Origin of the sequence: Roseovarius arcticus, assembly GCF_006125015.1 — a bacterium.
Lineage (GTDB): Bacteria > Pseudomonadota > Alphaproteobacteria > Rhodobacterales > Rhodobacteraceae > Roseovarius > Roseovarius arcticus.
Genome location: NZ_SZZN01000001.1, coordinates 2,168,147 through 2,225,817 on the forward strand (window position 1 = coordinate 2,168,147; position 57,671 = coordinate 2,225,817).

The following is a 57,671-nucleotide window of genomic DNA, read 5'->3' on the forward strand; positions in this document are numbered from 1 at the left end:
CCGTTCAAGCTAACGGGGCGCGGATCAACGAAGATTGCGCAAACGCAAAGTTCAGCCCGATTTGACGATCAGGTTATGGGTGATTTTTTAGAAAGACCGACTGCTGAGGCGGCATCACAAACGCGCGGCAAAGCTATCGCTGCGCAGTGGTCTCTGCCATGACGATCAGTTGGTCAGGCTGGCTAACAACAATCCGCTTGCGGCGGCTTTCGACAATACCGCGCTTTTCCCAAGCGCTCAGCAACCGGCTGACAGTATGCAGTGTCGTGCCGGTAATTTCCGACAGGTCCTGCCGCGTGATCGGGAAATCAACCTCGATCCCACTGTCAGTCTTGCGACCTGTCTGTTTGATCAGGCGCACCAAAGCATTCGCGATGCGCTGCTCGACCTGCTGGGTCGCCATTTCCACGACACGGTCATGCAGCTCGTTCAGCCGTCTGCCGACCATTTGCTGGTTTGCGGTGGAAAATCCGGTATAGCGCTGCTCGAACTCGGACCACAGACGCATGGGCCACGCCAGCGCAATAGTCTCGGACGCGCAGACTGCGCTGGCGGGATAGTGTGTGTGCCCCAATGCCTTGGCGATGCCAAACAACTGGCCGGCAGGAATGTGCATCATTGTCACATGATCGCCGTCAGGCGTCATGCGCACGACGCGAATATAGCCATCAAGCAGCAGAAAAAACCGGTCTGCGGGCGCGCTTTGCTCAAATACTGCTTCGCCCGCAACGTAGCGGTGCGAAGTGGCCTGATCCAGAATCTCGCGGATCTCCCCTTTCGTCAGCGCCGAAAAGGGCGCGAGGTGGGTCAACAGGCTCTCGTCAAGTTTGCGCAATTTGTGTTCGCTCCGGCCGGTGTCGCCCGTTTTTGTCGTAACGCGCTGAAATACTGCTCTGTTCCATAACACCCCTTCTACTGATGCGCACCCTCGCTCGTTGAAAGCTTGCGATGGCGCAACGTAGCGCGGCCACTTGGGCGATTAGATGCGCACAAGACAAATTGAAATCGAAAGGAAACGCAATGTTTTTCAAAGTAAGTTCAGCCGTAGCCGTAGCTCTTTTGACGTCAGGTGCGGCATATGCCGAAACCGTCGAAGTTCACATGCTGAACAAGGGCGAGGCTGGCATGATGGTTTTCGAGCCAGGCTTTATCCAGATCGCGCCCGGCGACACCGTCAAATTCATCGCCGAGGACAAGGGGCATAACGCCGAAAGCATTGACGGAATGATGCCCGAAGGCGCCGAGGCGTTCAAAGGCAAGATTAATGAAGAGATCGAAGTGACGCTGGACGCACCGGGATACTACGGCGTCAAATGCGCTCCGCACTTTGCCATGGGCATGGTTATGACCATCGCGGTCGGCGATCAGGACGTGCCTGCCGAATTTCTGGAAGGACGCCTGCCCAAAAACGCCAAGAAGCGTTTTGAAGAAGAGCTTGCCAGCAAATAGAGCGCAGCACCTTTTGACTTGATTGGTGCAGGCGGCCAACGGCCGCCGCACCGCACACCTGAGGAGTTCGACATGACACATTCGGCCGACGACAAACTGCAATCACCGGGGCGCCGCAATATGCTTCGCGGCACTGCCCTTGCGGGCGCCGCCGCCCTGACGGGCACCATGGCGACTGCTGGCATGGTTGCCCGTGCTGCCACGCCCCCGCCGCGGATGACCATACCAGACCCCAAAGTCATCCGCGTGCAGCAACAGCAGATAGACCGTGCGGAGCCTGCAGATCTGTCGGGCGTAGAGCGCGTCCAGCAAAAGATGGTTCGCCCACCTTTCGCGCCTCAGCATGAACAGGTGGCCACAGGCGCGCCCAAGATCGTCGAGGTCGAACTCGTCGTAGACGAGCGCCTGATGGTGGTCGACGAGGATACAGGCGCATCGATCTGGGCGATGACCTATAACGGCTCGGTTCCCGGACCGCTGATCATCGTGCATCAGAACGACTATATCGAATTGACCCTCAAAAGCCGTGGCCGCAATACCTTGGAGCATAACATCGACTTTCACGCCTCCACTGGCGCGCTGGGTGGCGGTGCGCTGACCCATATCTATCCGGGCGAGGAAACCGTGCTGCGCTTCAAGGCGACCAAGCCGGGATGCTTTACCTATCACTGCGCCCCCGGCGGTGCGATGATCCCATATCACGTCTGCCACGGCATGAACGGCGCCGTCATGGTGCTGCCCCGCGACGGGCTAAAGGACAAGGACGGCAACGCCCTGCCCTATGACGATATCGCCTATATCGGCGAGCAGGACTACTACCTGCCCAAGAATGCCGACGGTACGTTCAAGACTTACGCCAACGCCGGCGACGACTATGCAGAATCGCTTGAGGCGATGCGCACGCTGATCCCGACGCATTCGGTGTTCAACGGCGCCGTTGGTGCGCTGACCGGAACCAGAGCGTTGCGCTCAGCCGTGGGTAAAACGGTCCTGATGATCCACAATCAGTCAAATCGCGACAGCCGCCCACACCTGATCGGCGGTCACGGTGATTACGTCTGGGAGACAGGCTTTGCCGAGCCGCCGCTGACTGGCGTCGAGACATGGTTTGTGCGCGGCGGTACCGCGATGGCGGCGATGTACAAGTTCGAGCAGCCCGGCGTTTATGCCTACGTCAACCACAACCTGATCGAAGCATCGATCCTGGGCGCGACCGCGCATTTTGTGGTGGATGGCGAATGGAACAATGACCTGATGGAACAGGTCGTCGCGCCGCGCACGTTTGAGGTTTGACGCCATAGGACCGGAGAACCTGCCATGAAACGTCAATTCAAGTTCGCTATCGGGGCAATAGGATTGGCAGCCATGACAGGCATCGCAATAACAGGGGCCGCGTGGATAACACGCGGCCCCGGTGCGTCCCTTTTGCCGGACATGGCGGGGCCGATCGCCTTGGCGGACGGGCGCAGCGTCTGGGTGCAACACTTTGAGGTCACGGTGGCCGATTGGAACGTTTGCTATGATGCGGGCGGTTGCGCGCTGTGGATGGTGGTGCGCCCCGATCAGCAAGTAGCGACCACGCCGGCCACCGGGATCAGCTATCCTGATGCGCGCCAGTATGTCGATTGGATCAACGACGCGACTGGTGGCGCGTTCCGCCTGCCCACCGTCGCAGAATGGGTGCAAATCGCGGCAAGCGTCATGCCGGAGGAGCCTGAGCCGCTCTTTACTGATCCATCGCTCAGCTGGGCATCGGCCTATCTGATCGAGGCAGATATCCCCCGCGCGCTAAAGCCATCAGGCAGCTTTTCGACGACCGCCGCAGGCGTCGCAGATCTGGACGGATCGGTCTGGGAATGGACGCAGGACTGTTACTCAGGTACCGAGGATTCCGCGCCCGGCGACCGCTGTCCGGCGTTCTATGTCGCCGGTTTGCATATTGCAGCCATGTCATTTCTTGAGCGTGATCCAGCGCGCGGCGGTTGCGCCGTCGGTGTGCCGCCCGCGCATCTGGGCCTCAGGCTGTTTTCCGACAATCCAAACTAAGCGGGCGGCGAGACAACGAGTACATCGTCACCCCTTCGCCGGTTTCGTCTGCGAAAGGAGGGGTCCATAGAGCACGGCAAACCCGCCGAACGCTGCGATCCAGCAGATTGCTGCCAGTTCTAGAAATGGCAGATCCGGCCATAGCCCGCCCGCCAGCCGCGCTGCAACTGACGCAATGACCAAGACATAGAGCGCCACCGTCCCTGGCCCCGCATGCAATTTCTGCCCCGAATGCCCCAGTGTCGCCCGCGTCGCCACCGCCAGTGTCATCAGCCCGATCGCCCCAGCCATCCATAGATGTTGCGCTGCTGCGGGCGCGAGGGCGTCCGGCCAAAGTTCCGCCGCTCCTATCGCCAGCGCGCCCAGCGGTAAAAACGCATACCCCACATGCAGCACCCAAACCAGCGGCTCTGCGCCCGTCCGCCAGCCCAGCCAGCGCGCAAGGCGCCCCAGATGAGCCAGGCCCATTGCCAGCAGCAATAACCCGGTTGCGGCGCCAAATGGCCGCACCGCCCAAAGCGCCAGAACCAATACCGTAAACAGCAAGACACCCTTGTCAAACCGCTGCATTGGCGGTGCAGGCCGCGCCGCGTCACCGTTGCTGGCCAGCCAGTTGCGGGTAAAGCTGGGCACGACGCGCCCGCCTATCACCGCGATCATCATCATTGCAGTGGCCAGCCCCAGCCGCAGACCAATCCCCTGTGCGGGATTGCGCCCTAGCGCCGCGTCCAGATGAAACAACGCGTTCGCCAGCGCAAAAACCGCAAGCAAGATCAGCACCACGAGGTTACGCCAGTTTCGGCCCGCGACAATTTCGCGCAAGATAACGATGCCCAGAAGGATAGGAAACGCCAGATCAATACCCGCGGTGACGCCCCATGGCAGGCCGGAGGAAACCATTATCACTGCGCGGCCGGCCAACCAAACCGAGGCGAGCGCGCCAAGCCGCCAGCCAATAACAGGCAGACGCCCGGTCCAGTTCGGCACCGCCGTTAAAAGGAAACCAGCAAGGATCGCGCCGAGGTAGCCGAACAAAAATTCATGTGCGTGCCAAGACACCGGATCAAACCGTGTCGGCAATACCAATTGCCCGGACAGCATCAAAACCCACAGGATCATCGCAACGACTGCCCAGATTGCGCCGCCCAAAAAGAAGGGGCGAAAACCAAACGACAATATCGCCGGACCAGTCCAAGCCCGCATCCGCGCGGCTGTTCCCGTTGCCATTACCTGCCCCTTCCCTCCTTTAAGCGCAGCAGCATTGCCGCGCCCCCGTCACACCACAAAGATCCAAACAACGAGCAGGGCCACCACGAGGTAGACAAGCGTGTTGACCATCCAGCGGATCAGCGCGGCCTCCCCCTCGGGGTCGACCCCGAAATGTTCGCAGACTTTGGTCCCCGGCCATAGAATTGCATCGGATATCGTCATCGCTTCACTCCATAATGAGCATTTGTAATGCGTATTATTCTGCACTTCTAATTGCGCATTGTAAATGCTAATTATAGGTGCATGAAGATAGACAAATTCACAGACTATGCCCTTCGTGTGCTGATGACGCTGGCGGTGCGCGCACCCGCACGTGTGGCAACATCCGAGATCGCGGCAACATTTGGGCTATCGGACAATCACCTGTCCAAGGTCGCCACTCGATTAGCGCGCGAGGGCTTTATCGCATCTGAACGGGGCCGCAACGGTGGTCTGACGCTGGCCTGCGCTGCCACTGAAATCAATGTCGGCAACGTGGTGCGCGCGATGAAACGCGGTGATCCAGTGGTCGAGTGCTTTGGCGCGGATCAGTCCTGCGTAATCCTACCGGCGTGCGGACTGCGCGAACCATTGGCAGAGGCCCAAGAGGCGTTTTTTGCCGCGCTCGACCGCTACACGCTCGCCGATGTAACGCATCCCCGTCGCGCGCTTGGCTCCTTGATGGATGGGGCGCCAACAAAGAGCGGAAGTTCTCGCAAGCTGTAGCCACATCGGGTACGCCGCCGAGCGCGCAATTTTCCAGCCATCTATCCGAGGTCGCTGAAACACCCAGACGCGAGGATCAGCGCGCGTAGCGGGCGGCGGTCAGCCCATCGAACGAGATCTCTGGCGTTTTGCCCATAACCACGTCGGCCACAGCGCGGCCCGATCCGCAAGCCATCGTCCAACCAAGCGTCCCGTGCCCGGTGTTCAGGAACAAGTTGCCAAATTGCGTCGGCCCCAAAACCGGGGTGCCATCGGGCGTCATGGGGCGCAGGCCTGTCCATCCTTCTGCGCGCGAGATGTCTCCGCCCTTGGGAAACAGATCACCGATGACATGCTTCACCGTGTCGGTGGCATGTGGACCAAGGCGGTTAGAGTAGCCGGCAATTTCCGCCTGCCCCGCGACCCTGATGCGGTCGCCTAGCCGGGTGATCGCGACTTTGTGCGTCTCGTCCATGATCGTGGATTGCGGGGCAAACGCATCGTCGGTGACCGGCAGCGTGACGGAGTAACCTTTCACCGGATATACGGGCAGTTTGACCCCAATGGGATTCAGCACGTTTACCGCATAACTCCCCATCGCGCAGACATAGGCGTCGCCCGTGATGCGCCCGGCGATTTCTGTGTCCACGCCTGCAACTTGGTCGTTCTCGATTGCGATGGACTTGATCGACTGACCATAGTGAAACTCCACGCCCATCTGAGTGCATTTTTCGGTTAGCGCGATGGTAAAGAGGCGGCAATCTCCGGTGCGATCAGCCGTCATGCGCAGCCCGCCAACGAACTTATTCCGCACTTCAGCCAGTGCCGGTTCGACCTCGATACAGGCGTCACGGCCAAGGACTTCGTACGGTGATCCGTATTCGGCCAAGATGTCCTGATCTACCTTCGATCCCTTCATTTGTTTGGCTGTGCGAAAAAGCTGCAATGTACCTTTCTCGCGTCCGTCGTATTCGATCCCTGTCTCGGCGATCAGTTCCGGCATGACATCGCGCGAATAGCTAGAGATGCGCACCATACGCCCCTTGTTCGTGCGGTAGCTGTCCTCATTACAGTTCCGAACCATTGAGGCGCACCACTTCCACATCGTTGGGCTCATCAGAGGCCAGATGAACAACGGGCGGCGCTTCATGAACATCCACTTAAAGGCTTTCATCGGGATACCCGGCGCGGCCCATGGCGACGTCATTCCATAGCTAAGCTGGCCAGCGTTGGCATAGCTGGTCTCAAGCCCCGGCCCGGTCTGACGGTCAATCACCACGACCTCGGCACCTTGTTTGGCAAGATAATAGGCGGTGGTGACGCCGATGACGCCCGCACCCATAATGACGACTTTCATGAAAAATGCCTTTCGATCTTGGTTAAGGTAACGTGCGACAGCCAACGATAGGGTGCAAGGGCTATGGTGGGGCTGCTCGGGGTTTCGCAAATGGCCGTGCTGCCTCGCTCAAATATCGTCGCAGCGTCTCGCATCATGGACCGCCGCCCTACCCTTTTATGGCCGATCTTGATGGGCTTGCCGGGCCGCCAAACGGCGGCGCTCTTTGTAACAGCGGCAAATCCGTCGAAGTTGTTGCAATACTCAGATATTGATGGTCGTATCATCCCCAAGATCTCCGCAATTAAGTAGCGGGAAACACCAGGGAGGAAGAACATGCTCAAGTATAACGTTTTCGGCGCCGGCCTTCTGACGGCCTTTGCGCTCACCGCCACCAGCGCACTCGCGCAAGATGACTGCCCGAACCGCGGCACGTTGGACGCGATGTTTTGCGACGCGGACGGCGACCTTGTGGCCGATGCGCCCACAGATGCCAGCAAATTGCAGGACCCATCCACGCTTGTCTTTGCGTACACTCCTGTCGAGGATCCGGCGATTTATGAGGATATCTGGACCCCGTTCATCGAACACCTCAAGGAAGTGACCGGCAAGGACGTGCAGTTCTTTGCCGTCCAGTCCAACTCGGCCGAGGTCGAGGCCATGCGTTCGGGCCGACTGCATATCGCGGGCTTCTCTACAGGGCCGACGCCTTTTGCAGTGAACCTGGCCGGGGTGGAGCCGTTTGCCATCATGGGCGGCGACGACGGACAGTTCGGCTACAAGCTGCAGGTTTATACGCAGGCCGATAGCGACATCAAAGAGATGTCGGATCTGGCAGGCAAGCGCGTTGCGCACACATCGCCGACCTCCAATTCGGGCAACCAAGCGCCTCGCGCGCTGTTCCCCGATCTGGGCGTTGTGCCGGACGAGGACTATGAGGTCAGCTATTCGGGCAGCCACGACCAGTCCATGCTGGGCGTGGTCGCAGGCGACTATGACGCCGCCCCCGTTGCATCCGAAGTGGTGGACCGCATGGCCGAGCGCGGGCTCTACGACCCTGCAGACGTGCGCATCGTCTGGGAAAGCGATCCTTTTCCGACCACATCCTACGGCGTCGCGCATGACCTGACGCCCGAGTTGAAGGACAAAATCAAGGAAGCCTTCTTTAGCTTTGATTTCGCGGGCACGGCATTGGGCGAGGAGTTTGCTGGCGTCAGCAAGTTCATTCCGATCACCTACAAGGATCAGTGGGCAGTAATCCGCCAAATCCAGAAAGCCAACGGCGTTGAGTACACGCCGCAGGGCCTTGCTGCGGAATAATGTAGCTGTGTCGGGGCCGGTCTTTCCGGCCCCGCAAGGAAGGCGTTTTCATGCTAAAGATCACTGACCTCGTCAAGCGCTACGGCACTGGCGATCCGGTCCTTAAGAACCTCGACTTGACCATCGAAGGCGAAAGCGTCGTATCTATTATCGGCTCGTCCGGAGCTGGTAAAAGCACGCTTCTGCGCTGCATCAACCGTCTGGTCGAGCCGACGTCAGGCTCAATTGTCCTGAACGGAACCGAGTTGACGACACTGCGTGGCAAGAATTTGCGCGCGGCGCGGCGCAAGATCGGTATGGTGTTTCAGGGCTTTAACCTCGTTGATCGCCTGACAGTGATGGAGAATGTCCAGTCCGGGCGGCTGGGCTACATTTCGACTTGGGCCGCAATCTCCCGGCGCTACCCCAAAGAGGATATTCGCCGCGCGTTCGAGCTTATGGAACGGGTCGGCATCGCCCAATATGCCAACACCCGCGCCGACCAGCTATCTGGCGGTGAACGTCAGCGGGTCGGCGTCGTGCGCGCCTTGATGCAACAGCCGGAAATCCTGCTGGCGGACGAGCCAACGGCATCGCTTGACCCAAAGACGTCCGAGCAGATCATGGGCCTTCTGCGCGACCTCGCCGGAGAGCTGAAGCTGCCGGTGCTGATCAACATCCATAACGTGACCGAGGCCAAGGAATATACCGACCGGATCGTCGGCATGCGCTATGGCCGCATCATCTTTGACGACAAGCCCGAGAAACTGGACGAGGCCGAGATGGACAAGATCTATGCCGGCAGCCCGCATGCGGACCGCGCGGGCAGCGCGGCGGCTGCCTCATGAGCGTTCAGCGCGATACTTGGGTCAAACCGCCCTTCATCGCCAATCCCGTGCTACGCTGGGCCGTCTACCTTGGCGTGATCGGCTATTTCGGATGGGTCAGCCTGACCATGCCGATTGACTGGGCCCGCGTGGCCGCGGGGATTGAGCGCGCGGGGCGGATATTTAGCGGGGCGTTCCCCCCCAGTTTTGAGCGCAGCAGCCTGCTGATTGACGGCTTTGTCGAAAGCCTCAAGATAGCGATTCTGGCGACGGCAGGCGGTGTGCTTCTGTCGATCCCCATCGCGTTTATGGCCGCACGCAATGTTGTCCCCCTGCCCGTCTTTTACATCGGGCGCGCAATCATAATCATCGCGCGCAGCTTTCATCCGGTGATCGTCGCGATCTTGTTCGTCAAGGCGGTCGGCTTTGGCCCTTTTGCCGGTGTCCTGACGCTCATCGTCTACTCGGTCGGCTTTGTCGCCAAAATGCTGGCCGAGCGTATTGAAGAGATCGATTTCGGCCAGGTCGAGGCGTTGCGCGCAGCGGGTGCGCCCTATCTTTCGACGCTGTTTTACGCGATTTTTCCCCAGATCATGCCACGCCAGATCGGGCTGACCATCTACCAGCTGGATTCGAACCTGCGCGCCTCTGCCGTGATCGGGATCGTCGGTGCAGGCGGCATTGGCTCCACGCTTGCCAACGCATTTGGACGCTATGACTATGACTTCGCCCTTGCCATCACCATCGTCATCGTGGCCGTGATCCTGATTTCTGAGGCGGTGAGCGGCGTCATACGAAAGCGTATCCAATGACATCTATCCGCGAGCAGTTTGGCCGTGACGAGTGGACCCGGCACACCCCAAAACAAAAGCTGATGCGCTACGCCATTCTTTTCGGTTGCGCGCTGGCCATTGTCTGGGCGCTCGGCTCGATCGAGGTGGTCTGGGCATGGGTCTGGGGCGCGCCTGAACAGATCGGTGATCTGTTCGGACGGATGTATCCACCGGACCCGACAAATCTGGGCACCATCCTCAAGGTCCTGTGGGACACGGTGAACATCGCGACCTTCGCCACCGCGCTCGCCGTGCTATTGTCCCTGCCGGTTGCGTATATCTCGGCGCAAAATACCACGCCGAACCGCGCGACCCTCTGGCTGGGACGGCTGATCCTCGTGACCTCGCGTTCGGTAAACACGATCATCTGGGCGCTCCTTTTTGTTGCCATCTTCGGGCCTGGCATCGTTGCTGGTATCGTCGCCATCATGTTCCGCTCAATCGGCTTTATCGGCAAGCTGCTGGGCGAGGCAATTGAGGAGATCGACACGCGCCCTGTCGAGGCACTGGAGGCCACAGGCGCGTCGCGGTTCAAGGTGATCGTCTACGCCATCATCCCCCAAGTCATGCCTACATTTTGGGCGATTACGATCCTGCGTTGGGACATCAACCTGCGCGAATCCACGGTACTTGGCCTTGTCGGGGCGGGCGGCATCGGCATCATCCTGCAAGGCGCCATCGACACCTTCAATTGGCCCGAGGTCGCGACCATCCTGCTGGCCATCATCGCGTTGGTTATCCTGGGTGAAGTAATTTCGGCGTTCTTGAGGCGCCGGATCTTGTAAAAAACGACCAGCGAAGTGCACCTTGCTGCGTGTGCCTTTGAGAGGCAGCACTAGGACCCTTACGCCCCTGTCACGGACGGATCAAAGCAACGTCTCATTAAGCATTGACCAAAGGCCCCAGTTTGGCTGACGCTACGGCGTTTTTAGCGTGGTATGTTCATTGCGCGATGACCATAGTACTCCATCGCGAGGGCAGTAGATTTTGCAATTTTATATTATAGCCAAAGGATATTAGAGGTAATATGTGCCCCACATCGACGGAAGACGAAGTTAAACGAGGGTTTATCATACCGATTGGCGGCGGCGAAGACCGCATCAAGGAAATGCAGATCCATCGCAGGTTTGTCGAGTTGTCCGGTGGTCCAAATGCAGATATTGTAGTGATCCCGACGGCGTCGATGCTCAATACCACTGGCCCTGATTACAATCGCATCTTTTCTGGTCTGGGCGCTGGCAAGGTTGAATTCATGCCGATTGCCAGCCGTGCAGATTGCGACAACCCCGAATTCGCCCGGATGCTGGACAATGCCACGGGCATTTTCATCACGGGCGGCAATCAGCTTCGGCTTTCGGCCATTCTGGGCGGCACGCCTCTGGTGACCCAGATCCGGCGCCGCAACGCCGAGGGTATCCCGGTAGCTGGAACGTCTGCGGGCGCGTCGATCATGTCGCAGCACATGGTTGCGGGCGGTCAGGGAAATGAATCGCCGGCCGAGGGGACTGTCATACTGTCCCCCGGGATCGGACTGACGAATGCTGTCATCATCGACCAGCACTTTACCCAGCGCAACCGGCTGGGGCGTCTGCTTACCGCGTCGTCGTTCAATCCCTTCCTGATCGGCCTTGGCATTGACGAGGATACGGCAGCATTTATCGGCCCGGACGACTTGCTGGAAGTCATCGGCAGCGGCACGGTCACGGTGGTCGATGCCAGCGAAATGACCCATTCCTCAATGTGGGACGCCAAACCCGGCGAAGCGCTCAGCTTGCTGGGTCTTCGCCTTGACGTCTTGGGCGAAGGGTGTCGTTATGATCTAAAGGCACGTATTGGGTACCCCCCGCAAGATCACCCTGCGATTTGCATTCTGCCCGTCGCAGACGCCTGACGATCCGCCCAAGCGCAGGGCCAAATCAATCAATGAGGTGGTTAGTTGAAGATAGTCTCAACCAATGTGTTCGTCGGTCCTAACGTCTGGGCCACATTCCCGGTGATACGCCACATCGTCGATTTGGGCGTGCTCGAGGAATGGCCATCTGCCAAAATTGGACCGGATTTTGTCGAAGGGCTTATCTCTGCGCTGCCGGGACTGTCTGACCACGGCTGTTCTTACGGCGAGGCGGGCGGTTTCCTGCGCAGGCTGCGCGAAGATGACGGCACTTGGATGGGCCATGTGCTGGAGCATTGCGCCATTGAGGTGCAGAATGTCGCGGGGACGCATGTGACGTTTGGCCGAACGCGCGGCACCGGTCTACCCGGCCAATACAACATGGTTTATGCATACCGCCAGCGCGACGTCGGCTTAGCTGCCGGTGATCTGGCCCTGCGGCTGTTAATGCATCTTTTACCGCAAAGCTTGCAGGAACAGATCGATTATCCGCTCGATCCTGCCTTTGATTGGGAGGATGAGTTGCGCAGCTTTGTGCTGCATGCCCAGCGCAAGGAATTCGGTCCCTCAACTGGGTCACTCGTCGACGCCGCCCGCGAGCGTGACATCCCTTGGATCCGGCTGAATGAAGGATCGCTGGTGCAGTTTGGGCATGGCAAATATCAGCGACGCATTCAGGCGACAGTCACGTCCGAGACCAAACATATTGCTGTCGAAATCTCCTGCGACAAGGAGGACACGCATAATCTGCTGAATGATCTGGGCCTGCCCGTGCCACAGCAGCGCATCATCTACAGCGCGGACGAGGCCGTGCGGGCCGCCCATGTGATCGGCGTTCCGGTTGTGGTCAAGCCACTGGATGCCAACCACGGACGGGGCGTGTCAATCAACCTCACTACAGACGAAGAGATCAGGACAGCCTTCACCGAGGCCGAGGAGCATTCAAAAAGCGCCTCCATTCTGGTGGAGAGTTTCGTCAGTGGCTTTGACCACCGGATGCTGGTCGTCAATGACAAGCTGGTCGCAGTGGCTAAGCGCGTGCCCGGCCATGTCATCGGCGATGGCAAGCACACCATTGCAGAGCTGGTGGATATCGTAAACCTCGACCCGCGCCGCGGTATCGGGCACCAAAAGGTGCTGACGATGCTAGAGATCGACAATCAGGCCAAGAGGCTAATCGCGGCTGCGGGGCACAGCGTCGACACTGTGCTGCCGGATGGCGAGGCGTTCTACCTCCGCTCGACCGCGAACCTGTCTACAGGCGGCACTGCCATCGATCTGACCGATGTCGTTCACCCCGACAACCGCGACATGGCCGAGCGGGCGATCATGGCGGTAGGGCTGGATGTCGGCGGCGTCGACTTTCTGATCGACGACATCACCAAATCCTACAAGGATATCGGCGGCGCGATTGTCGAAGTGAACGCAGCCCCCGGATTTCGCATGCATGTCTCCCCCTCAGAGGGCCTGCCGCGCGATGTCGCGGGCACGGTGATCGACATGCTGTTTCCGCTTGGCAAGCAGAGCCGCATCCCTATCGCTGCGATCACCGGAACAAATGGCAAGACGACGACGTCGCGCATGCTGGGCCACATCATGAAGGCCAGCGGCAAGATCGTCGGCATGACATCGACCGACGGCGTCTATGTGGATGGCAAACTTAGCGTTAAGGGCGACATGACCGGGCCAAAATCTGCGCAAATGGTGCTGCGGGATCCCACGGTGGATTTCGCCGTCATGGAAACCGCGCGTGGCGGTCTGGTGCGCAGCGGCCTTGGCTATCAACATTCAAACGTCGCGGCCTGCCTGAACGTATCAGCTGATCACCTAGGTCTGGGCGGTGTCGACACGGTCGAACAACTGGCCGTCGTCAAGCGCGTGGTCATCGAGAGTGCGACAGACGTCGCCGTGCTGAATGCTGACGATATCAACTGCCTCAAGATGGCCGATTACGCAGATGTCGGAGCGATCTTTTATGTCACCGTCAATCCCGGTCATTCACTGGTAAAGGAACATATCAAGGCAGGAGGCAAAGCAATCGTGCTGGAGCCGGGCATGAGCGGCGACATGCTGACGATATACGACAACGGGCTACACATGCCTGTTCTGTGGTCGCACGTGATCCCCGCGACGCTAGAGGGCAAGGCCATGCACAACGTGCAGAATGCTATGTTCGCGGCAGCGATGGCGTATAGCTTTGGCGTCGATCTGGACAATATTCGGCATGGGCTACGCACGTTCGACACCAGCTACTTTCAGGCGCCGGGCCGCATGAACGTGTTCGACGAGCATCCCTTCAAGGTGATCCTCGACTATGGCCACAATCCGGCCGCCATGCACGCGATGGCCGACCTTGCTGACCGGCTGGACGTCAAGGGCCGCCGTATCGTCGTGCTGTCGATACCCGGCGATCGCCGCGACCAGGACGTTGCGGATGCCGCGCGCACTCTGGCGGGGCATTTTGACCACTACATCTGCAAGGCAGACGACAACCGTCGCAAGCGCGGCCACGACGAGATCCCTGAAATGTTCAAGGCCGAGTTTCTAGCGAACGGGATAGCCGACGAACAGATATCTGTAATACCAAACGAAGAAGACGCCGTCGCCGCAAGTCTGGAAATGGCGCAACCCGGCGATCTGGTCATTATCTTTGGCGACGACAGTCCGCGCTGCTGGAAACAGATCATCTACTTCAACGCCCCTGACGCGGACGCACAATCAGCCGCACCGGCGGCCAGCGGCCAAACGCCAGCCCCCTTTGAGGATATGATCGACAGTGACATGAACGTGGTGCGCGACGCGCGCGGCGTCCGGCTGGCGCGGGGCAATACCGAAGACAGTGACTGATCGGGACGACTTGATGAACGCGATAGACCGGCTAGAGGCCACCCTTGAGCAAAGGACTGCGCGGCCCGCTGGACTGCGCATTGATCCTGCGCGCCGCCTGACGGGGCCCGGCCTTCTTTGGGACAGACCCGGCGCGGTTCTGGATGTATATCTAGTGGGGCCTGATGGCCAAATGGTGGCTACCCTCTGGCAAAGGCACGCGCGCCGCGTGCTTGATGCGCTTGGCTGGCAGAGTGAGCATTTGATCTGCCGCCCGTTCAGTGGGGGCGTCAATTTGGCGATCTCCGCGCCGCCGGATCAGCTTCATTCCGCTGTGCTCGCAGTTCAAACCGCATGGCATTATTGCGCCGCTGAGCTTCAGGATGAGGCACCCCTTCCGTTCGATGAATTAATCGACGATCTCAGGTCAATCATAGCCGACGAGTCCAACCCGCCGTTGATCGCTTTGTTAGCCGCCGCAGCGTCGCATGACGTCGATATCCTGTGGGACGATGACGAGGTTTCGCTGGGCCACGGCGCCACCTCTCAAACTTGGCGCGCGGGCGATCTGCCTTCGCCGCAAGACGTCGACTGGGCGGCCCTGCGCGATGTGCCCGTCGCGCTGATCACCGGCACGAACGGCAAGACGACGACGACCCGCCTATGTGCTGCGATCATACGTGCGGCAGGCAAGGTTGCCGGCCTATCTTCAACCGATACGGTACAGGTCGGAAGTGACGTGCTGGACCGGGGCGACTTTTCCGGACCGGGAGGCGCGCGGATGGTCCTGCGCGATCCCAGGGTCGAAATCGCCGTTCTCGAAGTGGCGCGCGGCGGTATCCTGCGCCGGGGTCTGGCAACACGCCGTGCCAGGGTCGCGGTTGTAACGAATGTCGCCAAGGATCACTTGGGCGAGTTTGGGGTGATGACGCTAGCTGAATTGGTAGAGGTTAAGTTTACGGTCGCACGAGGCCTCGCGGCGGACGGCGTTCTGGTATTGAACGCCGATGATCCAAATGTGGTGGCTGGATCATCGGACGCGCCGCGCCCTATTTGGTGGTTCTCACTCGATGACAACTCAGAGCATATCATTCAGGCCCGCACCCAAGGCCAGCCTTGCGCCTACCTTAGGGACGGTGCGCTGAGCTTTTTCGACGGCAATACGGAAATGTGGTCTATCGCGGTTGAAGATGTGCCCATCCTTCTGGGCGGCGCGGCGACACACAATATCCAGAATACGCTTGCTGCTATCTGTGCTTGTGCGGCGCTCAATGTTCCATTTGAGGCGATCACCGCCGGGCTCGCAGCCTTCGGCACTGGCCCCGGTGACAATCCGGGCCGTTTGAATGAATTTGAGGTGAACGGCGCCCGAATTTTTGTCGATTATGCCCACAATCCCCATTCGATTGCGGCGATGTGCAGTGCGCTATCCCAGATCCCGGCAAAGCGACGTTTCATGATGCTGAGTCAGCCCGGTGACCGCTCTGACAAAGATATTGACGAGGCGACCATGACTGCGTTGCAGTTTAAGCCCAACGTGATCGTCGTTGCGGAAATCGTAGATTACCTGCGCGGCCGCGAACTGAATGAAACGCTGAATCTTATCGAGACGTCAGCAATCGCCGGAGGGGTGAAGGCGGCGCAGGTTCTAAGAGCCAACTCGCCATCAAATGGGACAGAACTGATCCTTGAGCAGGTGCAAAAGGGCGATCTGGTTCTTTTGCTCGTGCTATCTGATCGTGAGCGCGTGTTCGAAATGTTGGCTTCCTAAGCGGGGGCCAACAGCTCGCGGGTCCGCCTCTTGTTAAGCAATTTAATTTTTGGGTTAACGTGTGCGCTGCGCATTCGTCGAGGGTCGCGGCAGCCTGCGGATCAGACGCCGACACCCAGATATCTATCGCGGATCTCAACATCGCGCACAAAGTCGGCGGCGCTGGATTCGTGAACTATCTTGCCCAGCTCGACGATATAATGACGGTCGGCCAGTTCTGCACAAACGGCTAAGTTCTGCTCGACCAGCAGGATCGGCACACCAGCATCGCGCACCTTTTTAACCTGCGTTACGATCTCGTCCACAATTACAGGTGCCAGCCCCTCGACCGGCTCGTCCAGCATCAGAAGTTTTGGGCCACACAATAGCGCGCGGGCGATGGCAAGCATCTGCTGCTCGCCGCCCGATAGCTGGCCACCGCCGTTTTTGCGGCGCTCTTCCAGACGGGGAAAAATGCCATAGATGTCGCTCAGCGACCATTGCGCGCCTTTGCGCTGCGATATTTTCAGATTTTCCTCGACAGTCAGAAGGTGAAAGATACCCCTGCTTTCGGGAACGAGCGTCAGTCCCGCTTGCGCTGACTTGTGCGCGGCAAGTCCCGTCATATCCGTCCCGTAAAGCGTGATCTTGCCGCGGCGCGGCGTCACCAGTCCGGCGATGGATTTCAGCGTCGTCGACTTGCCCGCGCCATTGCGACCCAGAAGGGTCACGATCTCGCCCTCGCCTACGCGAAGGGACAGGCCCTGTATGATGTGGCTCTTGCCATAATAGCTGTGGATATCCTCTACGATCAGCGCATCGCTCATGCCATATCCCCCGTCAGCATGTTGCCCAGATAGGCGGCCTTCACCTCGGGATCATCGCGCACAACCGAGGGCGGCCCCTCGACCAGCGTACGGCCCAGCTTCATCACCGTTACGGTGTCGCTGATGTTCATCACGATGCCCATGTTATGCTCAATGAAAAGGACGGTATGATCGCGTCCCAGACTGCGGATCAGCGCCTTCATCTCTTCGATGTCGTCGATGCCCATGCCTGATGTCGGCTCATCCATCAGGATGACGCTTGGCTTGGCTGCCATGGCCATGCCGACCTCTAGTCGGCGCTGCTGCCCGTGCGACAGCTCGCCCGCCGCGCGGTGCGCTACGTCGTTCAAGGAAAGGCGTTCGATCATCTCATCGGCGATTGCCATGACGCGCTTGTTGCTCTCGGGCCAACGCCAAAGGGCCAGGGCCTGCCACGGGGTGCGCCCTTGGGCGGCCAGCCGCAGGTTTTCGCGGACGTCCAGATCGGGAAAGAGGCTTGTCACCTGAAACGAGCGCGCCAGACCGCGCTGCACCCTCTCGGTGTCCGACGCGCGCGTAATGTCGCGGCCGTTCAGCGTGACCGTGCCTGACGATGGCTTTAGCGTGCCCGTCAGAGCGTGGAACATAGTTGTTTTGCCCGCGCCGTTAGGGCCGATGATTGAGTGAACACTGTTTTCGCGCACGTTCAGATCGACCTCGGCCAGTGCCACGAACTTGCCGTAAGTGACGCCCAGATTGCGCGTTTCCAGCGCGTTGACCGTGGGAGCATCGGTGCCAGAGGCGGTACTGCGTGTCATGCGCCTATTCCTTTCCCGAAGCCGTATCGTCGGGCAGCGTATTGTCCGCGCCCGGTACGCGTTGGTGCGTTATCATCCCCCAAAGGCGCTCAACCAGACCCCAGAGACCGCGCTGAAGAAAGAGGGCGACCGTTATCAGAACAAGGCCAAGGATGAGGAGCCAGCGTGGCATAATCGTTGAGAGCGTATCAGCCAGCAGCATGTAGAACCCAGCCCCAAGAACCGATGCGAACAGCGACGAGCTGCCACCGATGATGGTCATGATCAGGATCATTTCGCTGGTGTGGTATTCGATGTTTGACAGCGGCGCGACGCCGATCAGCATAGCATGCAGGCCCCCGGCAAAAGCGGTGACAGCGCCGGAAATGGCGAAGGCGACGATCTTGAAAACCCTGACCGGAAATCCGATCGCGGCCGCGCGCTCCGCATTCTCGCGCACAGCGATCAGGGTGCGCCCGAAGGTCGAGCGTGTAACCATGAGCAGCGCAGCAAACAGCACCAGAAAACAGACTGCGACGAACCAGTAATACGGCCACGGATCGGTAAGTTCTGTCCCGGCCAGTATCGGGCGCGGCACATCCAGCAGGCCGTTGTCGCCACCAGTCAAACCGCTGAAGGTATAGGCTAGAAAGTAGAACATCTGCGCAAAGGCAAGCGTCAGCATAACGAAATAGACGCCCTGCTGCCTGATCGACAGTGCCCCGACGATAGTGGCGATCGCAGCGCCCATGACGGCTGCCAGCGGCAGAACCACGCCCACCGGGATCCCGGTGCGCGTTAGCAGTATGCCAGCCGCATAGCTGCCGACGCCAAAGAATATCCCCTGCCCAAAGGACAGAAGGCCTGTATAGCCCAGCAGCAGATTGCACGCCGCGACGACCAGCGCAAAGACGAGGATCTCGCCAGCGAGGATCCCCGACGACAAAAACAGAGGCAGTGCAAGAACGGTCAGGGTGGCCAGTGCGAATTGAACGAGTGGCGTGTTAATGACCATGTTCTAGACCCGCCCAAACAGGCCGCGAGGCATAGTCACAATGACGAGCCCCATGGCGACATATATCATCAGACGCGCGCCCTCGGGCCAAATGGTTGCCATCAGGCTTTGCACGACGCCGACCAGAATACCCGCGACCAGTGCGCCCACATAGCTGCCCATGCCGCCGATTACCACGACGACGAATGCCACGCTTAGCGCTTCAATTCCCATAAAGGGATCGACGCCCCGAATGGGCGCCGCCAGCGCACCAGCCAGCCCGGCAAGGCCCGCCCCGAGACCAAAGACGATAGTATTGATTTTCAGCGTGTTATACCCCAACAGCGCCATCGTTTCGGTCGATTCCGATCCGGCGCGCAGGATCGCGCCCAGCCGCGTGCCCTCAAGCGCCCACCACAGGATCGCGGCCAGAACGACGGTGAATCCGATAACAAAGAGGCGATATATCGGATAGATGAAATCGCCCAAGATTATGATCCCGCTCAGGATTTGAGGCGTCGCGACGCTGCCTCCGACCGGGCCCCAGACGATGATGACGAATTCCTGAATTACCAGCGCGATGCCCACGGTGACGAGGATGTGAAACGTATGGGGCAGTTTGTATATTCGCCTGAGCAGCACAGCTTCGGTAAGTGCGGCGACACAGGCGACTATCAGCGCGGCGATTGGCATCGCAACCCATAGGCTAAAATCGCGTTGCGTCAGATCATAGGTCAGATACGCGCCCAGCAAGTAGAATGCCCCATGCGCAAAATTGACGAATTGCAGAAGGCCGAAGATGACGCTGAGGCCCACGGCCAACAGGAAATAAAGCATCCCAAGGCCGACGCCGTTGAGGATCTGGAACAGATAGGTCAAGCGGCCTACTCCCGAGGTGTTTAGGGCGAGGTGTTACAGCAAGGTGCCCGGCAGTCGGGCGCGGTTCGCGCCCGACCCCATAATGCGAGGGTATCAGCCCAAGGTGCAGCCTGTATCCTCAGGCGCCAGGAACGATTGGCCCCGGCTGACGATCTCGGCGTAGTCGTCCTTGTCGGCCATGTCGGCCTTGGCCTTGCCCTTCAACAGGTAGTAATCCTTGATCACCTGATGATCCTCGGCGCGCACCATCTCGCGGCCGGTCAGGCCATCATATTCCAGCCCGCTGAGCGCGCCCGCGACCGCGGGACCATCTGTCGATCCGGCGGTTGCGGCAGCATCCAGCAGTAGCTTTGTGATGATGTAGGAACCGGCGATGGAATAGTTCGGGTTCTGCGAATACTTGGCCTGTGTCCGCTCGACCAGCGCCTTGTTGGCGGGGCTGTCGACTGTATGCCAATACTGCGCACCAAAGAAGACGCCCTCGCAGGTGTCGGCGCCCAGCGCCTCGAACTGCTCCAATCCCGACGCCCATGCAATAACGATGGTCATCCGCTCCTTCAGGCCAAAGCTGATAGCCTGCCGCAGCGTGTCGGACGATTGAGAACCAAAGTTCAGCAGCAAAAGGACGTCCGGCTTGGCCGCAATGGCATTGGTCAGATAGCCGCTGAATTCACGCTCAGCCAGCGAGTGATAGCTGTTACCGACATGCTCCAGTCCCTTTTCCTCGAAAATGTTTTTGGCCGCGCTCAGCAGGCCCTCGCCAAACACATATTGCGGCGTGATCGTGTACCACCGCTTGGCGTCTGGCATCATGTCGATGATCGGACGAACCGTCTGCTCTACCGCGCCAAAGGTTGGCACGCTCCAACGGAATGTGGCGGCGTTGCAATCAGACCCAGTAATTTCGTCCGCGCCTGCAGTGGTGATAAACGTGCCACCGCCCCGCTCAATCTCCTTGCCCATGGCGAGCGATTCTGACGACAAGATGCCACCTGCGAACAGCTGAACCCCATCCTGCGCGATGGCGTCCTGAACCTTGCGCACAGCGGTGGCCGGCTTGCCCTCGGTGTCCATATCCAAGGTCGTAACCTCAACAGCGCCGGCCTCACCGGCCTCTTCGGCGGCTAGGATCGCGCCCATCGAGGCGAATTTACCGTTGGCGGCAAACGCGCCCGAGATTGGCACCGGGATTCCAACCTTCAGCGCCTCGGTTGCGGCGAAGGCGCGTGTGGTCAGGCCCGGAAACGTTAGCGCTGCGCCACCTGCGGCGGCTCCGGCCAGAAAATTACGTCGTGTCGTCATTATCATGCTCCCCATATTGCTGGCACCAAAACCCGGACAAGCGCCGATCATGGTTGCTGTTATAAACTATAAGATGACAAATTTTCACTTGTCCACCTAGCTGATCGGTAGGCGAAAACATGCTGGTGCGGAATGAGACCGGGGAGCATATCTACCAGCCTGCAAGACGGGTCTTGCACCTTAAAGTTCGAGTCCAACTTTGCACGCTACACACCGGTAATTGCTCACAAAATGCCCTCTGCACTTAAGGGAAACAGCGAGCATTCTACAAACCGCTGCGATTGTCCTCGCCCCGTTGCAAAGATAAACGCGCGCCTTCTGCTCCGCCAAGTCGCGCTGTTTTTCTAACGATGGCCTAGTTCAACAACACTCAAGTCTTGCTCAACATCTTGTCCATCTGGCGAACCAGAGATGTGGACATTATGGGTTTTGACAGCATGTCGAAGTTGCGAAACTGAGATGGGATTTCTTTTTTCCCATAGGCACTGACGAAGGTCACGGGCACGCCCAACTCACTCAGCTTCTCGGCAATTGGAAATGAGGTCTCTGCCCCGAGGGTGATGTCCAAAAATGCCGCATCTATTGAACCGTTCTGTATCAAGTCCATTGCCGTCACAACGTTCGGGGCCGGGCCTACGACTACGTGCCCTTCGTCTTCGATCATCATCGCTGTGTCCATTGCAATCAGCCACTCATCCTCAACCACCAGAATTCTACATCTTTTTTCTGGCGCGGACATGATTGGGTCTCCTGACTCTAGAACGGAAACTCCATCTTCAAGCTCAAGCCAACGGGCTCGAAACTGGTTTCCAACTGGCCATTGAGCTGTCGCTCCACTTGGCCGTGTATCAAAACGTATCCAAAGCCATTTCGTTCCGGCCTCTTCACCTCGGGCCCGCCTCTTTCGATCCAGTCGAGCGCCAAACGACTGTCATTTGCCGTCCAGCGCACCTCGATGCGGCCATCGTTATTCGACAGCGCGCCATATTTTATGGCGTTGGTTACAAGCTCGTGGATGATCATGCTCATCGCCAGAGCTTGTGGCGGCTTCAAGCTCACGTTGGGGCCGCTGGTTTGAATTCGGCCCGGATCAAAGGGCGCAAGTTCGCCCTGAATGATGTCGTGCACCCCGACCGTTGTCCAAGACCGCTCCGACAGGAGGCTGTAGGCCCGCGCCATTCCATGCAGTCTATTGGTCAATGTTTCCAAGGCATTGGATTGCAAACTTTTGCCTCGCAGAGAGGTTTTAACGATGGTGATGATCACTGCGAGCATATTTTTGACGCGGTGGTTCAGCTCGGCGATCAGAACCTTGTGATGTTCCTCAGCCTTCGCAAGCGAGGTCACGTCAACAAGGGTCACAACCGCCCCCTCAACTTTTTCATGTCCGCTCAGGTAGGGTGTGATCCGCACCAGATAGTGGGCCTGATTTTCCCGGCGATAGAGGCGATGCTCGTAAATTGCGCCGGAATCGAAAACTTTGCGGATGTGTTCCTTTAGCTCGGGGTAATCGCTGACGCTGGCCAATTCCGGTAACGGTCGACCTAAGTCGGCTGCGCGTAAATTAAACAGCTCTGCCGCAGCGGGGGTGAAGTTGCGAATGACCAAATCACCGTCGAGAAACACCGTCGCGATCTGGGTCGCGTCAAACAAGTTGCGCAGGTCGGCATTAGCGTGATCGAGTTCCTCAATGCTACCGCTGAGCTCGGCGTTGATAGTATTCAGCTCTTCGTTCAGCGACTGCATTTCCTCTTTGGAGGCTTCCAGCTCTTCGTTGGTCGACTGCGCCTCCTCGTTCACCGATACCAGCTCTTCGTTCGAGGATTTCAGTTCCTCCAAGGCGGTTTCGTATTCTTCTACAGTTGACTGCAAACGTTCACGTAACTCGCGCAACTGCTGCTCGGCGGCCTCGTTGCGTCGACTGTCGTCGGTGGCCTCGGCCGGATCTGGTGTCGTGGGTGCAGCAGATTCGAAAAACACAACGAAAAGCTGATCTTGCTTACTGGTGCCGCGCAGAGGCTCCACCTTGATGTTCAGGCGCTGCACGTCTCCAGACGCTGCGGTCACCTTCAGGTTGATACGGGTCGCAGGGCGCCGACTTTCGACGACTTGGCGCAAGGTGGCGCGCAGTTCCAACCGCACCTCGCGTGGCACCATATCAAGAAGATGATGGGACGGGACGCCGCGCGGAAGCTCTAGCAGCCCGCCAGTGCCGCCCGACACAAAGACGATTTCGCCGTCTTCCCGAACAACGGCATGGGCCGGAGTATACTGTTCGAGAATGTGGCGTTCTACTTTGTGCCGGAGCTGAATTTCCGACAGTTCCTGACCTTCGTTAGGCGCTGTGTTTTTGCCGTTAACTGGGTACGTTGTGCCTGATGGATTCCAGCGTCGATTACCTCGATCCAATGCCTGAAAAATGCGGTTCTTTTTGTCCACGGTTGAAAACAGGTCACTAAACTGGCTGATGCTTTCGGAAGTTCCCAAGAACAGGTAGCCGCTTGGCTTTAGCGCGTAGTGGAATGTCGGGATGACCTGGCGTTGCAGTTCGGGGCCAAAGTAAATCAGCAGATTGCGGCAGGACACCATATCCATCCGTGAAAATGGCGGATCGCTGATCACGTTGTGGGGCGAAAAAATGCACATCTCGCGCACCTTTTTGCAGATGACATAACTCGCCCCATCGCGATTGAAGTGCCGCGCAAGCCGCTTTGGGCTTACCTTCCGCAAAAGTTGTTCGGGATAGCGCCCTTGCCTAGCAACAGAGAGGGCCGGATCGTCGATATCGGTCGCAAAAATTTGGACCGGTGCGGCGATAGAATTGTCTTCCAGGTGTTCGCTGATGAGAATGGCGAGCGAATAGACCTCTTCGCCAGTGGTGCAGGCTGGCACCCAGATCCGCACAGGATTCTTTGCATCACGGTTTTCGCAAAGTTTCGGAATGACCTCCCTTTCCAGAGCTTCAAACGCTTCTGTGTCACGAAAGAAGTTGGTCACGCTGATCAGCAGGTCACGAAACAGGGCTTTTACTTCGTCGCTGTCTTGTTTTAGCAGCGTACAATAGGCATCCAGATCGCCTATTTGTTTTACTTGCATACGCCGCGCGACACGTCGAAAGAACGTCTTGCTTTTGTAGCCGGAAAAGTCGTGACCAGATTGCTTGCCCAGGATCTCGGAAATGACGGCCTGAACTTCGCGCGGATTGGCGCCCCGATCTTGGTCCGTTGCCATCACAAGCGCATCCAGCGTCGCGCGACCATCGCGGATCTCTAACAGCTTTTTAGCCATCTGTTCGGCTGGGATCGCGAAGTCGATGCAGCCTGTGGCGATAGCGCTTTCTGGCATCTCGGAGTTAAGCATCGATCCGTCGCCGGCCGTCTGCGCAAAGGTCACGCCGCCCTGTTCCTTGATAACCTTCACGCCCAGCGATCCGTCACCGTCCCCGCCCGATAGCACGATGGCAACTGCATTTTCCTTTTGGTCCTCGGCTAGCGAGCCAAAGAAAATGTCTATCGGTTTGTGTTCCCGAGCGCCTGAACCGGTCTCCTTCAGCTTGATACGTCCATTCTTCATCAGCAGGAACGAGCGTTCGGGCATGACATAGACTGTGTCGGCCTCGACTGCGTCGCCGTTTTGGGCAACCTTCACGACCATGTCGGTCTTTTGCTCTAACACCGAATGAAGCAAGCTTTCGCGGTCAGGGTTCAGATGGGTTACAACAACAAAGGCCATTCCGCTATGCGGGGGCACTGCCTCGAACAGGTGCGTCAATGCGCTGATCCCCCCTGCAGAGGCACCTATTCCGACGATGAGTGGGAGATTTGTGTTCATTAAAATAGGGTACTCAGATGCGTTAGGCAATTCCATAGGGGCAGGCCATTTAGCGGGCCATTTCTCCAAGCGTTAGCGCAAATCCTAGCTGACGAAGGCATTGGCGAAAATTATCAAATTGGCAATGCACTAGTGATCAAAGCCGCGTTGATTAGGGAGGAGATTTTCAAAGAGCGCAACTATTTGCCGCTGCGAATTTTCTTTGCTGCGCCCGCCAAAGCGGACGCAGTGTCGTTCACACGATATGGCGAGTTGCTGTCAACCTCTACTTTACTCGGTCCCAATACCTTAGGGCTTTGCATGCCTCGATGAACTCAGCAGCACCTTTACGGTCAGCCAATTCGAACACGCCATCATCGAAATCAGTTACCCCGGCTGCGCGGAATAGCTCGGCGGCGTCCCCCGCAAGAGCGATGAACTTGGCGTGCGCGAATGCATCTGCCGCAAAGCCTTTGGCGGGATGCACGGACTTCAATTTTGCCACGCCGTCCTTCGATGCCATAACTGCGACGGCATCATATAGAACGGACGGACCACCATCGATTTTCTGATCGGCGGGCACGCGCTTGCCGTCTGACGTCTTGATCCCACCGATTGCGGGCGCAACGATTTCCACCACTCCGCCAGCCTCTTGTACGGCGTCTTTCAACGATTGCAAAAGTTCACCGTCGATACCGTCAGTTACCAAGATGCCCAGTTTGCGGCCCTGAAAGCTGTCCGGTCCGTTCTTGAGAATTGAAAGCGCGTCCGATTTCGTCAGACCACCAACTACTTCGCGTCGCGGCGCGTGTGCCTCAGGCACATCCTCAAACCCCAGGCCATCTGCGACGGTTTGGGCAAGATCACCATCAATATTTGGCAGATGCGCAACCACGCGCTCGCGAATTTCCAGCGTTTCGACCTTTGACAACTCAAAAATCAAGGCATCAGCCAAGTGTGTCTGCTCAACCTTGGTCTGACTTTGATAGAACTGACGCGCCTGACTGTAGTGATCGGCAAAAAGCTCGCCACGCGCTTTGCGCTTTTCGCCAGAAATCTCCTCGGGATACGATCGGAAGCCTGCCTCGGCATCCGCCCGCGGCCCGCCATCCTTCCAACTGTTCGGCTCATAATTGGCGCGCCCGGCCGGGTTGTGCATCGCCATATGACCGTCCTGCTGAAAATGGGCAAAGGGGCAGCGCGGCGCGTTTACTGGTATATGCGTAAAGTTTGGGCCGCCCAGCCGCTTGATCTGCGTGTCAAGATAGGAAAAATTCCGCCCCTGCAGCAGCGGATCGTTAGTGAAGTCGATACCGGGTACAATGTTTTGCGTACAGAACGCGACCTGCTCGGTCTCTGCGAAAAAGTTGTCGACCACACTATCCAGCACCAGCCGTCCGATGATGCGCACGGGCACGTCTTCTTCTGGGATCAGCTTCGTCGCGTCCAGCACATCGAAATCGAACTGGTCAGCAAAAGCGTCATCAAAGACCTGAACGCCCAATTCCCACTCGGGGTAATCGCCCCGCTGGATGGCATCCCACAAGTCGCGGCGATGAAAATCAGGGTCGGCACCGTTGATCTTTACTGCTTCGTCCCACAGTACAGATTGCAGGCCCTGCTTCGGCTTCCAGTGAAACTTGACAAAGGTGCTGTCGCCCTCGGCGTTGACAAAGCGGAATGTGTGAACACCAAAGCCCTCCATAAAGCGGAACGACCTAGGAATACCCCGGTCTGACATGGTCCACATGATCATGTGCATCGCCTCTGGCATCAATGATATGAAATCCCAGAAGTTATCATGTGCTGACTGAGCCTGTGGAAAAGCCCTGTCAGGAGCTTCCTTTACGGAATGCACCAAGTCGGGAAATTTCATCGCATCTTGGATGAAAAATACAGGAATGTTGTTGCCAACGATGTCCCAGTTTCCTTCCTCGGTGTACAGCTTCACCGCAAAGCCACGCGCATCGCGTGCCAGGTCCATTGACCCTTTGTTCCCGGCGACAGTCGAAAAGCGGACAAACGCTGGAACCTTGCGGCCTTTTTCCTGCAGCAGATGCGCTGATGTCAGCTCAGGAATGGGGTCTGTCGTCTCAAAGTATCCCCTCGCACCGTAGCCGCGGGCGTGAACCACCCGTTCCGGTATGCGCTCATGGTCGAAATGAAACATCTTCTCGCGGAAGTGAAAATCTTCCAGAAGAGTGGGGCCGCGGGGACCAGCCTTGAGAGAGTTCTGGTTGTCCGACACCGGGATACCTTGGGCCGTTGTCAGTCTGTGATCGTCTGGCGCGTGTTGGTGCGTCTCCCCGCCCTGCCCCTCCGTTTGCGAACGCTCAATCGTCTCATTCGATTTTTGGGTTTTGATTGACGGGCGGAAATGCGGTGTTTCTTCGGACATTTTATTGTTCTCCAACGGCACAGTCGTGCGTGTGATGCAGGGCGTCTATCAACCTGACAACGAATGTTACTCGGACAGAGTTCCCACGCTTCCAACTAGATTGATGCGCGGCAAAGCAGACTACTGCTTAACGGCACTTGCCGCAGACGGTCTGCGGTTTCCAAATTTGTATCTCGGTCGCCCCAGACAGTTTGGACCCTTGGTCATCCGATCGACCGCAATCCAAGCTAGGAAAAATTATGGAATATGTTTCAATCGACCTTTGGGCTGCCAATCTTGAGCCGGTAGTGCAGGATTTGCAGACGTGGCTTGCCGGTTTGGAAGCACGCGTTGTCCAGACAGCGGCACGCGGCGGTCATATGCTGGTGCTTCCAGAGTTCGCCTGCGCACAATGGCTAAGCTTTGCGCCCGCTGATTTGCCCCTCGGAAACACGATGGGGTGGCTCTTTGAATGTGGGGAAATCGCCCTGGATGCGATAGCGGCGATGTCTGCGCATTACGGCGTATCGATCTTGGCCGGAACCATACCATTCGCAGCGGGTGTACAAGACGGCATTCAAACTTATCTGAACCGCGCGTGGCTTCTCACCCCTGACGGCATGCGGCACAGCCAAGATAAGCTGAGCCTGACCCCTTTAGAAGCTCAGGGCGCTGGCGGAATCACCGTCCATGGCGACGCGATCAATGTGATCGACTGGAACGGCCTACGGGTTGCCATGATCATCTGCCTAGACAGTGAATTTACCCATTTGTGGTCGCGGCTGGGTGAGCTTAACCTTGATCTCATCATTATTCCTGCCAAGACCGACATGATCACGGGCTATAACAGGGTCTTTAGTTGCGCTCGTACGCGGGCGATTGAACTTCAAACAGTAGTCTGCGTTCTGGGCGCTGTCGGCGTACCTTTTGGGCAGCCTATGATCGACACTGGTGTCGGCGGTGCCAGCGTATTTTTGCCTTGTGACGTAGGCGTATCACTGGACGGTATCCACGCGATAATCGCGCCGCAAACCACTGCAATGATGACAGACCATGTGGTGATCGCGGCCGACATACCTGTAGGCGCATGCCGCCGGTTGCGAAATGGTCATGCCGAGGCAGAGGTTTGCCCGGCGTCGTGGGACGCAGAGCATCTGATCGTGAATGACGCTACATTGTCCTAATATCATTTAATATTAGTGGCTTATCTTACGTAGCTAATCTGATAGATGAGCTCAGATCTTAGGGGTCGAACGGCGTTTTGCGGTGGTTCGATGGCGCATGAAAAAGCGGACCATTTCACGCGATGCATCCGGGCCTTTGGGATCGGTATAGCTTCCGGCGGAATGCCCTCCTGACCAAGCATGGCCAGCCCCATGAACGACCCACTTTTCGACAAAGGGACGTCCCCGGCCCACACGGTGCGACGTCCGTGTATAGTCGCGGCCATTAGCAATACGGCCTGTTTTCTCTGCCATATCGAGATGGTCGTAAGGCTCCAGCGCCCTGATCGCGACAAAGCGACCGTTCCGCGGGTTGACCACTTTGTCAGAATCGCCATGGAAAATGATCGTCGGCATCTGGGTGTCATGGCGTCGGCCTGTTGCACCGATATTCATGGCGTGCGCGGCAGAGGACGCGTCATGAGCTGCGCCCACCCCCAGACCAGAATGAACGCCCACGGCCGCAAACATATCCGGATAGGCCGTTGCAACGATCAAAGCTGCGGCAGCACCTGCCGATAATCCCGCAACATAGACTTTGGACAGGTCGACATTTTGTTCACTGATGACATGCTGCGTCAGACTGGCAATCAGAGCCGGCTCTCCCGCGCCCCTCGCCTGATCATCGCTCTTGAACCAGTTCCAGCACCGATTTCGCTGCGCGTCACGCGCCTGCGCCGGGTAGAGAACTTGAAAGCCGAACTCCTCGGCCAGCGCGTTCATCCCGGTACCTCGGGCAAAATCCTGAGGTGTCTGTCCGCAGCCGTGCAACATCACAATCAACGGTAACGGATCTGTCGCCGAATTTGCGGCAACAGGCACGTAGAGCTTGTAGGACCGGGTGCCATATGCACTCTCATGCGTCCCGTCTTTGAAGGATGCCCCTCGCGGAACGGTAGACTTTGACTGCGATGTGGCTGGTGCCTTTGATCTGGCAGCAATCTTTACACCACCGATGTTGTTCGCACCTTTGCGAGCAACGGTCGTCTTCTTTGCAGGCTTAGTTGCAGCTTTGGCTGCTTTGCCAGATTTTCGTCTTACGGGCTTCGCAGGTGCCAACAGCGACCCCCACGCATCGTTCATGGCGGACACTGCTGCACGCCTGAGCTTCTTTTGCGATCGGGCTCGCAAGCGCCTGAAGGGATCAAACATGTGGCCTCAAATTTCCTGGAGATCAGCAATGACATACCGGGCGCATTGATTCGCCGCCATGTCTACAAGGTAATAAGTGGAAAGCTCGATAACCAAACTACGAACAGGTCTAAAGTGCATCCGCAGAGAGGCTGCAGATGCACTCGCGCAAACACGGTCACAGCAGTTACTCGAACACCGCAAGCCAGAAATAGCTGCACAGGCTTGAACTCTGCCCAGCTATTTCTGTGAGGCCTTTACCTGACGCTGCTTTGTCAGGCTGCGGCTACGGCGATCCCGGTCAGCTTAGCATTTGCCGCCTTCTCCATATCGAGAATTTGGGAAAGGAGATCGTGCGCCTCGTCATTTTTCAACTCTTTCGCCCACTGACGCAACGTGCCGTACCGTGCGATCTCATAATGCTCGACAGCTTGGGCCGCGCCGATGAGGCAGGCCCCCAATGCTTTGCCACTCGCCTCTTGAATGATGCCTTCGGTCTCTTTGATCAGCCCTTCGATGGCATCGCACTTTTCGCCCTCAGCGGGCTTATCAATTGTCGCGAATACCTTTTTCAGGATTTTCACATGTTCTCTGGTCTCTTTCAGATGATCTTCGAAGGCGGATTTGACGTCGCCATCCGCGGCGCTGATCATCTTTGGCATAGCTTTGGTCAAAGCGTTCTCAGCGTAGTAGATATCTTTCAGTGTATGATGGAATGCGTCAGCGAGAGTTTTCATGTCAAATTCTCCAAGAGTGCAGTTACACACATTAACTTTCCAACACGCATTTCGTTCCGGCGGTTAAAATAGTTGAGCTTTGCACCGCAACATTATGATTTTGCATCACTTATCTCGATAAGGCATACAATTCTATTTGCTGCATTTTAACAAAGCCTCTGTAGCGTGAAAGGCACCGAGCAGGAAAATTGTTTAATTTTCAAATGTTACCACCCGAAAGTGCGGATTTTCCTTCTTGTGAGCAGCTTTAACCGGCCAATCATCTATGACACCGTAAGAATTTACCAGAATTCAATTTGGCGCCGCATGACGTTTTTGCAAGCCCTTCCAATGAGTTATGTGAAACGCGCCTTGCCAGAGGTTGGGTGGCGGATTCCTCCTCAACCTATTGGCGTTTCTCTGCTACATTGACGTAAGGGAAGCCTCATAAATTCCTGTGAGACGATTCCCCGAAGCTGAATTTGACTAGTGAGTGCAGCTGCGAAGGGTGCGCCCACCTTGGACTGGAGGGCCAGGTGACCGACCGACGTTTCATGCTGAAGTGCGTAGGCGGCTTGATGCTCTCCAGCAGCTTGGGTGGCTGCGGGATACTCAAGCGTTGGACCCAGCCCGACCTTGCAGCCGGGACGATTGATATTCATACGCATTTTTTCAACGGCCGCGACGTACCCGCCATTGGGTTTGTCCAGCAGACGTTCCTGCGGGACCCACACGGCCCGGTTGACCCAGACATGACCAGCACCGCGTTCATGAAATTATTGAAAACTATTTTACTGACGAACACACCCACGGCGAAACGAGAGCTTGCCGTTGTGATGGGCGGCGCACCCGTGACACCGCCAGACGTGATTGAGCGGCGCGATCAGGAAAATGTTGCCACGGCCCTCGCCGAATATGCCGCAGGTGATGTTCCGAACACGGCGGGGTTAAGCGTGGGCCGATCAGACGAGAGCCGGATACTGGACCGGATCGCGCTGGATGTGGGACAGGTTTCGGTACGCACCGGGCTGCAGTCACCGCGCCAGCAGGCAAGGACCCTTGCAGCAGAGGTGTATGCCAAGGGCGCGCCGACAACTGGGACGGAGCGGGAATATCGCCACCTTTCGCCCCTTCTTCAGTCGATCCGCTGGGCCGGTCTGCTGACCCGCGCGAGGCAAGACATTCTGGCCGAAATGCAAAGGGCTTACGGCGGCCCAACGCAGGTGCGGGTGTTTTCGCCGTCCATCGTCGACTTTACCTATTGGTTCAAGACAACCGAAAACGACGTCGACTCGGTCGCCGATCAGATCGAAATCGTGTCGGCTATCTCGAAGCGGTTTCAAGACGCGCTGGTGCTGCCCTTCGCGCCGTTCTGCCCCTTGCGCGCGGCGCTCGAACGCGAGGCGCATCCGGAGTGGGATTCCTTGCGGAACGTTAAGCTGGCAGTTCTGGAGCGCGGCTTTGCCGGGGTCAAAATGTACCCGCCGCTGGGGTTCAAACCAATCGGCAACACCGCCGACGTATCCGTCTGGGCCAAGCGCGCGCCCAAAGGTGGCGGTCCCGCGCTCGACCGCGAGCTTGAGCGCCTTTACGCGTGGTGCGCCGAGAACGACGTCCCGATCAAGGCCCATGCAACAAATTCGATGGGTGCCGGCCCCGGCACCGGACAATTTGCCGCTCCGCAGGAATGGCGGGCCGTGCTGTCGCGCCCCGAATTCGGCAATCTGCGGGTGAACCTTGCTCATTTCGGACGGTTCAAGGAGACGGCGCCGAACGCCGACCACCCCGCTCAGCGGGATTGGGAGGATACGATTGCCGAAATGCTTGAGGATTTTCCGGGTCTCTATTTCGACCTTGGATTCTGGCCGATCGCGACCGAGTCCGATGGCCCGAACCGCACGCGCGTGATGGCACGGATGCGCGAGTTGATCGCGCACGCCCCGCTGGTGTCCCGGCGCATGATGTACGGCTCTGACTGGTCTATGATTGGCCGACTTCCGGGGCATCAGACCTATTCGGCGCAGGTCGTAAGCGCGCTAGAGGAACTTGGGTTCGCCGATGACCGCTTGCAGGGCGTGATGGGATCAAACGCCGCGCGATACCTTGGTCTGACAACGCGTGGCGCGCAGCACGCCCGCTTCGCTGCGTTCCATGCGGATCACCCGATTTTCAATGAGCTGTTTTTAACCTGACCATTTTTTCCGGAGGATCGACTATGAGACATTTGTTGGCTGCCGCATGTACCGTAGGCGCATTGAGTTCCATTTGCGCCGCTCAGGAGCTTGAGCCGGGCGATGCCAATGAGGAGCTCGGGCGGCTCGCCGAAACCGCGCGCCAAGATGCCAGTAACCTTAGCTTTGAGGCCTTCCGCGACAGCACTCCCTTCGTCGAGGAAACCGGAAAATATTACGTCAATGGCGATACCCCCATCCGCAATGAAAAACTGTTGCGCGAGTTCTGGATGCGCAACGTGGCCAATGCGCCGCCCGTTCCGGCGGGCGAGGTGCCCGAGTTCGCCATCATCACGGTTGGCGGGCTGGACCAGATATGGACTGTGCGGCAACGCCATGCGCTGACCTATTGTGTCAGCACCGACTTTGGCAGCCGCCACGGCGCCGTCGTCGCGGAAATGGAGGCAGCCACATCTGCGTGGGAGGCGGTGGCCGATCTGCAATTCCATTACATCCAATCCGAGGATCAGGCCTGCGATGCCTCGAACGAAGAAGTGCTGTTCGATGTCCGCCCGGTAAACGCTGGCGGCGCTTTTCTGGCGGCGGCCTTTTTTCCCAACGATCCGCGCCCGGATCGAAGCGTGGTCATAGACGGCTCGTCGTTCACCCTTGATCCCAATCAAGCGCTGACCATGCGCGGTATCCTGCGCCATGAGCTAGGCCATGTTCTGGGCGGGCGGCACGAGCATACGCGGCCAGAGGCGGGGGCTTGCTTTGAAGATCAGGACTGGCGCGGGGTCACCGATTACGATGCGTTTTCGGTGATGCACTATCCGCAATGCAACGGGCTGGGCGATTGGACCCTGCGGCTGACCAGCTCCGACAAGAACGGCATCGCATGCATCTACGGCGCGGCTGCTGGCTTTGCCATCGACCCGGCAATTTGCGCACCCGCCGCAGGCACTAACGTGGCGACGCAGGAGGTGTTCGGACCATTCACGCTGGATGCCGACCAAATCGAAATGGTTGGCAGCTTTCCCGTGGCGCCGGGATCAACCTTTAGCGCTACAATGACCGGCACCGGCGATCCGGACCTTTACGTGCGTCTCGACCGCGCGGTTACACAGGCCGGGTACGATTGCCGCCCCTACACGCCGGGCGCCGCCGAAGCCTGCGTTTTTGACGTGCCCCCTGATGCATCGGAGGCCCATGTTATGGTGCATGGCTACGGCGCCAGCACCGCGAGCGTAACAATTGATTGGATCGCGCCATGAGGAATACCGTCAGAAGCAGGATCGAGATGAAATCGATTGCGTTGGCAGCGATCCTCGCGATGGGCGCGGCCGGCGCCGCCGCCCAATCAGCCGTACCCGAGCTTGTCCTTGAATGGCGCTCGCACAGTGACAATGCTGTTGAGCTTTCGACTGAGGTCGAGACGCTCTATCTGTCGCTGTTCAACTCGGGCAATCTGACGCTGCGCACCGTTAAAATGGATCAAAGCCCGTTCGTCGAGCATGTCCTGCGAAACGAGAAGCTGTTTTTCGGGGCGCATTTCCCTCAAAGCATCGACGCGATGATGTGCGATCTTAATCCAAAGCTGTGCAGCCGCACCCTCACCGGCGCCCCGCAAAGCCAACTCAGCGATCTGACGTCTCATGTCGGCGGTTTTGCCGCCAGCCCAGGGCGATGGCGCACAAGCGTCGGCAATACGATCGTTGTGCCCGATTACAACTTTCGCTCGATCACCACATTGGTTCGCAAGCAGGTGCCGGGCGACTGGACTGTCGATGATTTCACGATCAGCCCAGAAATGGATTGTTCCGCCTTCAAAGGCTCCTGCAAGGACGTGATCGCGCGCTTTAACCCACCCATCATCAAGGCACCGGACGGCAAGCGAAATGTGACCTTGCCACAGGTGCAACTGCAGGCTCCGGTGACGTTTCGAACGGACGCGCGATCGAAACTGGTCCAGAGCCTCGTCGGCGCGCTGGTAACTTCGGAGCGAACCAAGACATTCACCGATCCGAGCGCTGCGTTTTCACCGGTTTGGCAAAAGCAATACAGCGACACATCGCTTAACGATCTCGCGCTGGAAACCTTGCAGCCGTTTTTGCGCGCGACCGGCAGCATAAAAGAATACGGCCTTGGGGACGAGCCGCTGGTGGCGAGGCAGATGGACCTGTTCAAGCTGATCCATCATCCGTTCGCAAATCTTGAGGATCTGCCCGAGCAGCACCGCCATCCAGTTATCGTCGTGGTGATCGACACCGCGGTAACGAACGGGCACTGCGACCTGCCGGCAATGACATTCAGCGACGGCCATACCCTCACGTCGACCGAGCCTGCCGACGAGGGCGAACCGACTGCAGAAACTCTCCCAGATTGCAGCGAGATTGACCCATTAGCGCTCAGCCAATCTGAGCATGGCGCCGCCGTCGCAGGGGTTATCGCGTCGCCCGAAAATGGCAAAGGCATGGTGGGCGTCAACCCCTATGCGCGGCTGCATATGATCTCATTCGACAAAACCCTGTCACGGGATCGCCAGATCGTTCGCCTTGCGGAGCAGCTTACGACAGACATACCTGTCGGTGCCCGCGTGGCAAATTTGAGCTTCGGGCTGCTGCCCGATTTTCAGGGCAATGGCGAAGTCGAGAACGCTTTGCGGATCCATGAAAGCCGCCTGCTTATCGTCGCAGCAGCCGGCAATGAGGCAAAGGCGCTGAGCAACGGCTGCCAGTTAATTCCCGCCTGCCTCAACGCATTGGAAAACGTCATCACCGTGGTTGGCCTTGATGATAACCTTGACAATCCAGCCCCGTGGCGCACCGCAACCCAAGGCAGCAACACCAGCGCGATGTTCGAAATCGGTGCGCCTGCCATGAACGTGCTGACCACCACGTCCGGTAACGTATTTACCCACATGAGCGGCACGTCCTTTGCCGCGCCGCAGGTGACGGCGGTGGCATCGCTGATCTTTTCGACAGGCGAGTTTATCTATGGCGATGACCCGGCTTTGCTGCAGGCGGGCGGCCAGATTGCACCCAAAGTGGTCAAGGACCGGCTGATCTACACGGCCGATTTCTTTCCCGGTCTGAACGGGCGGGTGATGGCGGGGCGGCTGAACGTGGAGCGCGCGATAAACTTGCAATATGCCCAGTTCGAGTTGTTCGACGGTCGGCGGATTGTCGGCCAGGTCGTCGAGGTACCCAATACCATCGCCTGCCGCTCGCCCGATCCAGCGCAGCAGTTCCAGCCATGGTGGAATATCCGGCGACTGACGTTCAACGACGCCAAGGATCGTCACATTCTATTTCGCCATGTCGGGGGGGAGGACGGCAGCCGCTATGGCGCACTGGAGCGTGACGCCTCGTGTCTGGTGGCGACACTTTCGCCCATGGTCGAGGTGCGCAGAACGGTCGATGGCGTGCCTGAGGTGGTCAGCTTTCCGTTCAGCGCGATCCGCGATTACACCTCGCCATTGTTTCAGGGATGACGCGGGCCCGGCGGAGGTACGCATGGCTGATCGCGCTGTTCTGGGGCGCGGCTGCGGCGGCGCAGGATATTCCCGTTCTGGAATCGCGCATTGATGGCGGCGTGCGCGCCCTCGATCTGGTGATAGGCGCGCCAGAGCGCACAGGAGATGCCCCCGTGGTGTGGACCGGAGGGATCAGTATTCCCGATACCGACTATCTGCGCCTGCTGGTCCGCATCGAAGGGCCGCCCGCGCCACCGACTGCCAGTCTCTATCTGTTTTCCGATCTAGGGCAGGAATTCATCATCCCCCTCGCCGACATGCCCGAAGGCGGTCACTGGACCGGGCTGATCCCTAACGGGAACGTGACGATAGCACTCTATACCCCTGACCCGCTGAACATAGATACGACCGTGACAATCGAAAATCTGTCGATCCAACAGGATGATGTGCTGCTATATTCGGTCCATGGCGAGGCGCAGCTATGGCCGATCGCATCGCCCGAAGTGCCGCAGGACGTGCAGGCCCTCGCCGGGCCGGTCGCGTTCCTGTCGTTCTTTGATGCCGGGCTGCCTCGAACGTGCACCGGATTTCTGATCGAGCCGGATTTGTTGCTGACAAACGAGCACTGTATTCACTCGCAGGAAACCTGCCGTACGATGACTGCAGTGTTTGGCTATCAGCGTGATGAAGCTGGCAGATTGGCGATGGGTCAGCAGCGCAGATGCACAGGGTATGAGGACCATTACTCCAGCTTCGATCTTGACGTGACCGCCTTGCGCCTTTCGTCGCCGCCGGGCGAGGAGTACGGCATCATCGAAATACCCGACGAGCCGGCGGGTATGGCCGGCCCGCTAATGATCATCCAACATCCCGGAGACCTGCCCAAGCACGTGGCCCTTTTGGATTGCGAAATGACCGCAAGCCCGGTGTCTGGCCGCACGCCGGACAGCGATTTCACGCACACCTGTGACACGGCCAGCGGATCATCCGGCGCGCCGATCCTGAACGCCGCCGGCCAGTTGGTAGGCGTTCACCACTATGGCTTTCAGGAAGCTCCGGACAGTTTGTGGCGCGAAAACAGAGGGGTTTTGGCGGCCTTGGTTATCCCTTGGCTACGTGCGCTCACTCGGCCACAGTAAAAAGCGTCTCCTCATCCATCTGGCACGCCTTTGGCGAACCAGTGATGAACGCGCCATCGCGGCATAGCGTCAGAATTTCTGCACCGTGTCCCGCAAACCGCTGGCCCGGCCCGAGCGACATCCGCGGGAACGTGCCGGGATTGAGACCCGTCTCGACCTGATGCTCGATCGTCTCGATAAACAGCTCGCGCGAATAGCGGTCCACCAGATGATCCATCGCATGTTCGGCCACCTCGAACGCGAGAAGCGTATTCAACTGCGTCCGCTCCCACTCGGGCGCCCGAATGCGGCGGGCCCTTAGCCAGCCACGAAGGCGGTGGATCCGCTGGGGCGCCGCGTCTGGTAGCGCGTATCGCCATGTGACCGAGAGAGGCCGCGAAGGACGCAGCGTCAGTGCGCGCTCCGCTCCCTCCGCCAGCAAACCGCCCGCTAATAGAACCGTCCCGGTGAATTCAGCCACAGGTGGGTCTGACAGTAGGTTTTGCACCGCGGCCTCATCGCCGAGAAGCACGAGCGCGTCGGCCTGTCTCAGCTCTTCGGTCACTGCGATCCCGCTATCGGTCAACACGGCAACGACGTGCCGCGCCATCGCCTGCGACGCCTCGTCGCTGCCGTGCTGCACAAACGCGGCCTTCGCCCCTTCGGTGGCCAGTCGCGCGGCAATCATTTGCGCTTCTGCCGGTAGACCGCCTGACAGATGGATCGTAAAATGCCCCGGCGTGTTGGTCGGCCAGTCCGTTAGAGGAAACAGGCAAGGTAGATGCGCTGCCTCGCAGAAGGTCTGGACCGGGCCCCAATCCCCTAGGGCAGTGCCGCCCAACATGGCAAAGACTGGTTGGCGCGCATAATGCCGCTGTAGCTGGGCACCCCACGTCCGGGGCGGTCCCTCAAGCTGCCAGACATTCAAGCGCCACAGGCGCCTTGCGTAGCCGTACAGTGCTTTTTGGCGAGGTGAAAAATCAGCGCGCGACAACTCGCGCTCAATCTCGCGGTTTCGGATCGCAACGAAGGCGCGCATCACGTCCAGCATCGCCTCTGCGCGCGAGGGTTGCACGCCCGGCCCGACGACAGTGGCGAAATGCACCACCTGCGCATCGATCCCCGGATCAGGCCCGCGCCCTAGGTCAGACATATAGCTGGCAAGAGCCGCAACGGAGGCGGCATCCAGCGCATATCGCGGCATCGACGGGGCCAGCCTGCGCCCGCCCGGATCGACACCGTCTACCACGGCACCTGCCAGATCCGCCGCACCGGCATAGCCGGGCCGCAATCGCGGCGTGTGTGCGCGGGACTTGGCGATTGGCCCCTGACGTTCCTGATATAGTTCGCGCAACAGCCTGTCGCGGCGCGGCTCAAGCGGCGCTGCAAGAGTGTGTGCTGTGATGTCCGGCACACGCAAATCGCCCTCTGCCATGCCGTATCCGCTGGGGCGGTGGCAGCGCGTGCAGGCAGCCATCTGGCCCGACAGTCGCCCGCCGCCCGCCACCACCGCACGCAGCGGTGTGCCGTCCGGCAGAACGCCTTGCGTATAAATTCGTGTACCATCGGCGGACGCATCCTCCGGCGCGCCAGCCATTGCACCGGGCGCCAGCCATACCATCAGCAGCGCGCATATCAGGCGTATCACGATTGCGCTGCCAGCACCTCGCGGGCCGCTCCCGCGAGGTGCTCAGGCGTGACATCGCCTTCGAACCGCGCCCATGACGCCTCGCGGATGCGCAGCAGATAAAGCGCGCGATGCGCCATCTTGATGTCGCTATCTGCCTCGAATGCCAGTCGAACTGCGCCGATTGCACCGGGCGCGCCAGTAAACAGCCTCCACTCAGGCCCTGCACCGAACATATCGGCATAGGCCGCCAATTCAGCCGGGCCGTCGTGATCAGGGTCTATCGTCAGCGACCAAAACCGCACGCCCGCCCGCTCTGGTCCAAGGGCGTCTGTCGTAGCTGCCACAACCGACGACAAAATAGGGCAGATGCCGGGACACGTCGTAAAGATGAAGGTCATCAGCACCGGGCCCGGTTTTTGCAGCTCTGCCGCAAGGTCAGCCGCCTTGCCGGTCTGGTCGACCAGCGGCACAGATGGCATCCGATAGTTGCGCACTAGCCGTGATGGCGGCTGCGGGACTGCAGGATCGAACCCATGATGCACATGCTGCGCGCGTGCGGGCCGGACCATCAGCATCCCCCCTGCCCCCATCATCGCCGTGCGCCGGGTAATCATGGACATCCTCCCTCAGGTGTTTTTTTGCGGCAAATGGCTTAGTGCATTGAATAGATCGCGGCATCGTGGTGAAGCGGGTCAAACTGGTAGAACCGCAGCCGCGGCGACGGCTCGTAATTGAACTGAATCATCAGGCGGTGCGCCGATGGGGTGACGGTTATTATCGGATTACCACCTGCCACTGGCGTCTCTGTGCGCGTCGCCGCCCCGACAGCCACCGTTCCCGGCACCGTGTTGAACCGCGCGTGAAAGCGGCCGAAGGTGAACCAGGGGCCTGATCCAGCGGTCTTGATCGTCGACTGCCATGTATTTTCCCAGCCCCGCAAGCCGCCGAAGTCGACACTGAGGTAGCCGTGCGGAAAGTAATCGCCGTTCAGCAGGGTGATTTTGCCCATGTCGCCGCGCCGCCGCCATTCGGGAAACGCCACGGCGCCGCCTTTGCGCAGCTGGCCGTAAATCGTGTTGTTGAGAAACGCGAGCGTCATGTCGGTGTCTGGATCGGGCTGCAGGCCACTGGGCAGATGCGTGCGGTCGAGCCAGTCCAGATACGCGTCGCGCGCATCCAGCAACAGGGCGATCCAGATCTCGTCGCCACCAGTTGCAGATGGGGTCTTTGCCACTTCGTCCTGCATCAAGTGGAACGCGTTCCACATCCGCTTGGCCGGGGCCAGATCGCTGATCTTGGAAATGGCGTAGTCCATCTTTTCACGCTCAGTGACCGGCGCAGGCACCGGCGACTCAAAAAATCGCGTCATGATACCCAGCCGCGCGTTCACCATGTCGAGCGCGACCTTGTCCGCGCCGTTAGCTTCTTGAAACCGCGCGAGGCATTGGTCGAATTCTGCCTCGCTAAGCGTCGCCAGCCCCATATCGGCGATCATCGGTCCCAACTCATCCATTGGCGGCAGCATTTCCATGCTCTGCGGCCCCGGAAATCCGGTAAAGGCAAACCGTTCGTGATCGATGATGCCGGCGCGCAGCGGGTGACAGAACATTTCCTCAGTCGGCAGGCCGGGCGGCACCAGTTTCTGGCCGTTCTCCGTTGCTTGCGCGCGGGGCGGATGCACGCGCCAACCCCACGAATAGGTCAGATTGAAGTACTGCGCCGGGGCCATTTTGACGCTAAGCTCTACTTTGGTTCCGTTCTCCATCGGAAAGAAACTTTGATCGAAGGATGCGTAAAGCGGTCCGTTCACCCAATCCACCGCCTCCTCTGGCAGATTGACGTCCGCAGGCTGGCATCCTTGCGCCACCCCCCCGATATCGAGCCTGCCGGGGCAGTCAAATTGCATCACCATCGGCGAGAAATCATCGGCGCCGCGGCTCAGGACGAAAATCTCATAATTGATGACCCAAGGCTTGTTTGGCGGGATCGGTGCGGCGCCTGCACAGGCGGCCTGTGTCGGTTGCCCGTCGCCTCCGCAATTGGCATAGTCTTCAACTGGCGGCCCTATCTTGTTCCACCCGAAATCAAAAAACATCGTATCCGATTTGATGTTCCCGCCAAACCAAATCTGGCGCACGGTCACTTCGCCCCCGGTGATCATTCCATCTGGACCTCTGACTGGCAAAACGCGTTTCACACGGTTATGGCCAGAATGGTTGAGCATCGAAAATCCGAGGTAACCCCGGTCGCCCGGCACCTTAGAATCCGGCGCATCGTTTCCTTCGATCAGGTCGATGCCCCATGCCAGATGGTGATCAATCAGGTTACGCGCATCCGCTATGCGATCCGCTGCGCCTTCGGCATCGGCAATCAGGGCGTCCAGATCCACCGTATCGGGGCGGGTCAATAACGCGCGATATGGCTGTTCTGTGATCGTCTCAAATATCGTCTCAAAGATATAGCGCAGATCGTCGATCGGCGATTCACCATTTATGCGCGTCGCCACAGGGTCGCCGTCATGCAGGTTATATTCGCCTTTTTTGTTTGAGGGCAGCGTGTGGATCATCACGCCGCCCTGCGTGTCGCGCAAGTTGCGGTATGAGGTAGACAGCATGTTCGTGCCGGGCGGATTGGCGAAAGGGTCGACAGTCGTTACCACGCCGTCGATATCTATCTCACCGGGAAAGATCGCCATCGGCGTTTTGACGAAGGTCGCGCGGGTCATCACAGGTAACTCGATCCGCGGCAGGGTGGGATAGGCCAGCGACGGCAGCGAGATTTCAAAGGGAGTGATCCCCATCACGCAGTTTACCCTGCGCCAGTCCGACTGCGGCACGTTCGGCTGGCCGCCCGGATGGTCGGGGTTCAGGTATCGCTCCTCTTCGGTGCGCAGATCGGGCGCGCCGCCGGGGACGTTGAACCGCGTAACAGTGTTGGGCGGGTCAAAGACCAGCCCCGCCTCCAACCCGGAAAAGGCAAAGGAGTCAAAATCTGTCACAGCCGATTGCGCCCCTCCGGACAGATCCCCGAAATCGAGGAGATGGCCCTGCGCCTTAAACACCGGCGGGTCAGGCATCGTGCAGGGCTGCGCGAACGCGCCAGTCGTTCCTAAAATCACCGCCAATGCCGCGCCTTTGATTGATGTGCCTCGGGTCATAGCTTGGCTCCTCTAAAGAAAGTCTGGCGGTCAAATTCAGGAAAGAACGGCCGGAAATGGGCCTGCCCGGCGACGGGTTCGCGGACGGGGTGCGCCTGCATCGCGCATCCACGTAAGCCTTGCCGCAATATCAGGTGCCGAGGCACGTACAGGGGCCGCGCCCCAGACATCCAGCGCCTCGTTGCCGTACCGCATCAGCCCCATCGAGCAATCCATCACTGCCCGCTCGGGCGGCATGCGCAAAAGTTCCGACCGGGTGATCATCTTTGGCCCGGTTGGAACAGGGGCGAGGCTGCGGTGGACGTAGAACGCGGCGCGCAGCAAATCTACGTCGCCCGGATTAGCCCTCAGGAACAGCCAACGCCCCGCCTCGCCGGGCCCGCAGAACCCACCTGCCCCGGAGCGGCCCGCGTGGTTGGCCAATCCCAACGCACCGTCCGCGCCGGGATCTACCGTGATAGACAGAAACAGCGTCGTGTCACTTGGATCGCGGTCCAGCAGTTTACGCACGTCGGCCATCTTGGCAGAACAGTTCGATTCGGCGTCGTGGCCAATCGACATGAACGCTACCAAAACCACCTGGTCCCGGATCAGATCGTCGTAGAACGACCATTCCCTGCCGTCATGCGAAACGACCGGAACGTTTGGGATCGCGCGGCGGTTCAGGCGGGCTTGGCCTGTGGCTGGTGTCGTCCCCTGCATCCGGGTCATAGCGGCCTCCTGTCCCATCTCGTTCAACTGTCGTCGGGCGCATGTGCGCCGCCCTCGGGGTGCGTTTCGATATGCTCGCGGCGATGCACCTTGACCGCGTCACCCAGCGACTGCGCGATCAGATCGGAGTCAACCGGCGTGTCGAACCCCGCGCCCTGAGGAACGATGTCCCAGCGGACCATCATCGCGTGATCCTCATGCACCACGTTGTGGCAATGCATGATGTGGCGGCCCATAAAATCCTTCCACCGCGCGAAAACCACGACCTCGGTATTGGGCAACAGCAGCGCCACATCGCGCCGCGCCCCACCTAGGAAACGGTCCACCTTGGGCTTGCCCAATCCGATCAGCGGCAAAAACTCGACCCATTGAGCAAAGAGGTCGTAACTGCGGAATTTCATCGCGTCGAAATTGCCATTAAGCAGATCGCTGACCAGCTCTATCGCCTCGTCCGGGCCCATCGTCGCCAGCATGTTACCCAAGGCGGTAATTGCCTCACTCGGCAACACCATCGCCTCTGGGCTGGCCTCCCCGTCACTTGAATCGAACTGCCTCAGCTGCGGGACAAGCCGGTCTCTCAGCTCGTCCGAGCCAAGCTCCTCTAGTCCCTCGGCAAGTTCGGGTGCCTTAAAAATCTCGGCGAGCCCCTCGCGACCGGTAAATCCGCTCGCTTCCGTCTTGGCCGTATTGGGGGCGTCCATTCGCATCAGATTCTGCGCGCCCGGCGACGGAGCGACTGCCGCCTCGGGGATTACCTCGCTGTCTTGCACGAACTGCTTGGTCTGGATCGTTCCGCGCAAAAATGGCTGGCTATCGCGCTCAATAATCAGGAATTCTGTGAAATGGCTGTGAATTGGGTGGTGCCAGCCATTGCCGCTGTTGCGCATCGTCCAGATCTCGGCGGAGTCCTGTTCGATCCCGGCATCCACACGGTTCGGGTCAAAAATCTTGCCGTTGATCGTCCAAAGCCCGCCGTGATAATCGAATTCCCACAATCGGTCGCGCTTAACCTCGGTAAAGTCCACTGGCGGAAACTCCCGGAACAGCAGAGGAAATGCGCTAGGGTCCGCATCCCCTTCCTCGGGCGTGCCGTAATCCGAATGCACCGCGCCCTCAGCCAAATCGCCGACCTTGAACGCCATCATTGCGTTCGCGGCAAAGAAATCATCGTCCGTTGCATAATCCTTGGGGTCGATCTTGCGCTCGTTCGGGCCGCGCCCATGCTCCTGCTCCAACCTGTTGACCAGATAGACAGTCGATCCGGCGTAGTTCGAGAAATCGACAATCACATCGACCCGCTGCGCCACACCAAGATAGATGCTATGGGCCAGCACCGGATTGGGTTGAAAATTCCCATCGCCGCAGATCACGATAAAGGGGTGGTCCAGCTCGGTTGTAGGCTCGCCCATTTCGGGATCGTCCTCGGCACGCCCGAATGCGGCCTCCGGCGCGCCCTGGGCGTGCAGGTAAAATTCGTAGAACCGCGACGGGCCGCCATTCAGAAGCCGCAGCCGGTACTTCCTGGGGGTGACCTCTAGCGCGGGCTGAATCCGGCGGTTCACGGTCCAGCGGTCGCCGATGATCCCGTCCGTGTTGAACCCGTCGAATATAATCTGGGGCGACGGGTCGTACACCGGATCTGTCCCGGTATAGTTGCGCGCCTCAATCGCCTTGCGCGACCCATCGGCGAGAAACGCACCGCGATCCGTCCCTGCGAAATCGCTCCAGTCCTGTGAGCTTTCAAAGGTCCAGCGCGTCGTCTCTTCCCGGCTGAATTCGCGCGGTTTTCCATCAACCTCCTGCGCGAACAACAGATCGTGAAAAATCAGCGGTATGTCGAAATCATGGCTGGGCAGCAGCCAACTGGGATCTTTGTCACCGGTGTTGCCATCGTCGGCATTCTTGGCGTCACGCTCGTCGAACAGCATGTAAAACCCGTCCAGCCCGGCGTAGACATTCGAGGCCGTGAAATCCATGCGATGATCGTGATACCAGAGTGTCGATAGCTTTTCCCGGTCGTCGTTCCCGGACGGAAAGTTGGCATAATGATGATCCCAGTATTCGCCAGGATTGATCCAGTCGCTGGGGTAGCCGTCGCTCTCTGACGCGGTATGCGCGTTGTGCAGATGCGAGGTCGTCGACGGCAGGGCAAAGCGCAGACGTGCATTGCCGGGGTTGTTGCCGATGTTTGGCAAATCATTGATCCGCCGTGTCAGGATCGGCTCACCATACATGGTGTGGAACGTCGGCCCCGGAGAGCAAGCGCGCGTGCTGCGGTAGGACCCATCATCGGCGCTGTAGATGTTGTGATAGCCCCAACTGTACGAGCCGTCGCCGTATTCCGCGTGGTAGGACCACAGAAATTCTACCTCGCGATTGATATAAAATTTGCGCGGTCTGAATTCGAAAAATCGCTGATGCGCCGCAGGGTCGGGCGGGTCACCGATGTCGATCCGTACGTTGCCGTCCGCCGTCAATTCCTCGCCGCGAACGCTCCAAGCGCCGGAAGTGGCGAAACCATCGGTGCGCAGTGCATCGGCCGCTATTTCGAACTGTTCGCGAAACTTATCCCACCATGCCTCATCGCCCAGCCCGGCCGACTCCGCTTCGGTCAGCGTGAAGAGTGGTCGCGCGACTGGTGGGCTAAGCTCGGCCAAAGGCCAGATCCCGAATGGCGTGACTGGCGGGCTGGGCCGCGACAGCAAATCAGGCGGCGATCCGTTGGGTGGCACGAGGTGCCTGAGCCGCCGCTCGCCCTCACGGACCGTATCGTGACTGCCGGCAGATCTGGCGGTTTGCGCCAGCGCGATACCCGACGCGGCGGTTGCCCCCGCCTTGAGAAAGTTGCGTCTGCTGCTACGCATGGCACATGCCCCCTTTGGTCACCGCAATCAGCTTGCGATCCCTGAAATTTTGGTACTGGATAACTTATGATAGCGGTAACAGCGCTGAATTAGGCACATGCTCAGTTCGCAGCGCACAACGACTGAAGAACAAAACAAATCCGGAGTTACGTTACGTCAACTGTAACATAAGTTGTGCAGCGGTGTCGAATAATTTTGGAGAGTTCGCCTATTGGTGGTGGCGGAATGTCGGATTCAACCCCGGAAATCATTGGGTTGAAGGGGCCAGTCGCTTAGCCCAATCCGGCTGCAGCATCTTTCTGCCGATGTCCGCATTACTTTGAGCCGTCTGCAATTATCGCTATCGGCGCTGCGATGATTCGAGGAAATTCGTATATAACTGGTCGCCGCAGTTCACTGCGCGGTTGAGCACCGAGTGGTATAGGGAGGCCAAGGTTCACAGTCAGACCGTACGGGCTGAAGGGGGCGCTCTGTGAAAGAGCCACCAGCTGTCTGGATTTGTGTAGCATTTTAGGGAGCAGGCCGCGCAGCGCGGCCTGCCCCAAGATTCAGAAATGGGACAGGCGGCGCATTATGCGTTGACGTAGTTGCTTGGATAGAGCGCGCGGAGGGACGCTTCGTCACCGGGGGTCTTAAAGGTTTCACCCTTCCCCACCTCCTGGGCTTTTGCGACGGCCGGGCGGGCATTGATTGCATTGAACCAACGGTCAACTTCGGGGAACCGCGCAAGACCCTCGCCGCCTAGAACACGGGGCGCACGGATGGCCCAGCCCCATGCAGATATGTCAGCGATAGAATAGCTGTCACCCACGATATAGTCGCGCCCTTTCAGATGATCGTTGAGCACCTGATAATGCCGCTCTATTTCGCGCATGTAGCGATTTTTCGCGTAGGGTACATCCTCGGGTGCGACGTGGTGGAAATGGACGCACTGACCAGAGAAAGGCCCAAGGCCAGAGGCAATAAACATCAACCACGATAACAAGGCGCCACGATTTTCTGGCGCCGCGCCCAGTTGGCCGGTCTTGTCGGAGAGGTAGAGCAAGATCGCTGTGCTGTCGAACACCGCAATGCCATCGTCGTCGATTGCGGGCACCTTGCCGTTCGGATTGATCGCGCGAAACTCAGGCGTATGCTGCTCTCCCTTCGCAGTATCGACGGCCACCAATTCGAAGGGCAAATCCGTCTCAGCTAAGAACAACGCAACTTTGAGCGGATTAGGGGTTGGGTGGAAATAGAATTTCAGCATGTTTTCGGTCCTTTGAAGGTAAGAAAGAAATGGCAGGCCCCTTGGTGACCTCATCTAAGGTTTTTGTAACAAAACCCGAGGCTTAATTGTCACCGCGAATCTGGTTGTTTGACAGACTGCATCGAAGATCAAGCGATCATCTGCCGCCTCTTCGGAAAGAGATCGCGCGTTATCAAACGTTATTTGATCCGATCACAGTTCGCACATACTGGGTTGTGAATAACACCAAATTTAGAAAAGAGGTCATGATGTCACTGATAGAGTCCCCTAACAGGCGTCAAGTTTTTATATCGATCGCCCTCGCCGGACTGGTCGGAGAAATTGCATTTGAACTCTACGCATGGCTCATCTCTCCGCTGCTGTTCAATGTGGTCCTTCAACCATCCAATCTGGTTATCGCGCTGACTGCGAAATTAACAGGCATACAGATATCCCACAGCCTGGCATTTCCAATTCACTTTATTATCGGATCATTGGGATTTGGCGTCTTCGTCTACTTGATCAGGTTGTTTGTGTCCTCACAGGTTTGGATTGCCGGATTTGTCTCTGGCGTGGTTCTTTGGTTCGTCGCCCAAGGTTTATTGGCCCCTTTCATCGGGCGAAGCTTCATGATGGACTTTGGGACGTACACGCAATCGTCGTTCATCGGGCATGTCGGCATGACACTTCTGATGGCGCGCCTCCTTGAAACGTTCCTGAGGTACTCCAAAAAGAGGCCCATTCTGCAGGAAAGTTGACGAAGGCGAACACACGTCGAAGCCAGATAAGCGGGCCGATGAAACTCCGACGCTGACAGCCATATGGAATGACTACGTCGGTGCGTCATTTCGCCATGCCGTTACTCGCAGATAGGCCACGGGCCCGCTTAGACTAGGCGCGTGGGCGTTAATTCATAAGCGCCTTCACGATGAGGGAGGACGCCGTAAGCAGATATATGGCGTCGCCGTTAATTGCATAGACTTCGCCGCGTCCCGGACGGCGCAAACCGCGACGATCCCAGTCTTGGATCACCACCACGTCGCGCTGGTTAAAGCGATTTCCTACGCTGCGGCGCTGTTGCTTTGCTACAGATTTTTGCACAACCACCGTTTTAGAATTGCGCGCACGGGTGTCTTGTTTTTTCACCAACACCTTTTGAGCATCGCGGCCATGGGTAACTTTTTCTTGAATTACCACGGTTTTTACATTGCGATCACGGGAGGTATGCTGCTCTGCAAGCGCCGTCCCTGCGATGCTGGATAGTGCAAACGCAGTCGCGATAAGTATTGATATACGTGTCATGTGGTGTCCTTTGCTTTTCGAGTTAATGGTAAATGAAACTGCTGAACTCTAAGATTTGATTGCGGTGGTTGTGGTAACGCGTAGGCGCCATCATGGCGTCGCTATGCCTTGCTTAGAGGGTATTCAGGCAAAAGGTGTGTCATCGCCAATGCCACTTTGTCATCACTTGTCGCAGACGCGCTGCCTGATACAATTTGCAACAATTCAGATAGGTCGAACTGGTCGTTTCACCGTCCACGGCCAGAGCGGCGATCAATTTAAGAGGGTAGTCCTTACTTGGCGCGCTCAATCTGCACGCCGATGACCAGCAGCTAATCCGATCCAAAAGCGCGGTTGCGGAGACAGGATCGTTCAAGGCGTCATGGGAAAACGCGCTTGTAGAGCGCGCGCGCCGCCTAGACGACGCGTTCACCATGCCGCAACACGGGCGGGTAGAAATCATGCCTTGCCCGGCGCACCCGATTGGCCGACCATGCTGTTCCGCGCACCGTGACGAGGATATTACCATGACCGCTTCGCCCCTTTTGCGACAGGCACGCGCGCTGTTTACGGGGGAGCCGGATCTGGCGGTGTTCTTCGCCTACGATCCCGAGGATATAGAGACCGACGCCGATCTGCTGGCGGGCGTGCTGGCCGCCTGCATACCCGAAGGTTCGGCGCGCGATAGGCTACGCGCCATTGCGGCGCAGGTTTTCGACGACAATCAAGATGCGCGCGCAGCTGCACTGGACGACTTGACGGCGACTGCTGGACGCGACGCCGATCCGGGCGGGCGCGCCGCAACGCTGCATTTCGCGGGTGGCTATCACCTGCTGCTGTCCTACCGATTGACCCATGCGCTGTGGCACACGGGGCGCGGCACGTTGGCGCTGGCACTAAAGAGCCAATTCACCCGCGCGCTCGGGGCCGAGATTTGGCCTCAGGCGCAAATCGGCCGGGGGGTTTGGATTGATCATGGCCTCGGCGTCGTGATTGGGCAGACCGCCGTGATCGAGGATGACGTGAGCCTTTGGCACGGGGTCACTCTGGGCTCCACGCTTGCGGATCTTGGCGACAGCCGCCATCCAATCATCCGGCGCGGGGCGACAATTGGCGCCAATGCTATAATCTTGGGCGGGATTGAGATCGGCGCAGGCGCCGTCATCGGGGCGGGCGCTGTGGTAACTCGCCCCGTGCCGCCCGGCGCACTGGTGACCGGCCCCCGCGCCGAAGAGCGGAGCCGCCGGCCCGGCATGTTCGCCGGCTTTCCCACGCTGGCAATGTTGGAGGGGCGGGAATGACCCTGACACTGGATCATCCATTGGTCTGCGTGCACGATTTGAAGGCGGCATGCGCCACCTACCAATCGCTCGGCTTTGCGATGAAGCCGCCGGGAATGCACCCGTGGGGTACCTCGACCGCGTTGATTATTTTTCAGCGACAGTTGCTGGAGCTGGTGAGCATAGGCGACGCCTCTCTGCTGGATGGCTACGCAGTCGGCAATTTCCGTTTTGGCCGCCATGTTCAGGCGCATCTGGCTCAGCGCGAGGGCGTGCCGTTGACTGCGCTGTGTAGCGATGACGCAGACGGCGACGCCAAACGGCTGATCGAACGGGGCGTGCGCTGCGAGGGGCGTATCGCGTTTGGGCGCGACGTGGTGCTGGCCGATGGCACGCCGGACCGAACGGCGACGACCTTGCAGATATTCACCCGGCCAGAGCTAGACCGATTGGCAATGTTCGCCTGCCAACAGCACCGGCGCGATCTGATAGAGTTTCCTGAATGGATGGACCACCCGAACGGGGCAATGGGCTTTGCTTCGGCAACAATTCTTGCCGCCAAGCGCGATCAATCTGCGGTGCGCGATTGGCTAACGCTATTGCACGGCGGGGACGCGGTGCAAGACACCGATTGGGGTTTTGCCGTAGATACCGGGGGCGGGATGTGGCGCGTTGTCGACCGCGAGAGTGGCGCCGCGCTGTTTGGCCCCGTGTCCAAAGATTTGGCGCCAGATGGCGCGCCGTCGGTCGTGTCTTTGGACATCATCACGCGCGACATGGCGCGGGTTAAGCCGTACCTTGAGGCAGGGCAGTTCGCCCACCGCCAGATCGGTGATACATATGTTCTGACGCAGACAGGCCGCCTGGGCGGAATCCTTTTGACCTTTCGACAGGCCGGCTAAGAGAAAGGCGAGCGCATGTTCGACAACACCCATATCGAAGAGGCGGTCGCGTGGCGCCGCGACCTGCACCGCCATCCCGAGATCGCATATCAGGAAACGCGCACGTCCGATATGATCGCCCGCCTTTTGGATGGCTGGGGCTGGCAGGTCACCCGCGGTCTGGCAACGACCGGCGTGGTCGCAACGATGGGGGATGGCGACGGCCCACGCATCGGCCTTCGGGCAGATATCGACGCGCTACCGATCCACGAGGTGACGGGGCTGGATCACGCCTCGACCATACCCGGCATGATGCATGCCTGCGGGCATGACGGGCATACTTCGATGCTGCTATTGGCCGCGCGGCAGATCGCGGCCGAGGGTGTGGCGGGCGGCACTGTTACACTCATCTTTCAGCCCGCCGAGGAGTCTGAGGCTGGTGCACGCGTGATGATCGAGGACGGGCTGTTCGACCGCTTCCCGTGCGATACGGTCTACGCCATCCATAATTGGCCGGGACTGGCGCCGGGCCGTCTGGTGGCGCGGGACGACGCAATGATGGCGGCGTTCGCCGTTTTTGACATCACCATTTCCGGCAAGGGCGGCCACGGCGCCATGCCCGAACAAAGCGACGGGGTTATCGCCGCCGCCGCGCGCATTGCCGCCGCCGCGCAGGAAATTCCGGCACGCAGTCTGTCGCCGCTAACGCCGAGCGTTCTGTCGATCACGCAGATCCATTCCGGCTCGGCCTACAACATCTGTCCGGATACCGCGACGCTAGCCGGCACGGCGCGCTGGTTCGACGCCGGTGCAGGCGACATCCTAGAACGGCGTCTGAGCGAGGTTGCGAGCGGCATCGCAACAGCGCATGGCTGCAAGATGCAGATCGACTATCAGCGCCGCTATCCGGCCACGATCAACACCGCTGCCGAGGCCGCAATCGCGCGCGAAATCGGCGACGCGATGGGGCTGGATACCAGCACGGCAGACCCAAGCATGGCGTCCGAGGATTTCGCGTTTATGCTGCAAAAGGTGCCGGGCGCCTATTTGTGGCTGGGCGCCGCGCGCGAGGGCAACAATCCGGGGCTTCATGCCACCACCTTTGATTTCAACGACAAGATCCTGCCAGTCGGCGCGGAGTTCTGGGTGCGGCTTGCCCAGCGTGCGACGCGCGGCTGATGGATACACTTGACCCACGGTTTCTGCGCGAATTCCTTTGCGTCGCGCAAGAGGGGTCAATCAGGGGCGCGGCGGCGCGACTGAATGTGGCGCCCTCGGCGATCAGCCGCAAGATCACCGATATCGAGGCGCGGCTGGGTGTGCCCCTGCTAGAACGGAGCGCGCAGGGCGTGCGCCTGACCGACGCCGGGCAACTGTTACGCGAACATGCGCTGCACCAACAAGACGAGCAGGCATTTCTGCTGGATCAGCTGGGCCGCTTTGGCAAGGGCGAGGGACAGAATGTACGCATCGCTGTGGGCGAGGGCTTTACCGCCGATCTGATGCAGAACGGCTTGTCACCGCTGACTACCGCGCATCCACATCTACGATTTCGCATAGATCAGGCGGGCACTGACGCGCTGCAGGACCGGGTCGTGCTAGGCGAGGCGGATATCGGCATTGCCTATAACCCTGATTTGTCCGAGGCGATCCGGTCGCTTGCTGTAGGGCACCAGCCACTTTGCGCCATTGTACCCACCGGCTCGCCGCTGGCCGGGCGTGCATCGGTAGGGCTGGCCGAAGTTTTGCAGCAACCCGTCGGCCTGCTGGACAGGCGGCATGCGATCCGCGGGCTAGTGGGCCGCGCGGCGGGCAATCAGGGGTTAGCACTGCTTCCGCAGATTGAGACCAGTTCGATTACGCTACTGATCCGCTATGTCTGTGCCGGAATGGGCGTGACGTTCCTGCCGCGATTTTCTGTATCGATTCAGGCCGCGCGCGGCGAGTTGGCTATCATTCCGGTCGACGAGGCGTCACTACAGCAGGTCAGCGCGCATCTGATGGTGCGCGCGCGCCGCCGACTTCCGAAATCGGTAGAACTGGCGGCGCAATTTCTGGCAGACCGCATGGTCGCGTTTCAAGCCTAAGGCATACTGCGACGGCAGAGTGTTGCGATCAAGGCAACGCACCGTACCCACATTGAGCACTATTTGTGTCCACCTGTGGCTTGGATAGTCCGGTGCAATCGCACTCAAGCCATCAGGAGGGCAAAATGCCCGAGACACAGCAAATACGCGCCGGGATTATCGGCCTTGGCGCAATGGGTATCGGCATGGCGCAGACCTTGGCTGCCAAAGGGTTCGCCGTCGCAGCCTTTGATCTGTCGGAGGCGGCACTTGCCCGCGCAAAGGCTGCAGGTGCCGCGCCGCAGACCAGCGCAGCGGGCGTGTTCGACGCCGCCGACGTGATTGTGCTGTCCCTGCCCGCAGCACACCACGTAGAGGCGGTGATTGCAGATGCCACAGCAGCAGGCCATCTGGCACCGGACGCCGCACCGCGTATCGTGATTGACACATCTACATCCGAGGCTGACATCAGCCGCAAATTGGCTGCGGCGCTGGACGCCGCCGGGCACGGCTTTGTCGATGCCCCGGTCAGCGGCGGGCCATCGGGCGCTGCTGCGGGAACGCTGGCGATGATGCTGGGCGGCGATGATGCCCATATCGCCCGCGCCATGCCGGTTCTGGAGGCATTGGGACAAAAAATCATTCATGTCGGCCCAAGCGGTGCAGGCAATGTGGCGAAACTGGTGAATAACATGCTGGTCGCCAGCCATATGCTGACCACGCTAGAGGCGATCCGGCTGGCAGAGGCGTCGGGCGTTAGCGCCGAGGATGCGCTGCGCGTGATTAATTCGGCCACCGGTCGCAGCGCGATCAGCGAAATTCATTATCCCAACTGGGTGCTGCCGCGCAGCTTTGATAGCGGGTTTTCGACCGGGCTGATGCGCAAGGACGTGCGACTGGCACTCGAAATGGCCACCAAAGCCGGATGCGCCATGCCACTGGCCAACATGGTCGCCAATTTGTGGAGCGAGGAACGCTCGGGCCTGACCGATGGTGATGATTTCATGCTGATGGGCGATCCGCAGGCGGACCGTTTTAAGGGAGAAGACGAATGACCGACACATCAAACCGCGTTGCTGAGTTGCTGCAAGAGCTGCTGGGAACCCCCGATGTCCAAAGCTACGTCGCAGGCGGCTTCCTGTCCGGCGCTGGTGATGAGCTGTCGCTGACCGATCCGGCGACTGGCACCGTCTTTGCCACCTACCGTGATGCGGGGGCCGATGTGGTGGCGCAGGCGGCGGACGCCGCCGAGATCGCCCAGCGCGATTGGTGGGCAAAAACCGCGTCCGACCGGGGCCGCATCATGTTTGAGATCGGGCGCCAGATCCGCGCCCATGCCGCGCCCCTGTCCGAGCTGGAGTGTATCTCGACCGGGCGACCTATCCGCGACACGGGAGGAGAGCCGGGGCGCATGGCCGAGATGTTCGAGTATTACGCAGGCTGGTGCGACAAAATCACCGGCGACGTCATCCCTGTGCCGAGCACCCACCTGAACTACACACGCCACGAACCCATCGGCGTAGTCGCGCAGATCACACCGTGGAACGCGCCGCTGTTCACCTGCTGCTGGCAGGTCGCCCCGGCGATTTGCGCAGGCAACGGCTTGGTGTTGAAGCCGTCCGAACTGACGCCGCTTAGCAGCCTTGTCATCGGCGTGTTGTGCGAAAAAGCAGGCGTTCCGCGTGGATTGGTCAATGTGATCGCGGGCGCCGGGCCAACCAGCGGTCAAGCGATGATCGACCACCCCTCGACAGGCTTGGCAGTCTTTGTTGGGTCGGCTCAGGCGGGCAGCGCGATTGCCGCGCGGGCAGCGCTGAAGCCGATGGGGGCGGTGCTGGAACTGGGCGGAAAATCGGCCAACGTCGTGTTTGCTGATGCAGACATTGACCGCGCCGTCATCGGCGCGCAGGCCGCCATATTTGCCAGTTGCGGTCAAAGCTGTGTCGCGGGTTCGCGCCTGCTGGTGCAGAGGTCGATCCACGACGAATTGGTGGAGAAGCTTACAGCCGCCAGCGCGCGCATCCCGGTCGGAATGCCCTTAGATCAGAGCACCCAGATCGGCCCGGTTAACAATGCCGCACAATGGTCCAAGATCGACGCAATGGTCCAAGCTGCGGCCACAGGCGGTGCCCACCTCGCCACCGGCGGGGCCAAGCCCGAGGCACTGGCAGATAGCGGCGGCTATTTCTATGCACCGACGGTGCTGACAGGCGTGACCCCTAACATGGACATCGCCCGCGAAGAGGTATTCGGCCCGGTTCTGTCGGTCCTGACATTCGAGACAGAAGAAGAGGCCGTCGCGCTGGCGAACGGCACGCCATACGGCCTCGCCGGGGCGGTTTGGACGCAGGATGTGGGCCGCGCGCACCGCATGGCAGCCAAGGTTCGCGCCGGAACATTTTGGGTCAACAGCTACAAGACTATCAACGTCATGTCGCCCTTCGGGGGCTTCGGGCGGTCGGGGTATGGTCGGTCCTCGGGACGCGAGGCGCTGTCAGCATACACTCAGACCAAATCAGTCTGGGTTGAAACAGCCGAAAACCCTGCCATTGGTTTCGGCTATGCACCCGGATAGGTTGCGCATCAAGTCAGGCGCTTGCCAGTAGAGGCGCGCAGCGATTAACTAAATTAATGAGGCTCATGTGCCACGAATGGCACGAAAAAAAGGGAGGGACATAATGCAACGAACAATGGATATAGTGCTGGATTGGCGGCTGCATATCAGCGTGCTGATTATCACCATCATGAGCGAGCTGATCGGCGTGATCGCCATACCCATCGGGATCGGGTCGATCCTGCTACTGCCGCTGCTCTATGCGTTCATTCTGGGGTTGATTATCAACCCGAACGTGATCAAGGGCGCGGGCGTCTGGATCAAGGACAATGACGTCAAGGCTGCATCACCCCTGATCGTGATCGCAATCATGCCGTTTATTGCTAAGTTCGGCACTATTATCGGCCCCTCGATGGAGCAGATTATTGACGCCGGCCCTGCCCTTCTGCTGCAGGAATTGGGCAACCTCGGCACCATCATCATCGCCTTTCCCGTCGCCGTTCTGGTGCTTCGGATGGGCCGCGAATCCATCGGCGCGTGTTTCTCAGTCGCGCGCGAGCCGAATATCGCAATCATCGCCGACAAGTACGGTCTGAAAAGCCAAGAGGGTGCCGGCGTGATGGGTGTCTACGTCATTGGCACTCTGTTCGGCACGTTCATCTTTGCCATTCTGGCATCGGTCCTTGCCACCACCGGGGCCTTCTCGGTCGAAGCATTGGCGATGGCATGCGGTATCGGATCAGGTTCGATGATGGCGGCCTGCACCGGGGCGCTGGCCAGTGCAATTCCAGAGATGAAAGAGCAGATCCTGGCGCTTGCCGGTGCGTCTAACGTGCTGACCTATGCCACTGGCATTTATTTGGGCATCTTTGTCGCCCTGCCGCTGACCGAAAAGCTGTACGACCTTCTGGGCCGTAAAGATGCAGTAACGAAGGTGGGAGAGTGACTATGAACACGAGCGAAACACAAATGGACCCCACTGCCGAGCGCAAGCTGAGCCTGTCGGCTCACGCATTGGTGCTGGTTATCATCTGCGCGATCGGTCTGGTCGGGAACACCGTAGCGACGGACATTCCTATCGCCGACGGGTTTGTCGGGCTGATCGTGCTCTACGTGATCTCGATGGTCGGCCTCATCCTGACCGAAGTGGTCCCGATCAAGCTACCGTCGGTTGCGTGGATTTCGCTGATCGGCATCCTCGTGACGCTGCCTTGGACACCGGGCAGCGAATGGATTGTCGCCCATGCAAAGAACGTCAACTTCCTGACGCTGGCGACCCCTTGCCTGGCTTATGCTGGCATCGCTATCGCCCGCCAAGAGATAGAGATCGCCAAAACGTCGGGATGGAAGATCTTTATCGTTGCTGTGCTGGTGATGACCGGAACTTATGTCGGCTCGGCGTTCATTGCAGATCTGTTCCTTTAAGGCGCGTGTCTTTCGACAATAAGGGGGGCGTGCCGTTGGCGCGCCCCTTTCTGTTTGGGCCTTTGCACCCGGGTACTGGCCGCGCTGTTATTGCACCAAATGTGCATTTAGATCGGCGAGGGGATACGTAGAATTATGCTGCGGAGCTGGCTGAACAGGCCAACCATTGGGACAGATGCGCCTCGCTTTGCGGCAAATACACAACCGTACAACTTTGCTTCCAGCCTGAGAGCATGGCGCACTGCTGCCCCTCAATTCAACTTCGCAACCCCAAGTTGGCGCGTGCTGTTATCGCATCTCATCGCTCAACTTTGAAACATAGAAGCTTACCAGTTTATAGCGCCATTAACGGATGAGATTTATTCAGCCGATACTAAACAAAGGAAAGCGAATATGATTTCAAGCGTCAACACACAAAGCTTATCAATGATGCAGACGAGTGGCCGCCAAATGGCACCTCCGCCAACAAATGTAGACCAGAACGGGGAGGCCGAGCGCAAGATCGAGAGTGCTGAGGGCACTGGCAGCACACGTGGCGCTGAGGGTCGGCCGCCCCCACCTCCGCCGCCACCGTCCGGGGGCAGTTCAGCGGGACCGAAAGGTGGCGGTCAAATGGGCGGCGCAGATCCTGCGTCCCTGATCGAAAGCCTCTTTGAAACAATCGAGACGTCAGACGAAGAGACCGATGAGAATAGCCTCATCGAGACGCTGACGTTGATTGCGACAGAGGGATATGGGACGACCCAATCCCTGTTCAATCCATAGCGTCCGCTTACCTGTTGATTTGATGCTGCTGCAGTTTCCCGGATCAACTACCTGTCCTTCGGGCAGCGCTTACGCTGCTTGAAGGACTGCAGAACGGCAAAATTGACCGCATCTGACAACTGAGTGGATGTCCACTTCCCCCATTTTCAATGTGGCTAATTTTGCAATATCCAGACAATGCTCAGCAAGATTAGTGACGCGCACCATTTTTTGCCGCGCTGCTGTTTCTACTCATTCCAGCAGACCACTCATGCGAACCTCATCACCGCTTGTCTCAACTTTCACCTTAATGGCTTCAGGGAGCCCTGCGGCCAAGCGTGACGATTCCAACTCTGTGCAGGCTTCTGGCGCGCTGTGACAAAGTAAGAACTTATGCCCCGTCAGCTGTTGCATACGAAAGGTAAGCGCCATGTCATCAAAGATGTCTGCCGCCATGGCACTATCCAGCGTCATCACATCGCCGTAGACCATAACGGGGCGCGACGCTGCTGGGTCTGCCGTCCTTAATGTGTCACCCAAAGTGCGGGTTTCTGCCTGCCACGGACGATAGACCGTGTACTGGTTAAATGTCTGCAACAGATAGCACAGCACCACTAACAGCGTAAGGTTGCGCATAACGCGCCCGCCCAGACCGGGTGTCTGGCTAAGAAGGGCGGTGGCACGCACCACAATCACGGCATACAGCACCCAGGCAAAAATGAACGTCCGCGGTGGCACGAGAACGCCGAGCTTGAGCACTTGCAGCACGATCAGTGCCATTCCCGCCCACAGACCTGCGTGCAGATAAAGCGCCTCGCGCGGGGCGCGCTTGATCATCACC

The 57,671-nt window shown here is 58.9% G+C and carries 48 protein-coding genes (1 of these 48 cut by a window edge); 26 read left to right on the top strand and 22 right to left on the bottom strand.

What is annotated here, in order from left to right:
- Positions 1-133: 133 nt before the first annotated feature.
- Positions 134-835 carry a Crp/Fnr family transcriptional regulator gene (locus MK6180000_RS10350; protein WP_138934664.1) on the bottom strand — a complete coding sequence of 234 codons (702 nt, stop codon included), beginning with the start codon at positions 833-835 and terminating at the stop codon, positions 134-136.
- Between the two features lie 185 nt (positions 836-1,020).
- Between MK6180000_RS10350 and MK6180000_RS10355 the strand changes: the two genes are divergently transcribed.
- The 3 genes from MK6180000_RS10355 to MK6180000_RS10365 all read left to right on the top strand — a co-directional run bounded on the left by MK6180000_RS10355 (position 1,021) and on the right by MK6180000_RS10365 (position 3,495).
- Positions 1,021-1,449 (top strand): pseudoazurin, encoded by a 429-nt coding sequence (locus MK6180000_RS10355; protein WP_138934665.1) that lies wholly within the window; start codon positions 1,021-1,023, stop codon positions 1,447-1,449.
- 72 nt (positions 1,450-1,521) lie between these two features.
- A complete protein-coding gene (gene nirK, locus MK6180000_RS10360; protein WP_138934666.1) occupies positions 1,522-2,742 on the top strand; it encodes a copper-containing nitrite reductase in 1,221 nt (406 codons plus the stop codon).
- Positions 2,743-2,766: 24 nt separating this feature from the next.
- The gene (locus MK6180000_RS10365) at positions 2,767-3,495 is read left to right on the top strand and encodes an SUMF1/EgtB/PvdO family nonheme iron enzyme (protein ID WP_246040484.1); all 729 of its coding nucleotides are present in this window, start codon (positions 2,767-2,769) and stop codon (positions 3,493-3,495) included.
- A gap of 27 nt (positions 3,496-3,522) precedes the next feature.
- On the opposite strand, the gene MK6180000_RS10370 is transcribed toward MK6180000_RS10365, so the two are convergent.
- Together MK6180000_RS10370 and MK6180000_RS20315 are read right to left on the bottom strand one after the other, a co-directional pair.
- The gene (locus MK6180000_RS10370) at positions 3,523-4,722 is read right to left on the bottom strand and encodes an NnrS family protein (protein ID WP_246040485.1); all 1,200 of its coding nucleotides are present in this window, start codon (positions 4,720-4,722) and stop codon (positions 3,523-3,525) included.
- Positions 4,723-4,770: 48 nt separating this feature from the next.
- Positions 4,771-4,926, bottom strand: coding sequence for a hypothetical protein (locus MK6180000_RS20315; protein ID WP_171054592.1), 156 nt, complete (start codon positions 4,924-4,926; stop codon positions 4,771-4,773).
- An 81-nt stretch (positions 4,927-5,007) separates the two neighbouring features.
- Between MK6180000_RS20315 and MK6180000_RS10375 the strand changes: the two genes are divergently transcribed.
- Complete coding sequence (locus tag MK6180000_RS10375) at positions 5,008-5,469, top strand: RrF2 family transcriptional regulator (RefSeq protein ID WP_138934667.1); 462 nt, start codon at positions 5,008-5,010, stop codon at positions 5,467-5,469.
- A gap of 76 nt (positions 5,470-5,545) precedes the next feature.
- Here MK6180000_RS10375 and MK6180000_RS10380 read toward each other — a convergent pair whose 3' ends face one another.
- Positions 5,546-6,805 (bottom strand): D-amino acid dehydrogenase, encoded by a 1,260-nt coding sequence (locus MK6180000_RS10380; protein WP_138934668.1) that lies wholly within the window; start codon positions 6,803-6,805, stop codon positions 5,546-5,548.
- Between the two features lie 315 nt (positions 6,806-7,120).
- Between MK6180000_RS10380 and phnD the strand changes: the two genes are divergently transcribed.
- The 7 genes from phnD (at position 7,121) to MK6180000_RS10415 (ending at position 16,231) form a co-directional block, all read left to right on the top strand.
- Positions 7,121-8,104, top strand: a complete 984-nt coding sequence (gene phnD, locus MK6180000_RS10385) for a phosphate/phosphite/phosphonate ABC transporter substrate-binding protein (RefSeq protein WP_138934669.1) — start codon at positions 7,121-7,123, stop codon at positions 8,102-8,104.
- A 50-nt stretch (positions 8,105-8,154) separates the two neighbouring features.
- A complete protein-coding gene (phnC, locus tag MK6180000_RS10390; protein ID WP_138934670.1) occupies positions 8,155-8,931 on the top strand; it encodes a phosphonate ABC transporter ATP-binding protein in 777 nt (258 codons plus the stop codon).
- On the top strand, positions 8,928-9,722 hold the full coding sequence (gene phnE, locus MK6180000_RS10395) for a phosphonate ABC transporter, permease protein PhnE (RefSeq protein WP_138934671.1): 795 nt from the start codon (positions 8,928-8,930) through the stop codon (positions 9,720-9,722). Before phnC ends, phnE (MK6180000_RS10395) begins: the two co-directional genes overlap by 4 nt.
- Positions 9,719-10,528 carry a phosphonate ABC transporter, permease protein PhnE gene (gene phnE, locus MK6180000_RS10400; RefSeq protein ID WP_138934672.1) on the top strand — a complete coding sequence of 270 codons (810 nt, stop codon included), beginning with the start codon at positions 9,719-9,721 and terminating at the stop codon, positions 10,526-10,528. Before phnE (MK6180000_RS10395) ends, phnE (MK6180000_RS10400) begins: the two co-directional genes overlap by 4 nt.
- 242 nt (positions 10,529-10,770) lie before the next feature.
- Positions 10,771-11,634, top strand: coding sequence for a cyanophycinase (locus MK6180000_RS10405; RefSeq protein ID WP_138934673.1), 864 nt, complete (start codon positions 10,771-10,773; stop codon positions 11,632-11,634).
- 45 nt (positions 11,635-11,679) lie between these two features.
- Entirely contained in the window at positions 11,680-14,481 is a 2,802-nt protein-coding gene (gene cphA / locus MK6180000_RS10410; protein WP_138934674.1) for a cyanophycin synthetase, read from the top strand.
- 13 nt (positions 14,482-14,494) lie between these two features.
- Complete coding sequence (locus MK6180000_RS10415) at positions 14,495-16,231, top strand: Mur ligase family protein (protein WP_138934675.1); 1,737 nt, start codon at positions 14,495-14,497, stop codon at positions 16,229-16,231.
- 101 nt (positions 16,232-16,332) lie between these two features.
- Here the strand turns inward: MK6180000_RS10415 and MK6180000_RS10420 are convergent, their stop codons facing one another.
- The 8 genes from MK6180000_RS10420 to MK6180000_RS10455 all read right to left on the bottom strand — a co-directional run bounded on the left by MK6180000_RS10420 (position 16,333) and on the right by MK6180000_RS10455 (position 27,196).
- On the bottom strand, positions 16,333-17,037 hold the full coding sequence (locus MK6180000_RS10420) for an ABC transporter ATP-binding protein (protein ID WP_138934676.1): 705 nt from the start codon (positions 17,035-17,037) through the stop codon (positions 16,333-16,335).
- Positions 17,034-17,834, bottom strand: coding sequence for an ABC transporter ATP-binding protein (locus tag MK6180000_RS10425; protein ID WP_138934677.1), 801 nt, complete (start codon positions 17,832-17,834; stop codon positions 17,034-17,036). Before MK6180000_RS10425 ends, MK6180000_RS10420 begins: the two co-directional genes overlap by 4 nt.
- Positions 17,835-17,838: 4 nt before the next feature.
- A complete protein-coding gene (locus MK6180000_RS10430) occupies positions 17,839-18,828 on the bottom strand; it encodes a branched-chain amino acid ABC transporter permease (protein ID WP_138934678.1) in 990 nt (329 codons plus the stop codon).
- 3 nt (positions 18,829-18,831) lie between these two features.
- Complete coding sequence (locus MK6180000_RS10435; RefSeq protein ID WP_138934679.1) at positions 18,832-19,686, bottom strand: branched-chain amino acid ABC transporter permease; 855 nt, start codon at positions 19,684-19,686, stop codon at positions 18,832-18,834.
- A gap of 93 nt (positions 19,687-19,779) precedes the next feature.
- On the bottom strand, positions 19,780-20,988 hold the full coding sequence (locus MK6180000_RS10440; RefSeq protein WP_138934680.1) for an ABC transporter substrate-binding protein: 1,209 nt from the start codon (positions 20,986-20,988) through the stop codon (positions 19,780-19,782).
- A 370-nt stretch (positions 20,989-21,358) separates the two neighbouring features.
- Positions 21,359-21,727, bottom strand: a complete 369-nt coding sequence (locus MK6180000_RS10445; RefSeq protein ID WP_138934681.1) for a response regulator — start codon at positions 21,725-21,727, stop codon at positions 21,359-21,361.
- 17 nt (positions 21,728-21,744) lie between these two features.
- Positions 21,745-24,855, bottom strand: coding sequence for a CheR family methyltransferase (locus MK6180000_RS10450; protein WP_342777715.1), 3,111 nt, complete (start codon positions 24,853-24,855; stop codon positions 21,745-21,747).
- A gap of 229 nt (positions 24,856-25,084) precedes the next feature.
- A complete protein-coding gene (locus tag MK6180000_RS10455) occupies positions 25,085-27,196 on the bottom strand; it encodes a catalase (protein ID WP_138934683.1) in 2,112 nt (703 codons plus the stop codon).
- Between the two features lie 239 nt (positions 27,197-27,435).
- Here MK6180000_RS10455 and MK6180000_RS10460 point away from each other — a divergent pair, with 239 nt between their 5' ends.
- Entirely contained in the window at positions 27,436-28,359 is a 924-nt protein-coding gene (locus MK6180000_RS10460) for a nitrilase-related carbon-nitrogen hydrolase (RefSeq protein ID WP_138934684.1), read from the top strand.
- 51 nt (positions 28,360-28,410) lie between these two features.
- On the opposite strand, the gene MK6180000_RS10465 is transcribed toward MK6180000_RS10460, so the two are convergent.
- Positions 28,411-29,481 carry an extracellular catalytic domain type 1 short-chain-length polyhydroxyalkanoate depolymerase gene (locus MK6180000_RS10465; RefSeq protein ID WP_246040487.1) on the bottom strand — a complete coding sequence of 357 codons (1,071 nt, stop codon included), beginning with the start codon at positions 29,479-29,481 and terminating at the stop codon, positions 28,411-28,413.
- Positions 29,482-29,804: 323 nt separating this feature from the next.
- Positions 29,805-30,266: a YciE/YciF ferroxidase family protein gene (locus MK6180000_RS10470; protein ID WP_138934686.1), complete on the bottom strand. Its 462-nt coding sequence runs from the start codon at positions 30,264-30,266 to the stop codon at positions 29,805-29,807.
- 515 nt (positions 30,267-30,781) lie between these two features.
- On the opposite strand from MK6180000_RS10470, the gene MK6180000_RS10475 reads away from it, so the two are divergent.
- The 4 genes from MK6180000_RS10475 to MK6180000_RS10490 are packed head-to-tail and all read left to right on the top strand — an operon-like array spanning position 30,782 to position 37,030.
- Positions 30,782-32,437 carry an amidohydrolase family protein gene (locus MK6180000_RS10475; protein WP_138934687.1) on the top strand — a complete coding sequence of 552 codons (1,656 nt, stop codon included), beginning with the start codon at positions 30,782-30,784 and terminating at the stop codon, positions 32,435-32,437.
- 23 nt (positions 32,438-32,460) lie between these two features.
- Positions 32,461-33,690: a matrixin family metalloprotease gene (locus MK6180000_RS10480; RefSeq protein WP_138934688.1), complete on the top strand. Its 1,230-nt coding sequence runs from the start codon at positions 32,461-32,463 to the stop codon at positions 33,688-33,690.
- Positions 33,691-33,716: 26 nt separating this feature from the next.
- Positions 33,717-35,909: a S8 family peptidase gene (locus MK6180000_RS10485; protein ID WP_171054593.1), complete on the top strand. Its 2,193-nt coding sequence runs from the start codon at positions 33,717-33,719 to the stop codon at positions 35,907-35,909.
- Positions 35,906-37,030, top strand: a complete 1,125-nt coding sequence (locus MK6180000_RS10490) for a trypsin-like serine peptidase (RefSeq protein WP_138934690.1) — start codon at positions 35,906-35,908, stop codon at positions 37,028-37,030. Before MK6180000_RS10485 ends, MK6180000_RS10490 begins: the two co-directional genes overlap by 4 nt.
- Here MK6180000_RS10490 and MK6180000_RS10495 read toward each other — a convergent pair.
- The 6 genes from MK6180000_RS10495 to MK6180000_RS10520 all read right to left on the bottom strand — a co-directional run bounded on the left by MK6180000_RS10495 (position 37,014) and on the right by MK6180000_RS10520 (position 46,620).
- Positions 37,014-38,657 carry a hypothetical protein gene (locus MK6180000_RS10495; protein ID WP_138934691.1) on the bottom strand — a complete coding sequence of 548 codons (1,644 nt, stop codon included), beginning with the start codon at positions 38,655-38,657 and terminating at the stop codon, positions 37,014-37,016. The two genes, MK6180000_RS10490 and MK6180000_RS10495, sit on opposite strands and share 17 nt — an antisense overlap.
- Positions 38,654-39,253, bottom strand: coding sequence for an SCO family protein (locus MK6180000_RS10500; RefSeq protein WP_171054594.1), 600 nt, complete (start codon positions 39,251-39,253; stop codon positions 38,654-38,656). The genes MK6180000_RS10495 and MK6180000_RS10500 overlap by 4 nt, the downstream gene beginning before the upstream one ends.
- A 38-nt stretch (positions 39,254-39,291) precedes the next feature.
- Positions 39,292-41,796: a hypothetical protein gene (locus tag MK6180000_RS10505; protein WP_138934693.1), complete on the bottom strand. Its 2,505-nt coding sequence runs from the start codon at positions 41,794-41,796 to the stop codon at positions 39,292-39,294.
- Positions 41,797-41,832: 36 nt separating this feature from the next.
- The gene (locus tag MK6180000_RS10510) at positions 41,833-42,507 is read right to left on the bottom strand and encodes an SCO family protein (protein ID WP_138934694.1); all 675 of its coding nucleotides are present in this window, start codon (positions 42,505-42,507) and stop codon (positions 41,833-41,835) included.
- A gap of 23 nt (positions 42,508-42,530) precedes the next feature.
- Positions 42,531-45,371: a multicopper oxidase domain-containing protein gene (locus tag MK6180000_RS20515; RefSeq protein ID WP_212751894.1), complete on the bottom strand. Its 2,841-nt coding sequence runs from the start codon at positions 45,369-45,371 to the stop codon at positions 42,531-42,533.
- A gap of 571 nt (positions 45,372-45,942) precedes the next feature.
- A complete protein-coding gene (locus tag MK6180000_RS10520; protein WP_138934695.1) occupies positions 45,943-46,620 on the bottom strand; it encodes a glutathione S-transferase family protein in 678 nt (225 codons plus the stop codon).
- 248 nt (positions 46,621-46,868) lie between these two features.
- Between MK6180000_RS10520 and MK6180000_RS10525 the strand changes: the two genes are divergently transcribed.
- On the top strand, positions 46,869-47,357 hold the full coding sequence (locus MK6180000_RS10525; RefSeq protein ID WP_171054716.1) for a hypothetical protein: 489 nt from the start codon (positions 46,869-46,871) through the stop codon (positions 47,355-47,357).
- Positions 47,358-47,505: 148 nt separating this feature from the next.
- On the opposite strand, the gene MK6180000_RS10530 is transcribed toward MK6180000_RS10525, so the two are convergent.
- A complete protein-coding gene (locus MK6180000_RS10530; RefSeq protein WP_138934696.1) occupies positions 47,506-47,901 on the bottom strand; it encodes a hypothetical protein in 396 nt (131 codons plus the stop codon).
- A gap of 506 nt (positions 47,902-48,407) precedes the next feature.
- Between MK6180000_RS10530 and MK6180000_RS20870 the strand changes: the two genes are divergently transcribed.
- The 9 genes from MK6180000_RS20870 to MK6180000_RS20320 all read left to right on the top strand — a co-directional run bounded on the left by MK6180000_RS20870 (position 48,408) and on the right by MK6180000_RS20320 (position 56,851).
- Positions 48,408-49,181, top strand: coding sequence for a serine O-acetyltransferase (locus MK6180000_RS20870; protein ID WP_138934697.1), 774 nt, complete (start codon positions 48,408-48,410; stop codon positions 49,179-49,181).
- Positions 49,178-50,062: a VOC family protein gene (locus MK6180000_RS10540; protein WP_138934698.1), complete on the top strand. Its 885-nt coding sequence runs from the start codon at positions 49,178-49,180 to the stop codon at positions 50,060-50,062. Before MK6180000_RS20870 ends, MK6180000_RS10540 begins: the two co-directional genes overlap by 4 nt.
- Before the next feature lie 15 nt (positions 50,063-50,077).
- Positions 50,078-51,220: an amidohydrolase gene (locus MK6180000_RS10545; protein WP_138934699.1), complete on the top strand. Its 1,143-nt coding sequence runs from the start codon at positions 50,078-50,080 to the stop codon at positions 51,218-51,220.
- A complete protein-coding gene (locus tag MK6180000_RS10550; protein ID WP_138934700.1) occupies positions 51,220-52,128 on the top strand; it encodes a LysR family transcriptional regulator in 909 nt (302 codons plus the stop codon). The genes MK6180000_RS10545 and MK6180000_RS10550 overlap by 1 nt, the downstream gene beginning before the upstream one ends.
- 92 nt (positions 52,129-52,220) lie before the next feature.
- Positions 52,221-53,162 (top strand): NAD(P)-dependent oxidoreductase, encoded by a 942-nt coding sequence (locus MK6180000_RS10555; RefSeq protein WP_281284628.1) that lies wholly within the window; start codon positions 52,221-52,223, stop codon positions 53,160-53,162.
- On the top strand, positions 53,159-54,682 hold the full coding sequence (locus MK6180000_RS10560) for an aldehyde dehydrogenase family protein (RefSeq protein ID WP_138934702.1): 1,524 nt from the start codon (positions 53,159-53,161) through the stop codon (positions 54,680-54,682). The genes MK6180000_RS10555 and MK6180000_RS10560 overlap by 4 nt, the downstream gene beginning before the upstream one ends.
- Positions 54,683-54,785: 103 nt before the next feature.
- Positions 54,786-55,607: a DUF3100 domain-containing protein gene (locus MK6180000_RS10565; RefSeq protein ID WP_138934703.1), complete on the top strand. Its 822-nt coding sequence runs from the start codon at positions 54,786-54,788 to the stop codon at positions 55,605-55,607.
- A gap of 2 nt (positions 55,608-55,609) precedes the next feature.
- Positions 55,610-56,086, top strand: a complete 477-nt coding sequence (locus MK6180000_RS10570; RefSeq protein WP_138934704.1) for a hypothetical protein — start codon at positions 55,610-55,612, stop codon at positions 56,084-56,086.
- 612 nt (positions 56,087-56,698) lie between these two features.
- Positions 56,699-56,851: a hypothetical protein gene (locus tag MK6180000_RS20320; RefSeq protein ID WP_171054595.1), complete on the top strand. Its 153-nt coding sequence runs from the start codon at positions 56,699-56,701 to the stop codon at positions 56,849-56,851.
- A 231-nt stretch (positions 56,852-57,082) separates the two neighbouring features.
- On the opposite strand, the gene MK6180000_RS10575 is transcribed toward MK6180000_RS20320, so the two are convergent.
- Positions 57,083-57,671 carry the 3' portion of a hypothetical protein gene (locus tag MK6180000_RS10575; RefSeq protein ID WP_138934705.1) on the bottom strand. The gene runs 878 nt beyond the window's last position, so 589 of the gene's 1,467 nt are visible here — the last part of the coding sequence; its start codon lies off the right edge, out of view — the gene reads right to left on this strand; the stop codon is at positions 57,083-57,085.

Bases quoted from the DNA above. Each gene is read 5' to 3' on its own strand.
- MK6180000_RS10430 (WP_138934678.1), bottom strand. From the start codon at position 18,828: ATGGTCATTAACACGCCACTCGTTCAATTCGCACTGGCCACCCTGACC.
- MK6180000_RS10375 (WP_138934667.1), top strand. From the start codon at position 5,008: ATGAAGATAGACAAATTCACAGACTATGCCCTTCGTGTGCTGATGACG.
- MK6180000_RS10415 (WP_138934675.1), top strand. From the start codon at position 14,495: ATGAACGCGATAGACCGGCTAGAGGCCACCCTTGAGCAAAGGACTGCG.
- MK6180000_RS10530 (WP_138934696.1), bottom strand. From the start codon at position 47,901: ATGACACGTATATCAATACTTATCGCGACTGCGTTTGCACTATCCAGC.
- MK6180000_RS10470 (WP_138934686.1), bottom strand. From the start codon at position 30,266: ATGAAAACTCTCGCTGACGCATTCCATCATACACTGAAAGATATCTAC.
- MK6180000_RS10485 (WP_171054593.1), top strand. From the start codon at position 33,717: ATGAAATCGATTGCGTTGGCAGCGATCCTCGCGATGGGCGCGGCCGGC.
- MK6180000_RS10465 (WP_246040487.1), bottom strand. From the start codon at position 29,481: ATGAACGATGCGTGGGGGTCGCTGTTGGCACCTGCGAAGCCCGTAAGA.
- MK6180000_RS10445 (WP_138934681.1), bottom strand. From the start codon at position 21,727: ATGTCCGCGCCAGAAAAAAGATGTAGAATTCTGGTGGTTGAGGATGAG.
- MK6180000_RS10460 (WP_138934684.1), top strand. From the start codon at position 27,436: ATGGAATATGTTTCAATCGACCTTTGGGCTGCCAATCTTGAGCCGGTA.
- MK6180000_RS10440 (WP_138934680.1), bottom strand. From the start codon at position 20,988: ATGACGACACGACGTAATTTTCTGGCCGGAGCCGCCGCAGGTGGCGCA.
- MK6180000_RS10570 (WP_138934704.1), top strand. From the start codon at position 55,610: ATGAACACGAGCGAAACACAAATGGACCCCACTGCCGAGCGCAAGCTG.
- MK6180000_RS10565 (WP_138934703.1), top strand. From the start codon at position 54,786: ATGCAACGAACAATGGATATAGTGCTGGATTGGCGGCTGCATATCAGC.
- MK6180000_RS10545 (WP_138934699.1), top strand. From the start codon at position 50,078: ATGTTCGACAACACCCATATCGAAGAGGCGGTCGCGTGGCGCCGCGAC.
- MK6180000_RS10480 (WP_138934688.1), top strand. From the start codon at position 32,461: ATGAGACATTTGTTGGCTGCCGCATGTACCGTAGGCGCATTGAGTTCC.
- MK6180000_RS20320 (WP_171054595.1), top strand. From the start codon at position 56,699: ATGGGCGGCGCAGATCCTGCGTCCCTGATCGAAAGCCTCTTTGAAACA.
- MK6180000_RS10365 (WP_246040484.1), top strand. From the start codon at position 2,767: ATGAAACGTCAATTCAAGTTCGCTATCGGGGCAATAGGATTGGCAGCC.
- MK6180000_RS10520 (WP_138934695.1), bottom strand. From the start codon at position 46,620: ATGCTGAAATTCTATTTCCACCCAACCCCTAATCCGCTCAAAGTTGCG.
- MK6180000_RS10455 (WP_138934683.1), bottom strand. From the start codon at position 27,196: ATGTCCGAAGAAACACCGCATTTCCGCCCGTCAATCAAAACCCAAAAA.
- MK6180000_RS10380 (WP_138934668.1), bottom strand. From the start codon at position 6,805: ATGAAAGTCGTCATTATGGGTGCGGGCGTCATCGGCGTCACCACCGCC.
- MK6180000_RS10510 (WP_138934694.1), bottom strand. From the start codon at position 42,507: ATGACCCGGATGCAGGGGACGACACCAGCCACAGGCCAAGCCCGCCTG.
- MK6180000_RS20315 (WP_171054592.1), bottom strand. From the start codon at position 4,926: ATGACGATATCCGATGCAATTCTATGGCCGGGGACCAAAGTCTGCGAA.
- MK6180000_RS10420 (WP_138934676.1), bottom strand. From the start codon at position 17,037: ATGAGCGATGCGCTGATCGTAGAGGATATCCACAGCTATTATGGCAAG.
- MK6180000_RS10425 (WP_138934677.1), bottom strand. From the start codon at position 17,834: ATGACACGCAGTACCGCCTCTGGCACCGATGCTCCCACGGTCAACGCG.
- MK6180000_RS20870 (WP_138934697.1), top strand. From the start codon at position 48,408: ATGACCGCTTCGCCCCTTTTGCGACAGGCACGCGCGCTGTTTACGGGG.
- MK6180000_RS10540 (WP_138934698.1), top strand. From the start codon at position 49,178: ATGACCCTGACACTGGATCATCCATTGGTCTGCGTGCACGATTTGAAG.
- MK6180000_RS10490 (WP_138934690.1), top strand. From the start codon at position 35,906: ATGACGCGGGCCCGGCGGAGGTACGCATGGCTGATCGCGCTGTTCTGG.
- MK6180000_RS10500 (WP_171054594.1), bottom strand. From the start codon at position 39,253: ATGATTACCCGGCGCACGGCGATGATGGGGGCAGGGGGGATGCTGATG.
- MK6180000_RS10450 (WP_342777715.1), bottom strand. From the start codon at position 24,855: ATGGAATTGCCTAACGCATCTGAGTACCCTATTTTAATGAACACAAAT.
- MK6180000_RS10405 (WP_138934673.1), top strand. From the start codon at position 10,771: ATGTGCCCCACATCGACGGAAGACGAAGTTAAACGAGGGTTTATCATA.
- MK6180000_RS10355 (WP_138934665.1), top strand. From the start codon at position 1,021: ATGTTTTTCAAAGTAAGTTCAGCCGTAGCCGTAGCTCTTTTGACGTCA.
- phnE (WP_138934672.1), top strand. From the start codon at position 9,719: ATGACATCTATCCGCGAGCAGTTTGGCCGTGACGAGTGGACCCGGCAC.
- MK6180000_RS10560 (WP_138934702.1), top strand. From the start codon at position 53,159: ATGACCGACACATCAAACCGCGTTGCTGAGTTGCTGCAAGAGCTGCTG.
- phnD (WP_138934669.1), top strand. From the start codon at position 7,121: ATGCTCAAGTATAACGTTTTCGGCGCCGGCCTTCTGACGGCCTTTGCG.
- MK6180000_RS20515 (WP_212751894.1), bottom strand. From the start codon at position 45,371: ATGCGTAGCAGCAGACGCAACTTTCTCAAGGCGGGGGCAACCGCCGCG.
- MK6180000_RS10505 (WP_138934693.1), bottom strand. From the start codon at position 41,796: ATGACCCGAGGCACATCAATCAAAGGCGCGGCATTGGCGGTGATTTTA.
- nirK (WP_138934666.1), top strand. From the start codon at position 1,522: ATGACACATTCGGCCGACGACAAACTGCAATCACCGGGGCGCCGCAAT.
- MK6180000_RS10525 (WP_171054716.1), top strand. From the start codon at position 46,869: ATGTCACTGATAGAGTCCCCTAACAGGCGTCAAGTTTTTATATCGATC.
- phnC (WP_138934670.1), top strand. From the start codon at position 8,155: ATGCTAAAGATCACTGACCTCGTCAAGCGCTACGGCACTGGCGATCCG.
- MK6180000_RS10550 (WP_138934700.1), top strand. From the start codon at position 51,220: ATGGATACACTTGACCCACGGTTTCTGCGCGAATTCCTTTGCGTCGCG.
- MK6180000_RS10370 (WP_246040485.1), bottom strand. From the start codon at position 4,722: ATGGCAACGGGAACAGCCGCGCGGATGCGGGCTTGGACTGGTCCGGCG.
- phnE (WP_138934671.1), top strand. From the start codon at position 8,928: ATGAGCGTTCAGCGCGATACTTGGGTCAAACCGCCCTTCATCGCCAAT.